This is a genomic window from Geobacter hydrogenophilus (assembly GCF_018501225.1).
Taxonomy (GTDB): domain Bacteria; phylum Desulfobacterota; class Desulfuromonadia; order Geobacterales; family Geobacteraceae; genus Geobacter; species Geobacter hydrogenophilus.
In genome coordinates this window covers 401674-458373 of sequence record NZ_JAHCZI010000002.1, presented here as the reverse complement: position 1 = coordinate 458373, position 56700 = coordinate 401674, and the positions used below count along the sequence as shown (strand labels likewise).

Here is a 56700-nt window from a genome sequence, read left to right as displayed (position 1 = left end):
GCATGCGTCGGAATGCGCGGATCAAGGGTTCAGAACGTTGTGTCTGAGCTTCGTGGCGAGAAGATCGACATCATCCCGTGGTCTGAAGACCCGGCGCGGTTTGCCTGTAATGCGCTCCAGCCCGCTGCGGTTTCCAAGGTCTACATCGACGAAGAAAACAAAGCGCTCGAAATCATTGTCGCCGATGATCAGCTTTCCCTTGCCATTGGCAAGAAGGGGCAGAATGTTCGGCTTGCCGCAAAGCTCACCGGCTGGAGAATCGACATCAAGAGCGAAACCCGTGCTGCCGAGGCAGAGCTCCTTGAGTTTTCTTCCTACGACGGTGCTACTGAGGAAGCGCCTCAGGAACCTGTTGAGGAGTCCGAGTCTCAACCTCTGGAGCAGGGCGAAGAGTAGGAGCCAATGGCGAGGAGTGAGCCTTGGCGAACATGTCTGGGATGTCGGGCTGAGAGGGGGAAGGACGAGCTTCTTCGCTATGTCCTTGACCCCGAGGGGACGGTTGTCCCTGATCTCCTGGCAAAGTTGCCGGGGAGGGGTGCTTACACCTGCTTTTGCCGCGAGTGTGTCGAGAAGGCCGCTACCCGGAAGCAATTTGCCCGCGCCTTTAAGGGCGAGGTACGGGGTGCGACCAGTAGGGACCTCGTAACCCTTGTCGTTTCGAGGCTGGAGGAGCGAATTGCTTCATATCTGGCCCTTGCAAACAAGGCAGGAAAGATCGTCTCTGGCAGCGACATGGTGATGGAGGCGATGCGCAAGAAGAACAAGATCGGTCTTGCAATCATAGCCGGCGATGTTTCTGCCGAGATTGGCGATAAAATCACCGGTGTGGCTGCCCGTGAGGGGATTCCCTGTTTTCGAATCCTGGACAAGGACAGGATCGGAGGGCTTCTGGGCAAGGGATTGCGAAGCGTTGTGGCGATTGAAGCGGGAGGGTTTGTCTCCCCGTTGGTGAAAGAGTTACAGAGATACGGAAATTTCCTTGATGGGGGTGCGGTTGATGAGCAAGACCCACGTGTATGAACTTGCTAAAAAGATGGGCATTGAGAATAAAGAGCTGATGGCCCGGCTGAAGAGCCTCGGTATCGAGGTGAAGAGCCACCTGTCGGTTCTCGAAGATGAGGACGTGCAGAAGGTCACAGCTCCGCCTACACCGCCCAAGGGAGTCCAGCAGCAGGAAGAAGTCCGGGTGACCACCACGGTCATCAGACGCCGCCCTAAAACTGTCGCCCAACCACCCGAGGAAGTTGCGCCATCGGCTGCCGAAGCTGTTGAGCCATCTCCCCTCCCTGAGATGACGGCTCCGCAGCCAGAGGTCCAGGAACAACCAAAAGCACAGGTGGTTCCCGAAGTGCAGCCTGAAGTTGCAGCCAAAGCTGTAACACCTAAGACCGAAGAACCCAAACCTGCGATGCCTAAGGTGGAAATGCCGAAAACAGAAGCGTCTAAGGCCGCCGCTGAACCGGCGGAACCGAAGCAGGTTTCGGCTGAGGAAGAGAAGCCGACCATGAATCGCGCCAGAATTCTTGGACGCGTTGAACTTCCGGGCCTCACTTCCGCTTCGAGACCTGTTTCTAAACCTGCCGAGAGGCGTGAAGTGGTCATCCCCCCCAAGAGGAAGCCGGAGGAGCGTGCTGTCACACCCCAACCTGTCGCTCCCGTGGCGGATGACCGCAAGAAAAAGTCCAAGGTGTTCGCTGAAGCCGAGGCACCGGCCGGCGGCGCTCCTGGTGCAAAGAAGGGCGCTCCTGGCGGGAAGAAGAAGGAAGCATTCAAGAAAGCCGAACTCCTCGAAAAGCGCGAGAGAATTTTTGAACCCGGCCCGAAAACCGGCAAGGGGAAACGGCGTGAGCGGGAAGCGGTTTCTTTCGGCAAAAAGACGGAGATCACGGTTCCCAAGGCCATCAAGCGGATTATTAAAATTTCCGAATCCATCACTGTCGGCGAACTCGCCAAGAGGATGGGTGTCAAGGCCACTGACCTCATCCGTGTCCTCATGAAGATGGGGATGATGGCCACCATCAATCACCCCCTCGACGTGGATACCGCTACCCTGATTGCCGCCGAGTTCAGCTATGAAATCGAGAACGTGGCCATTGATACGGACGAGATGCTCGAATCGGCGCCCGATACCCCGGAGAGCCTCAAGAAGCGTCCGCCGGTTGTTACCATCATGGGTCACGTCGACCATGGGAAGACTTCACTGCTCGATGCAATCCGTGAAGCTAATGTCATTGCCGGTGAGGCCGGAGGGATCACCCAGCATATCGGCGCCTATGACGTTGAACTCAACGGCCGCAAGATTACCTTCCTCGATACCCCTGGTCACGAGGCGTTCACTGCCATGCGCGCCCGCGGTGCCAAGGTAACCGACATCGTCATTCTCGTGGTTGCGGCAGACGACGGCGTCATGCCCCAGACCCGGGAAGCCATTAACCACTCCAAGGCTGCCGGTGTACCGATCATCATCGCCATCAACAAGATAGACAAACCCGAAGCGAAGCCCGAGCGTGTCAAGCAGGAACTCATGGAGTTCGGTCTCGTCTCGGAAGAGTGGGGCGGTGAAACCATTTTCGTGGAAGTCTCCGCCAAGAAGCGGATCAATCTTCCCGAATTGTTGGAAATGGTCCTGCTGCAGGCCGATGTTATGGATCTGAAGGCGAATCCCGACAAGGATGCCCGCGGCACCATCGTCGAGGCCAAACTGGACCGGGGGCGTGGGCCGGTTGCCACGGTGCTGGTACAGGAAGGTACCCTCAAGATTGGCGACTACTTTGTTGCCGGCGTCCACTCCGGCCGGGTTCGCGCCATGCAGAACGACCGGGGCGACAAGGTTCTTGCGGCCGGTCCCTCCATGCCGGTTGAAGTAATCGGCTTTACGGGTGTTCCCGATGCCGGTGATGTCTTTATCAGCCTCTCCGACGAGAAGAAAGCCAAGGAGATTGCCTCCCATCGTCAGCAGAAGTTGCGCGAGACCGAGCTTGCCAAGCACAGCAAGATGTCGCTTGAACAGCTCTACGATAAGATCCAGAAGGGTGAGGTCAAAGACCTTAATGCCATCGTCAAGGCCGACGTTCAGGGCTCCGTCGAAGCGGTTTCGGAATCGCTGCGCAAGCTCTCCACCGATGCGGTGCGTCTCAATGTCATCCACTCGTCGGTCGGCGCCATCACCGAAACCGATGTAAACCTCGCCTCCGCCTCCAATGCCATCATTCTCGGCTTCAATGTCCGTCCGGAGCCGAAAGCATCGGCCATGGCCGAAAAAGAAGGGGTCGATGTCCGTCTTTACAACATCATCTACGATGCGGTTGAAGATATCAAAAAGGCCATGGAAGGTCTGCTGGAGCCGACTCTCCGTGAGAAGTATCTTGGCCGGGCCGAAATCAGGGAAGTATTCTCGGTTCCCAAAGTCGGGAATGTTGGCGGTTGCTATATCCAGGACGGAAAAGTGTTGCGTAACGCATCGGTTCGGCTGCTGCGCGACAATGTGGTCGTCTACGAAGGGAAAATGTCGTCACTTCGTCGCTTCAAGGATGATGTGAAAGAAGTGGCTACAGGGTACGAATGCGGTATCGGCCTGGAAAATTACAACGATATCAAGGTCGGAGATATTATAGAAGCCTTTGAAATCGAGAAAATTGCGACAAAGCTGTAAGGGATTCCATGTACAAGCGATCCGATAAAGTTGCAGAAGCTATTCACGAATTGGTGTCCGGGCTCCTTGTCAAGGGGCTCAAAGATCCACGCATCGGGTTCGTGACCATAACGGGCGTCAAGGTTTCTGACGATATCCGCCATGCGACTATCTACTATACGGTTATGGGGAGCGACGAAGCGAAGAAGTCAACCTTGCACGGGCTGAACAGTTCATTAGGCTTCATCCGCAGGGAAGTCAGCAAGGAGCTCCGGCTTCGGTTCGCACCGGAACTCATCTTCAAGTATGATGAGTCGCTTGAGTACGGAAACCGCATTGACCAGCTTCTCAAGGAAATCGGCGGCGAGGAAGGTGACAATGATTGAGGGTATCATCGAGGAGATCCGCGCTAACGGAAGCTTCCTGGTCACTACCCATGAGAACCCCGACGGCGATGCCGTCGGATCGTCGCTGGCCCTTGCCGGATATCTCCGGCGCTTGGGCAAGGATGTGACAATCCATTTCTGTGATCCTGTCCCCGATCTCTACGCTTTTTTACCGCTGGCGGAAGAGGTGACACAGACCCTTCCTGATCGTGAATACGATGTCTGTTTTGTCCTCGATGTGGGCGAATTCCGCCGGGCCGGCAAACAGATTGCTGAGTGCAAGCGGATCAAGAAATTCATAAACATCGACCATCATTTAACATCTGATAATTTTGGTTCCATAAACTATATCGACCCCAAAGCGGCGGCAACGGGTATTCTCGTCCATCGCATCATCAGTGGGGCAGGGGACGTCGTAGGCTATGAAACGGCTCTCTGTCTCTATACTGCCATCATTACCGATACCGGTTCCTTTCGCTATTCCAACGCGAATCCCGAGGCTTTTGCCATTGCGGGAGAGTTGGTTTCCACGGGGATCAACACGTGGAGCATTGCCGAGAAACTCTATGAGAGTCAACCCCGCGAACGACTTGAGCTTCTTGCCCTTGCCCTCTCTACCCTGACAATCTCTCCGCGCGGCGATTACGCCTCTATCACCGTTACTCTCGACATGTACAACAAGACGGGGGCTTCCGCTGAACTGACCGACGGCTTTGTCAATTATCCCCGCTCCATCCGCGGGGTGGAGGTTTCGGTCTTTTTCCGCGAGATCAATCCCGGCCTTTTCAAAGTCGGGTTTCGTTCCAAGGGGAAGATCGACGTGTCCCGTATCGCGGCAGCCTTTGGCGGCGGCGGGCATCACAATGCCGCAGGCGCTACGATGAATGGTTCCCTTGAAGAGATAAAGGCAAAGTTGTTCTCCCACCTGGAGAGTACTCTCTGATCTGATGGACGGTTTCATTGTTATCGACAAGCCGGCCGGCTTGACTTCCCACGACATCATTGCGCGCGTCAGACGGATTCTCGGCCAGAAGAAGGCGGGCCATACGGGAACCCTCGATCCCTTTGCCACCGGAGTTTTACCGGTTGCGGTGGGGGAGGGAACCAAGGCGATACCGTTTCTTGACGAGGCTGTGAAAGAGTACCGTGCAACCATGGTGCTCGGTGCTGCCACCGATACCCAGGACTGTACCGGCAGGGTCGAGAAAGAAGGGGACTGGACCCGATTGTCAGTTGAGGCGGTCAGGGAGGTTTTTGATGCGTACATCGGAAAGTGCAAACAGATCCCTCCCATGTACTCTGCGGTCAAGCAAGGGGGAGTTCCCCTCTACCGGCTAGCGCGAAAAGGGCATGAGGTAGCGCGAGAACCCCGGGATATCGAGATCCATTCCCTCATAATCGATCATATGGATCTGCCGCGAATTGAGTTTACGGTTTCCTGCTCCCGGGGCACCTACGTAAGAACTCTGGCACACGACATGGGGGAGCGCCTCGGTTGTGGCGCCCATCTTTCTGCGTTGCGCAGAACGCGGAGCGGCCCGTTTGACCTTTCCCGCGCCGTGACCCTTGACGAACTGGCAAGCCTCAAGGAAGAAGGCACTGTTGATTCGCTTCTGCTGGCTCCCAACGAGGTGCTTGGTCATTTTCCGCAGATCGAGCTCTCAGACGAGGAAGTTCGCAAGGTTTACTGCGGAGTCCCTCCCCGTTGCCATGGCAGATGCGAAGAATTTTCAGCGTCGCAAAATGAAGGTAAGAAGGTGCGTCTCGTTCAGAATGGCAAGCTTCTCGCTGTGGCTGAAATCGGTCAGGCTGAATCGGGTGACGGGAACAAAAGCCTAAGGCTTATAAGGGTTTTTAACTAGGTTTGGCTTTACAGGGGCGGTTCGTTGTGGTATTAGTGTCCCTTGAGTTTTTTTGAAGCACATCACAAACGATCAAAGATCGGAACACATGAAGATGAAAGGGGGTGTACGGGAGTGCTGGTAACGGACAAGAAGCAAGAGATCATTACATCGTTCAAGCGTCACGACAGCGATACGGGGTCTCCGGAGGTTCAGATCGCGATTCTCACCGAGCGGATCATCTATCTGACGGAGCACTTCAAGGTTCACAAAAAGGACCACCACAGCCGGCGCGGTCTTCTGAAGATCGTCGGCCAGAGAAGGAGACTCCTCGACTACCTCAAGAAGAAGGATGTCGAGAGGTATCGGGCAATCATCGAGAAACTCGGTATACGTCGATAAGAAGAGGCAGTATACTCCGTCGAGGGGTATATTGCCTTTCCTTTTTCTAGTATCTCCATAGGGGTTGAGGGGCGGATGACTCCTGTGGAGATGGACTTTTATCAGTAAGTACATGGGCTTAGCGGCCCATTTATTTTGTCAGGGTGTTGGGGGCGTGGATCGAGCAACCAAGGATGCTTGGTTTTTCTATCGACGGCCCCAACGCACCACGAATAGGCTAAGGAGGCCACAACTATGAATGAACAGAAGGTGAATGTAGATTTTGGCGGGAGAACGATAACCATAGCTACCGGCAAAATGGCCAAGCAGGCGAGCGGTGCGGTAATGGTAAGTTGCGGTGAGACCATGGTGCTCGTCACCGCCGTGGCGCTCAAATCCGCCAAGGAGGGACAGGACTTCTTCCCCCTGACGGTCAACTACCAGGAAAAGGCCTATGCCGGCGGCAAGATTCCCGGCGGCTTCTTCAAGCGGGAAGGGCGCCCGACGGAAAACGAGACCCTTACCTGCCGCTTCATCGATCGGCCGATTCGTCCTCTTTTCCCTGAAAACTTCCTCAACGATACCCAGATCATGGCAACGGTTGTTTCCGCAGATCAGGACAACGATCCCGGCATCCTTGCCATGATCGGCGCTTCTGCTGCCCTTGAAGTGTCCGATATTCCCTTTTTCGGTCCCATTGCCGGCGTAAAGGTCGGTCGGGTTGACGGAAAGTTCATCTGCAACCCCACTGCCGAGCAACTGGCAGCGAGCGATCTGGAAGTAGTCGTTGCTGCGAGCCGTGATGCAGTGATCATGGTGGAAGGCGGTGCCGCGGAGATTTCGGAAACCGACCTCCTGGAGGCGATCTTTTTCGGTCATGCCTCCGTGCAGCCGATCATCGACGCCCAGATCGAACTGCGCAAGCTGGCCGGTGTTCCCAAGCGGGAAATCGCTCCGCCTGTCGTAGATGAAGCTCTCAGTTCAAAGGTTAAAGAACTTGCGTATGCCCAGATGAAAGATGCCGTCAGGATCCGCTCAAAGCAGGAGCGCCACAATCGCATCGGAGCCATTGCCGATGAAACGCTGGCTGCCCTTGAGGCCGAATTCCCAGGACGCAGCGCCGAAATCAAAGGGTTCCTCGATGGTTTCGAGTATGAACTGGTGCGTGAGCATATCCTCAAGGATGGCGAACGGATTGATGGCCGCGACACCAAAACGATCAGGCCCATCACTTCCGAGGTCGGTATTCTCCCTCGCGTCCACGGTTCAGCTCTTTTCACCCGTGGAGAAACCCAGGCCCTTGTTGCCGCCACTCTCGGTACTTCCAGCGACGAGCAGCGGATCGACTCACTCTACGGGGAGAGCAGAAAGAAGTTCATGCTCCACTATAACTTCCCTCCGTTCTCTGTGGGGGAGACGAGCTTCCGTCTTGCGCCGGGCCGTCGGGAGATTGGCCACGGCTACCTGGCTGAGCGTGCCCTGGAGCGGGTTCTGCCCAAGCACGACGATTTCCCGTACACCATCCGCATCGTGTCGGACATTCTGGAAAGCAACGGTTCCTCCTCCATGGCTTCGGTCTGCGGTGGCGCCCTCTCCATGATGGATGCCGGCGTTCCCATTTCCGCTCCGGTGGCAGGCATTGCCATGGGGCTCATCAAGGAAGGGGACGACATCGCCATCCTTTCCGACATCCTTGGTGATGAAGACCACCTTGGCGACATGGACTTCAAGGTTGCCGGCACCTCGACGGGGGTGACCGCAATCCAGATGGACATCAAGATTACCGGCGTGACCCGTGAGATCATGGGCAAAGCCCTTGAGCAGGCAAAAGAAGGGCGGCTCCATATCCTCGGTAAAATGGCCGAGGCCCTGGGTGCTCCGCGTACCGACCTGTCCCCCTATGCCCCGCGTATCACGACTATCTGGGTCAAGACCGACAAGATCCGTGACGTTATCGGCGCCGGGGGCAAGAACGTCAGGGGGATCACCGAGGCTACCGGCGTTTCCATCGATATCGAGGATACCGGTAAAATCAATATTGCCAGCACCAACAAAGAGGCCTGCGACAAGGCGATCAAGATGATCCGTGACCTCACGGCGGAAGCCGAAGAGGGCAAACTTTACATGGGTACGGTCCGCAAAGTTATGGACTTTGGCGCTTTTGTCGAAATCTTCCCGGGTACCGACGGCCTCGTCCATATCTCTGAGCTCGATACCGAGCGGGTGAAGAATGTCACCGACATCCTCAAGGAAGGTGACAAGGTGCTCGTAAAATGCATTGGCATTGACAAGCAAGGAAAGATAAAGCTGTCCCGCAAAGAAGCTCTGGGTGCAGTGTTGCCCGAGTAGTGTCCGGCGGGAATCCTGCTGGTAAACTCACCGGTCCGCGGTATAGTTTTATTCATGGTCAGCAAAACAATCCTCGATAATGGCGTGCGGGTCATATCCGAGTATATGCCCCACGCCCACTCGGTATCCATCGGGATATGGGTCGCCAATGGCTCCCGTCATGAACGGCGGGAGCACAATGGCGTCGCCCATTTCATCGAGCATCTCCTCTTCAAGGGGACTGTGCGCCGTAGTGCGCTTGACATTGCCCGCGAGATTGATTCTGTAGGGGGAGTGCTCAATGCATTCACAAGCCGTGAGTACGTCTGCTACTACGCCAAGGTCCTCGATAAAAATCTTCCACAAGCAGTAGATCTCCTTACCGACATCTTCCTCAATTCGACTTTTGACCCGGAAGAAATTGAGACGGAACGCAAGGTGGTCCTCCAGGAAATCAGCATGCTGGAGGATTCTCCAGACGACTATGTTCACGACCTCTTTCATCGTAGCTTCTGGAGAGGGCACCCCCTCGGCATGTCGATTCTTGGAAGTGCCGAGAGCGTCAGCAATCTTTCCCGTGATGCCATCGTTGCACACCGGGATGCGATGTACCGTTCCGAGGACATCATTGTGGCGGTGGCGGGCAACGTGCGCCACGATGAGCTTCTGAAACTCATAAGCGGCTCTTTTGACAGTGTCCCAGAGGGGACCGGACGTAACTGCTGCCATCTCCCCGTTTACGACCAGAAGCTGGAGATGGTCGAAAAGGATTTGGAGCAACTTCATATCTGCCTTGGGACCAAGTCTCTGCCCCATAATCATCCCCGGCGGTTTGAAGCATATCTCATGAACACCATTCTCGGTGGCAGCATGAGCTCACGCCTTTTTCAGGAGATTCGAGAGCATCTCGGCCTTGCTTACACGGTCTATTCCTATGTTGTTTCACACACCGATGCGGGGTCGCTCGTGGTCTATGCCGGAACGAGCCCTGAAAAGCTCAGTGATGTTCTTGAGATAACCTGTTCCGAGCTAAGACGGCTGAAGTTTGAACCCGTTCCCGCCACTGAGCTTGAGGCGGCCCGGGAACAGCTCAAGGGAAACATTCTTCTGTCGCTTGAGAGTTCAGACAACCGGATGACCAAGCTTGCCAAGAATGAAATATATTTTGGCCGTTACCTTTCCCTTGCCGAGTTGACCGGAGGCTTTGACAGTGCTACAGCAGACGGCATTGCTGAACTGGCCAACGATTTCTTCTCGGGCGATTATGTCACCCTTGCTCTCACGGGGAAGATATCAGGACAGATTCCGGATCTCTCACATCTCGTACTATAGGTGACTGATGGAACGCTGCGTAGTCAAGGTTCGACGGGTGCGTGGGGGGGACCAGAATCTCCCCTGCTACATGACAGTCCACGCAGCAGGCATGGATCTCTGCGCCGATCTCGGGGACGACCTTGTCCTGAATCCGGGGGAGCGGAAGTTGGTACCGACGGGACTTGCCATTGCACTCCCCGACGGATTCGAGGCCCAGGTAAGGCCCCGGAGCGGTCTCGCTCTCAAGCATGGCATCGCCCTCGTGAATTCGCCCGGCACCATTGATCCGGATTACCGTGGCGAAATAGGGGTGATCCTGATCAATCACGGCAGCGAACCGTTTGTTGTGAGGCGGGGGGAGCGTATTGCCCAGATGGTTTTTGCCCCCTTTGCCCGTGCTGAACTGGTTGAGGTGGATGAACTCGACGAGACAGCGCGGGGCGAGGGGGGATTTGGCCATACCGGCCGATGAAAGGAACTGAGTCCAATGTTCGATCCGCGCGTCCGCCAACTTGCCGAAGTGCTCGTTACCTACTCGACCCGGGTAAAAAAGGGAGACGTGGTCCTCATCAGTGCCAGCGGCACCGATTGCCTTCCCCTGGTGAAGGAGCTTTATTCCCTCTGCCTGGCCCGGGGGGCAAAGTACGTTGAGTATTCTTTTCAGATCCCCGAGATAGACCGCCATTTCTACAACACTGCGACTAAGTCGCAGCTCTCCTTCTTTCCCCAGCACAAGCTGGATTTCATGAAGCAGGTCAATGTCTTTATTTCCATCTCCGGCTCCCCTAATTCCATGGTTATGGCACAGGCTAACCAGAAGAACATGATTGCCTGGTCCAAGGTGACCCGTCCCATCGTTGACTGGCGGGTGAAGAACACCCGCTGGGTAATTACCCGTTATCCTACGCATGGGGCTGCCCAGGAAGCGAAGATGAGTCTCGAAGAGTATGAAGAATATCTTTTCGCCGCCTGCTGCATCGATTGGGAGGCTGAATCGCGCAAGCAGGAGAAGTTGAAGCGCCTCATGGACAAGGCCGACACGGTACGGATCAAAGCGTCTGACACGGATCTCTCGTTCAGCATTAAGGGGCTTGACGGCATAAAGTGCGACGGCCGTTTCAATATTCCCGACGGAGAAGTTTTTACCGCACCTGTCCGGGATTCTGTTGAAGGGCACATCACCTACAACTGCCCGACTATCTACCAAGGTAAGGAATTCAACGGCGTCCGTCTCGAATTTGCGAAGGGGCGGATTGTGAAGGCCTCGGCGCCTGGCATGGACGATGAGCTTAACCATATCCTCGATACCGATGAGGGCGCACGTTTTATCGGTGAATTTGCCATTGGTGTCAATCCGAACATCCGGGTGCCAATGAGGAATATTCTTTTCGATGAAAAAATCTTTGGCTCCATACATTTTACTCCGGGGCAATGTTATGATGAGTGCGACAATGGCAACCGCTCGGCTGTCCACTGGGACATGGTGAAGCTCCTCAAGGGTGACGGGGAAATTTGGTTTGACAATCTCCTTATCCAGAAGGATGGCCTCTTTGTGCACAAAGACCTCGTCTCCCTCAATCCGGCGCGAGAGTAGCTCCCATGCTCCTTGATATTAATCCCCAGAATCCTCAACCGAGGCTCGTTGCACAGGTGGTCGAAATCCTCAAGGATGGAGGCATCATCGCCTATCCGACCGACACGACCTATGGTATCGGTTGCAGTATTTTCAGCAAAAAGGGGATCGAGCGAATCTACCTCCTTAAACAACGCGAGAAGAAGAAGCCATTTTCCTTTATCTGTTCCGACCTGTCCGAGGTGGCCCGCTACGCCAAGGTCAGCAATTATGCGTATAAGATGCTCAAGCGTCATCTTCCCGGCCCTTATACTTTTGTCCTTGATGCCACCAGCATTGTTCCCGACCTTCTTGTGACCAAACAGAAAACCGTTGGAATCAGGATCCCGGACAATCGGATCTGTCTCTCACTGGTAAAAGAACTCGGCCATCCGATTATTACAACAAGCGCCAACCTTTCCGGTGAAGAGCCCATCGGTGATCCTTACCTTGTCAATCTCAACATGGGCAAACAGCTCGATGTTGTCGTCGATGGAGGAATACTGTCCGCCGACGTCAGTTCCGTGGTAAGCCTCATCGGTGACTATCCGCAGGTGCTTCGTCAAGGTGTAGGCGATGTGAGTTGGTGTGAGGGATAATTTGGAGAGCCTACCGGGAATAGTTGAGCCAAATTGCTTGCAAATACAGCAATAATAGGGTATGAGAAATCGACAGCCGCCTGAAAGGGCGGTTTTCTTTATGGCTCATTTCGCTTGACAACGCGCAGCAGTTCTCTATACTGATGGGCTTCTAGTAATAGGTTGATTGCTAATGAAAATCAGAGTAGATGACATAACTGACCAGCCAAAGATTCTCTCCTTTCAGGAGCCTTGCGAAGCATTTCCGTCACTGGCGGAACTTCAGGCAACGGGCGAGAGCGAATTCCTCTCTCCACTCATGGTGGAGCTGGCGGTTTCAAAAGAATACGGGCACATTCGGGTCAAGGGGAGTGTAACGGTTAAGATCCGTTTTATCTGCTCCCGGTGTCTCGTGCCGTATGATGCGGAGATTTCCTCAGCTTTTACAATGTTCTACTCCGAAGGCAATCGGATTGATTCTGACGAGGATGAAATAGAGCTCGCTGAAGAGGACCTCGTTTCGGTATTTTATGAAGGCGACGAGATCGATTTCGCTCCGGAGATAGCTGAGCAGGTCATCATGGAGTTGCCGCTCAAGCCCCTCTGTGGCGAGGGGTGTAAAGGACTCTGCGTCACGTGTGGCGCTGACCTTAATGAAGGTGATTGTGGTTGCGAGCGTACTACGTTCAATCTCAAGTTTAGTGCACTCAAGAATTTTAAGGTAGAAAAGTAAAAGGAGAAATATCATGGCAGTACCTAAGAAGAAAACGTCGAAATCCCGCAAAAACATGAGAAGGGCACACGATTTCCTTACTCCGCCGGCCGCTTCGGTCTGCCCCCAGTGCAAAGCGCCGAAGCTCCCCCACCGCGCATGCTCCTCTTGCGGTACCTACAAGGGCAAAGAAGTCATCAAGAGCGAAGAGATTTAATAGCTCCTTGTCTGAACCTGACTCATCACTGTCCAGGGGTATCATGAGAGTAGCGGTTGATGCAATGGGGGGCGACAACGCTCCTTCGGTTGAGGTTGAGGGGGCTGTCGTTGCCGCTCGGGAATTTGGCATTCCCATCACCCTTGTCGGTGACACGGAGCGGTTACGTCAGGAATTGGGCAAGCACAACGTCCAGGGCCTAGATATACTACTTCACCATGCCAGCGAAGTGGTAGGCATGCATGATGCTGCCTCTGATGCCGTTCGCCGCAAGAAAGATTCGTCAGTCCGTGTTGCTTTTGAGCTTCTCAAGAACGGTGCTGCCGATGCTGTTGTGAGTGCCGGCAATTCCGGTGCTACAATGGCTGCCGGCATGTTTGTCCTTAAGCGGCTCAAGGGGATAGACCGGCCCGCTATAGCCCAAATATTTCCTACGTTGCGTGGCAAGACCCTTGTTCTGGATGTCGGCGGTAATGTTGACTGCAAGCCGATACACCTTGTTCAGTTCGCCATAATGGGGGAAGTGTACGCTCGTCATGTCATGGGTGTTGAGCAGCCCCGCGTCGGGCTCCTTTCAAATGGCGAAGAGGATAGCAAGGGGAATGAACTCACCCGTGAAACCAATTCCATTCTGAAAAACATTTCCTTCGATTACATTGGTTATGTGGAAGGCCGTGACATATTTAATGGAGTTGTTGACGTAGTTGTTTGCGACGGATTCGTTGGCAACGTCGTTCTGAAACTATCGGAAGGGCTTGCTGAAGCCGTGGGGAAGATGCTCAAAGACGAAATCAAGCAGAGTTTCCTTTCCAAGCTTGGCTATCTGTTTTCCCGCAAGGCATTTTCAAATTTCAAGAAAAAGGTAGACTACGCTGAATATGGTGGCGCACCTCTTCTGGGGATAAATGGGGTTGCCATGATTTGTCATGGTGGCTCAAACGTCAAGGCAATAAAAAACGCCATTGTGTTTGCCAATGACTACGTCAGAAAGGGAGTGAATCAGCGGCTCGCGGAGAAGCTGGAGACTGAGTTCACCATGTATATGCAGCAGGGCAACGTCCGGGAGTCGGTTGCCGGCTGAGGGGGCATGGTAATGGCCAGAGCGAGAATTATCGGCACAGGTTCGGCCGTGCCCGAGATGATACGCACTAATTTCGACCTGGAAAAAATGGTCGATACCACCGATGACTGGATTACCACCAGGACCGGCATCAGGGAGCGGCGCATCGCTGCCGAAGGCGAATATACTTCGACTTTCGCAACCCGGGCGGCTGAGCGGGCTCTCGAGATGGCTGGTGTCACTGCTGAAGATATTGATCTCCTCATTGTTGCGACTGTCACCCCTGATTTTCCCTTTCCATCTACCGCATGCATAGTTCAGAGCAATATAGGAGCGAAAAAGGCCGCGGCCTTCGATGTTTCCGCTGCCTGTTCGGGTTTTCTCTATGGACTCTCGTTGGCGGACAACGCCATTCGGTCTGGGGGGGCAAGTAAGGCTCTCGTTATCGGCGCCGAGGTTCTGAGCCGAGTCATTGACTGGACCGACAGAAATACCTGCCTTCTTTTCGGTGACGGTTCCGGGGCCGTAGTGGTTGAATCATGCGAAAGTGAACAGGGAGTTCTTTCAACTCATCTGCATAGCGACGGTTCCTATTGGGAACTCCTTTATCAGCCCGGTTGCGGCAATCGAAACCCCGCCGTTCAAAAGACCCTCGATGAGAGGAAGAACTTTCTCCGAATGCAGGGGAATGAGGTGTTCAAACTTGCAGTGCGGGCCATGGAAGACGCTGCCCTTCAAGCACTGGAAAAGAATGGTCTCACTCCCTCGGATATCAGTATTTTCATACCCCACCAGGCTAATCGTAGAATCATCGATGCCATCGGCAAGCGTCTTGGATTAAGCAATGATAAAGTCTACGTTAATCTTGATCGATATGGAAACACCTCTGCTGCTTCAATCCCGCTTGCGCTTGATGAGGCCAACCGTGGTGGGCGGATAAACGAGGGGGATATTGTCCTCTTTGATGCCTTCGGCGGTGGCCTCACGTGGGCCTCTGTTCTGCTGCGCTGGTAATCTCTCTCCCAAAAGGAACTGCTATGAGTAAACGAGCATTCATATTCCCCGGCCAGGGTTCGCAATATCCCGGCATGGGAAAGGATCTTGCGGATAACTTCGCAATAGCCCGGAAGACATTCGAGGAGGCTGATGACGCCCTTGGGGACAACTTGTCTCGCCTCTGTTTTGACGGTCCTGAAGACCAATTGAAGCTCACCGCCAACACGCAGCCCTCTATCCTCACCGTTAGTGTGGCTGCCCTGCGGGTTCTTCAAGAGGAGACCGGCTTGAGTGCACAGTATTTTGCCGGTCACTCTCTTGGAGAGTATTCCGCATTGGTGGCTGCCGGTGCCCTTCAGTTCGCAGACGCGGTTAGGACGGTTCGTGCTCGCGGGACCTTCATGCAGGAAGCCGTGCCTGTCGGCGTTGGAGCCATGGCAGCCATGTTGAGTATCGAACCCGACGTCCTTGCTGCTATCTGCGCTGAGGCTGCCCAAGGTGAAGAGGTTTCCCCTGCCAACTTCAATTCTCCCGGACAGATTGTCATCGCAGGTCACACGGGTGCCGTCAATCGGGCCATAGAGATTGCCAAGGCCAAGGGGTTCCGCAAAGCGATGCTCCTTCCGGTAAGTGCTCCCTTCCATTCGAGCCTCATGGTGCCTGCCGGTGAAAGGCTTGCCGGCGTCCTTGCCGCAATTACTGTTGGTGCTTTCAGTGCGCCCGTGGTGACGAACGTGGAAGCCAAGCCCAATGACGACAAGGCACGGGTGAAAGAGCTCCTTGTGCGTCAGGTGAGTGCTCCGGTTCTCTGGGATGCATCGGTACGCGAAATGGTGGCTCTTGGTGTTACGGAGTTCGTGGAGGTTGGTCCGGGCAAGGTTCTGTCGGGTCTGGTCAAGAGGGTTGACAAAGGAGTGACCACGAAGAATGTTGAAGACGCAGCAGGAATTAAGGCCATCGGGGAGTAGAGGAACCATGAGTCTTGAAGGTAAGGTTGCAATCGTAACGGGAGCCTCAAGGGGAATCGGCAGGGCCATTGCCCTCAAACTCGCCAGGGAGGGGGCCAGCTTGGTGGTGACTGCCACGACGCTGGAAAGCGCCCGGAAAACTGCGGTTGAGATTGAAGCGCTCGGGCAAAAAGCTCTGCCTTTGGCCGTAGATGTTGCCGACTCGTCTGCAGTGGAAGCCATGTTCGTATCGGCAGTCGGTGCCTTTGGGAAAGTCGACATTCTTGTGAACAACGCGGGTATCACGAAGGACGGCCTTCTCCTCAGGATGAAGGACGCCGATTGGGATGCGGTTATCGATGTGAACCTCAAGGGAGCCTTCAACTGCATCCGCGAGGCGGCAAAGCTCATGACCAAGGCTCGTAGCGGCCGTATTGTCAATATCAGTTCCGTTGTTGGCGAGATGGGTAATGCAGGCCAGATCAACTATTGCGCAAGCAAGGCAGGTATGATCGGGCTTACGAAATCGGCAGCCCGTGAGCTTGCCAAGCGGGGAATTACGGTCAATGCCGTAACACCCGGATTCATTGAGACGGATATGACGTCGGTTCTTTCCGACAAGGTGCGTGAGGGGCTTTTACAACAAATTCCTCTTGAGCGTCTCGGCACGTCGGACGATGTTGCAAATGCTGTTTTTTTCCTTGTCTCGTCAATGGGGGACTACATAACAGGGCATGTCCTTTCAGTAAATGGCGGCATGTACATGTGAAAAAATTATCTTTTGCAATCTGATTGATTCATGATATGTAGCTAGAAAAACTAACCGAAAACCTGAACAGGGTTAATACCAAACGGAGGTGAAAAAGAATGTCAGCGATAGACAAAAGGGTTAAAGAGATCGTTGCCGAGCAGCTTGGCGTCGATGAGGCACAGGTAACGAATGAGGCATCGTTCATGGACGATCTGGGTGCCGATTCTCTTGATACCGTGGAACTGGTTATGGCCCTCGAGGAGGAGTTCGACATCGAGATCTCCGACGAAGACGCTGAGAAGATCCAAAGCGTACAGGACGCCATCGACTACATCACCGAGCATACCTAAACACGAGGGGGAAGGGGAACCTTCCCCCTTTTCACACAGAGCGGCACTGCCGCTATCTCTGCACGATTCCAGAACATCGGGAGCACGCCATTATGAGAAGAGTTGTTGTGACGGGAGTCGGAGCCATTTCCCCCCTGGGGACCGGCAACGGCAAGAACTGGGATGCACTCGTCGCGGGACGGTCGGGAATCGATCTGATTACCCGTTTCGACGCCTCGGAGCTTCCCGTAAAGATTGCCGGCGAAGTTAAGGATTTCACTCCTGAGGATTTCATTGAAAAAAAAGAGGTCAAGAAAATGGACCTCTTTATTCAGTATGCCCTTGCGGCTGCCCAGTTTGCCATGGAGGATTCGGGGCTTCAGATTACCGATGAGAACGCTGAACGCGTCGGGGTGATTGTCGGAGCCGGTCTCGGCGGACTGCCGACCATTGAGAAATATCATGCGGCAATGCTGGAAGGGGGCTACAAGAAGATCTCTCCTTTCTTTATTCCGATGCTCATTATCAACCTGGCTCCGGGTCATATTTCCATCAAGTACGGGGCAAAGGGACCAAACCTTTCGTCAGTCTCAGCCTGCGCTACCGGAACCCACTCAATCGGTGATGCCTATCACATGATCAAGCGGGGAGATGCGGACGCCATGATTGCCGGCGGTACCGAGTCGACGGTGACACCTCTCGGAATAGGTGGTTTTGCCGTGATGAAGGCCCTCTCTACCCGTAATGACGACCCGAAAGGGGCATCCCGCCCCTTCGAGAAAAACCGTGACGGATTCGTCCTCGCCGAAGGCGCCGGAATCGTGATCCTTGAAGAGTATGAGGCTGCCAAGAAGCGCGGGGCGAAGATTTATGCCGAGGTAGTCGGTTATGGCCTCTCGGGCGATGCCTATCACCTGACAGCGCCTGCCCCGGAAGGAGAGGGGGCCGCTCGCTGCATCAAGATGGCCCTCAACAACGCCGGCATCAATGCGGATCAGGTTGACTACATCAATGCTCATGGTACTTCAACTCCTTTCAATGATTACTATGAGACGCTTGCCATCAAAAAGGTCTTTGGAGACCACGCAAAGAAACTCATGGTCTCTTCCACCAAATCGATGACTGGTCACCTTCTCGGGGCAGCAGGCGGTGTCGAGGCGGTATTCAGTCTCATGGCGATGGACAAGGGTGTTGTTCCTCCGACCATCAACTACCAGGAGCAGGATCCGGAGTGCGATCTCGATTATGTCCCCAACACTGCCAGGGATGCAAAGATCACCTACGCCATGAGCAACAACTTCGGTTTCGGCGGCACCAATGCCACGCTTCTCTTCAAGAAGATATAGCGAGGTGACGCGGTGATACTCGTCGGAAGCGATCATGGGGGCCTTGAACTAAAGAGTGCAATTAAGCTTCTCCTGACTGAACGGGGCATTACTGTTGAGGATTGTGGAACTGATAACGGCAATTCGGTTGATTATCCAGACTTCGGCATCAAGGTTGCCCGCAAGATTTCAGCAGGCGAAGCGGAAAAAGGTATTCTTTTCTGCGGAACCGGCATCGGGATGTCGATCGTTGCCAACAAGTTCCCCAATGTAAGGGCTGCCTTGGCAACGGACCCCTTCATGGCTCGTATGGCGAAGGAACACAATAACGCCAATATACTGGTTCTTGGAGGGAGGGTCCTCGACGAGGCGACGGCCCGTGAAATGGTTTGTGTCTGGCTCGATGCCACTTTTGAAGGGGGGCGTCATCAGGGAAGGCTCGATAAGATAGCCGCCCTTGAAAAGGAACTGATGAAGTAGTCCGGCCGAACCGGCCGACTTGTGGAAGATACGCACTACGGGACTGTCAATGGTCCCGTTTTCCTTTTTGTAATTGTGAAAGGAGTCAACTATGTCGATCCTCGAAACCTTTGACCCGGCAGTTGCCGAGGCCATCCGTCATGAAACCGAGCGCCAGGAGTACAATCTGGAGCTCATTGCGTCCGAAAACTTTGTCTCCGAAGCAGTGATGGAGGCCCAGGGGTCGGTTCTGACCAATAAATATGCTGAAGGGTACCCTGGCAAGCGTTACTATGGCGGTTGCCACCATGTGGATGTGGTGGAGAACCTTGCAATTGAGCGGGCGAAAGAACTGTTTGGTGCCGACCATGCGAACGTCCAGCCCCACTCTGGCTCCCAAGCCAATATGGCGGTTTATTTCTCGGTGCTGAAGCCGGGCGACACCATTCTCGGCATGAATCTCTCCCACGGTGGTCACCTTACCCACGGCAGCCCGGTGAACTTCTCGGGCCGGTTCTTCAACGTGGTTCCCTATGGGGTTTCCCAGGAGACCGAGACCATCGACTTCAGTGAAGTCGAGCGTCTCGCTCTGGAGCATAAGCCGAAGCTGATCGTCGTGGGGGCCAGCGCCTATCCACGTGTTCTGGATTTTGCCGCCTTCAGGACCATCGCCGACAAAGTGGGGGCGTTGGTCATGGTGGACATGGCCCATATTGCGGGGCTCGTTGCTGCCGGCCTTCACCCAAGCCCGGTTCCCTATGCCGAGTTTGTCACCACGACAACCCACAAAACCCTGCGTGGACCCCGCGGCGGGATGATCCTCTGCCGCGAGGAATTTGCCAAGACCCTCAATTCCAACATTTTCCCCGGTATTCAGGGCGGCCCTCTCATGCATGTCATCGCGGCCAAGGCAGTTGCCTTCAAAGAGGCTCTTGCACCTGAATTCAAGTTGTATCAGGAGCAGATTGTCAAGAATGCACGGACCCTTGCTGACGAACTCATGAAGCGCGGCTTCCGACTTGTCTCCGGAGGAACCGACAACCACCTGATGTTGGTTAACCTGACGGGCACCGAGTTGACCGGTAAGGTGGCCGAGGAGGCCCTCGACAAAGCGGGCATCACGGTCAACAAGAACACCGTCCCCTTTGAGACACGCTCTCCCTTTGTTACCTCCGGCTTCCGGATCGGTACTCCTGCTGCCACAAGTCATGGACTCAAAGAGGCAGAGATGGTGGAAGTTGCCGCTTTCATCGCCGAGGCCTTGGCAAATGTGGGGAACGAGGCAAAGCTCGTAGAGGTAAAGGGGAAAGTGAACGCCCTCATGGGCCGTTTTCCGCTCTATGCCAGTCGCCTGAAGTAACGTTCACCATACCATTACACAAAGAGGGGGAATGCCACGTGGCATTCCCCCTCTTTGTGTTTGGACTGTCGTGAATCTTACTGTTGTATGAAGACCGCCAGCTCAATTCTGTCTCCATCGGACAGGCAGATCGGGAAACAGAGGGCCTTGTGGCCTTCAGGCACCGGAATGCCATCGGGGGCTTCTATGATCTCGGGTGGGGCTATTTCCATGGACTTGCCGCTCTGAGCCGCCTTGGCGGCGATGTTCCCCAAAGCCACGTTCACGAATTCCATTACCGTGTCGTCGAGAATTTCCTTCGGTTCGTTGTCGACATTCGGTTCCTTGAGGATCGCTTTGGCAATTTTGTTCTGGGTGGCAGCAGTAACGCCCATGACATAACGACCCGAAATATCACCACTGAAATTCATGGCGGCGTAGACATCCATTGCAGGTACCCGGTCCGACATAAAACAGGGCTCGGGGCGGAAAACGAGGAGTGCTACGCGCGTAAGCATCTTGTAGGAGAGGTCGACCACTATTTCCCAAACCTGCGAGTCTGTGATGCCGGACGGTATGACCACGGTATCGGTTGTGTACTGGGCCTGGTCTGCCTTGAATTCGTCCAGGTATTTCGGCAATTCATCAGCCTGTAGGCCACCTACTTTAACGAGAGCCTCTCCGATGTAGAGGTGGGTATTTTTCTGTCGCGCCAGAACCTGCATCATCTGCTCACTGGTCAGAAGCCCCAGTTTTACCGCCATATCCCCGAAGCGAAGGTCTTCGATCCGTTGCGCGTTGTGGACTCTCTCGATGTCTGCCTCTGTGAGAATGCCCATGGCAAGGGAGGTGGCTCCGAAGCTGAGATTCACCGATTCCTGAAGCTCTATGGCCTGCAAGAGGATTTCCCTCGAGACCACCCCTTTTTCAACGAGAAACTGTCCGAAAAACTTGACTGCCATATCAATGTCCTCCCTGAGAACAAGAGTAGTGCTATACGATGGCCGTGGGCGGCGTGTGTCTAAATCTCGCGGAGGATTTTCAGGATATTTTCCGCTTCAAATGGCTTTGAGATAACCGTGCGGGCTCCGAGGCGCAGAGCTTCGGTGAATTTGTCGCCGACGCCTCCAAGTGAGGTAATCATGACCACTTTCACGTTTTTGTCGAGGGCCACGAGGGTGCGGAGGGCAGTCAGTCCGTCCATTCCTGGCATGTTCATATCCATGCAGATGATATCGGGGTGTTCGGTCTGGTGCATCCGGATGGCTTCCATGCCGTTTTTGCCGTGTCCAACAACTTGGAACTCGCCGCTGTCTGCGAGTATCTTCTCCAGTTGTCGGGCCACTGAGATACTGTCATCTACAATCAGCACCTTTTTCATGTACTCCTCCTTCCTATACGTCCGCGGCTACGCGTTTGTTTGCCCGTTCACTGTTTCATATCGGCAGGTTGCGGATTTTATTTAGAAAAAAATTGTCCAGTTTTATTCCTCATCTGTAACCGGCCGTAAAATAGATAGAATATGGTGCCGCTGTGTAGGCCTTACTATGATAGCCAAAACGGGGAAGTTCCCGGTGGTAAAGGGGACAGCATGGTCAGCAGTGCTTTCTTCGGTTCACGTAAATGTGGATACAATTTTTCTTCGCAAATGTAAATATGTAGTTATTTCAAGTTGTTAAGCCTGTTGGCCCGGTCGAATCCTGAGCTGATAAAGAATCTTGAACTTTGGCCGCTATAAAAACCCTTGCAAAATGGATAGTTGCCGCTATAGTAGCCACAGAATCCCATAAACAGGAGGGTTATATGACCAAAGCAGAACTCGTGGACGCCGTAGCAAAATCCGCAGAACTCACCAAGGCTGCCGCTGACAAGGCGGTGAACGGGGTGATCGAAGCAGTTACTGCAGCTCTCAAAAAAGGTGACAAGGTGACATTGGTTGGCTTCGGCAGCTTTGAGGTCGCTACCCGCAAGGCCCGTACCGGCCGCAACCCCCAGACCGGCAAAGAGATCAAGATTGCTGCCGCCAAGGTTCCCAAGTTCCGCCCCGGCAAGGCCCTCAAGGACGCCGTGGCCGGCGCCAAGAAAAAGAAGTAATCCACTTTTTTCAAGAGTAACAGGAAAGCCTCTCGTGTTCGACATGAGGGGCTTTTTTCGTTGTAGTCTCCCCAAAATGAGCTTTCCACGGTAGGTGTGGATAAGTCTCCTATTGTTGTGGATATGCCTCAGATTTCCCAAGTATCATTCGGCACTTTTTCGGCTTGCACAATGAATAGGCAGTGTTGTTAACGTATTGAAATTGCGTGTCAATAGTTATTTTTGCTTGTGCGGAGTGTCGAGTGCATTCATCTGTAGGATGGGCCGGGCGATAAGGTTGAGTGAGGTGGATAACTGTCGCTTGACAGGCATCTTTTGGAATGATAGGTTTTCAAATGATAACCAATATCCCGGTAGTTGGAGAACGTTATGCAGCCGATAACCTCCCGTCAGCGGGAAGTGCTCGATTACATTGCTGGTTTTGTTGACCGGAACGGCTACCCTCCGACCCTCAGAGAAATTGCTGGGCATCTGAAGGTGAGCGGCACGCTCGGTGTCATGAAGCATCTGGATGCCCTGGAGCAGAGGGGGTACCTCCGGCGGCAGAGCGGCAGTTCCCGGGGGATCATCCTTGCCGGGAGAACTGCCCAGACTGCATCGATTCCCGTTGCGGGAGTAGTCCGTGCCGGGCTGCCGCAACCGGCCATTGAGGATATCGAAGACCGCTTGGCGATTGACTGTTCTCTGGTCAAAGGGGGAACCTTTTTTCTCCGGGTGCGGGGGGATTCCATGATCAACGCCGCCGTTATGGACGGCGACCTGGCCCTTGTCCGGCCCCAAGCCACGGCCGAAAATCGGGACATCGTGGTGGCAATGGTCGATGGAGAGGCAACCCTCAAGCGCTTCTATCGATGTGAGGATCATATCCGTCTCCAGCCCGAAAACCCTGGTATGGAGCCGATTATTGTCCGCAACGGGGAGGGGGAGGTGGCCATCGTCGGCAAGGTGGTTGGAATCTACCGTCCTCTGGACTGACACCATGGAATCTGTACATGAACGAACCATCCTCCATGTGGACCAGAATGCGTTCTTCGCATCGGTGGAGCAGGAGGCGAACCCCGAACTGCGCGAAAAGCCCATCGCGGTCATCGGCAGGGGCCGCACGGTAGTGACCACTGCCTCCTACGAAGCCCGGGCCTTTGGCGTCAAGACGGGTATGACCACCTGGGAGGCGAGGCGCGCCTGTCCCTCAATCATCCTCGTGGTTGGCAACAATGCCGCATACACCCGGATTTCCGTTCAGATCAAAAAGATTTTCCTCGACTACACCCCCCTCGTCGAGACGTTTTCCATCGACGAGGCATTTCTTGATGTGACCGGCTCCCTTAGGCTTTTCGGTTCTCCGGAACGGATTGCCCACCTGATCAAGGCCCGGATCAGACATGGTTTTGGGCTCACCTGTTCCATCGGGATTGCGTCCAACAAGCTCCTCGCCAAACTTGCTTCGGAAATGCAGAAGCCCGATGGGCTCACGGTCATCAGGCCGGAAGAAACCGCCCGAGTCTTGGAAACTGTTCCCATTGAGGCTCTCTGTGGGATCGGGCGGAAGACACAGCGCCAGCTGGCTCTTCTGGGCATCCGAACCTGCGGTGACCTCGGGCGCTTTCCCGTGGAAATCCTCCGGCGCCGCTTTGGGGTTATCGGCGAACGGCTGGTGATGATGGGGCAGGGGAGGGACGATTCCCCGGTGGTTCCCGATGAGGAGGCCGAAGAGGTGAAGAGCGTCGGCCACAGCACGACCTTGGACCGAGACATCTCCGGCCGGCACGATATCCTCAGGTATCTCCTCCAGCTTTCCGAAATGGTGGGGCGGCGGGCACGTCGTTACGGCGTTGCGGGGAAGACTGTCCACCTGACAGTCCGATACGCGGACTTCACCACGTTCGGCCGGCAACAGACGCTGCCGCTGTCCACCAATGACAGCAGGGAAATTTACCGTGAGGCTGTGCGGATCCTTGATACCCTTGTCCTGGAGCAGCCGGTGCGGCTTCTGGGGGTGAGGATCACGAACCTTTGCCATCAGAGGGAGCAGTTGCCGCTTTTTCACCATGAGAGGTGCAGGATGTTGGCAACGGGGGCCATGGATGCCGTGAATGACCGCTATGGAGATTTCTCTGTTACCTTCGGAAGCCTCCTGGACAATGAGGAGAAAGGCTCCTTCGTCATTTCTCCGGCCTGGCGGCCTGAGGGGATCAGAAACGTGGATGTGAAGTGAGGCCCTGTCGGGACGTCCGTTTGGAAAGAAAGAGCGACATATGGTGTCGCACCACCATGGTAGATTGGCATGCACCGCGTAAGGAAAGGTGCCCTCTATGAATGCTCGATCGCAACGACCCCAGGCCCTGCCGGGCCAAACCATTGCCCTTGATACCAACTGCGGCAAACTTTATGTCACGGTGAACTGCGACCCTTCGAGCGGCCTGCCGGTGGAGATATTCTGCCGTTTCGGCAAGGCGGGCGGCTGTGGCAGTGCTGTCATGGATGGCATGACGCGGATGATATCGTGTGGGCTCAGTGCTGGCATGGCTACGGAAGAGGTGGTGTCGCACCTCCGGGGCATATCGTGCCATCGCGGGCCGGGAACCTGCATGGACGCAGTCGCCAGGGCGCTTGAGGCGGTCACGGAGCAAAAAGAAGACAGCTGCTAGCGTATCGTGTTTGGATGCCAGGTAAGTATGTATTGATAAATATGGCGTGGCGGCGCGAAAGGGAAGATCTATGAATGAAAAGCTTGCCCCGGGATTGTACCGGCACTACAAGGGGGATTTCTATAGGGTGATTGGCGTGGCTCGCCACAGTGAAACCGAGGAGGAACTGGTGGTTTACCAGTGCCTGTATGGCGACAGCTCTCTCTGGGTTCGTCCTCTGGCGATGTTTGTGGAAACCGTCACTGTTGATGGCAGTCGTGTGTCAAGATTCGAGCGGCACGACGAAACAGCTGTCTCGATAAAGATTGACGCGAACTGCTGCAAGGGGTGTGGTCGTTGCGTTTCGGCATGCAGGGACCGGCTCATCAGCCTGGAATCAGGCGAGTGGGGGAAGATTGCTGTCGTGGGAGAAGGCGGGCGGTGCGATCTCTGTGGCAGGTGCATTGCGGAGTGTCTGTTTGGGGCCATATTGCTATGGGTGCCGTCTTCGGGAAAACACTTGAATTCGTCTGGGGCGCGCTAGTTTTCCGCTGGGGAGAGGAGGGGAATGCCCATGGTATGAGCAGGATTCATAACGAGTTTGACTGATATGCCGGCTTATTTCATGTTTTCGTAGAATAGGAATACGAGAAGGACGACGAGTGCTGCCGCGATGATCATCAACACGAAGGCTATGGCGGTGTTGATAGTGTCCTGGAGTTTTTCCTTCGGCGTCCTGGTTTCCCTGATATATCGTCCCATCGGCGCCTCCGGTTCGCTACGCTCTGGTTGTTTTGTGACTCCGTCGTATCCCTTTTTTTTCACACTATCGGAATTGATCCTCAAGATCAAGTTTCCATATCATAAACGAGCCATCGTATGTCATCCATGTGGGTTGCATGAACCCCATGCCGACCTTATACTTGTTTTCGACCGTTTGCCGGCACGCGCTTTCAGAAGGCGCGCCGAGGCGGAATCTCATGTCTGGTCGGAATCCCAATGGAAATCCTTTCTGATATATTTGCAGCTTTTCCCCAACGCGGGAATGCGCCAGCTTTCGTCTATCGCACTGGGGTAAGGCGCTACGTTTTTACTTACCTTGAGCTGCACGACCTCTCGCTCCGGATGAACCGTTGGCTGGCTGACCAGGGAGTAGGGGAGGGGGACCGGGTGGTTCTCTGGGGACCCAACTCCCCCTGGTGGGCGGTGGCCTTCTGGGGAATCGTAACGCGAGGGGCAGTTGCCGTACCGGTCGATTTCATGTCGGGTGCCGAGCGGGCCGAGACCATTGCCGGCCTCACGGAGGCAAAGCTCGTCATCCAGAGCAGGGACAAGCTTGACCGGCTCACGGGGAGGCAGTCGGTATTACTGGAGGATCTCGGTTTTCTCCTGGAAGCGGTGGAGCCCCTAGCCACCATCCACCGGCCGGCCCCCGACGACATGGCCGAACTGATCTACACCTCCGGCACCACCGGCAACCCCAAGGGGGTGATTCTTACCCATCGGAACCTGATTGCCAATCTCCTTCAGGTGAACCGGCATATTTCCATCGTTACCACTGATTTCTCGTTCCTGTCACTTCTTCCCCTTTCTCACATGTTCGAGCAGATGGGAGGCTTCTTCACTCCCCTCTACCAGGGAGCCGCCATCGTCTACATACGTACCCTCAAACCATCGGCGATCATGGAGGCCTTGGGGGACGAGGATATTTACGCCATCATCGCCGTGCCGCGGCTGCTTCAGCTTCTCAAGGGCTCCATCGAGCGGGAACTGGAGGCCAAGGGCCTTGGCTCCATCTTCAGGTGGCTCCTGAAAGCGGGAGAGCGGATGTCCCACGGGGGCCGTTCGATTCTGTTTCGTCCCATCCAGCGGAAGTTCGGCCGCAACTTTGCCCTGTTCGTCTCGGGAGGCGCCCCCCTTGACCCGGAGGTGTTCCGCTTCTGGAACGGCCTCGGCTTCAGGGTCGTCGAGGGATATGGCCTCACCGAGTGTGCGCCGGTCCTGACCGCCAACACCGTGGAAAGCCAGGTGATGGGCTCGGTGGGCACCCCCCTTGACGGCGTGGAGTTGCGGCTCGAAGAGGGAGAAATTCTCGCCAGGGGCGATAACATCTTTCCCGGCTACTTCCGTAACGAGGAAGCCACGCGGGGGGCCTTCGTCAATGGCTGGTTCCGGACCGGGGATCTGGGGGAACTGGACCCGGACGGCTGGCTCCGCATCAAGGGGAGGAGCAAAGAGCTCATCGTCACCGGGGCCGGGGTCAATGTCTACCCCGATGAGATCGAGGCGATCCTCAACCGGACCCAAGGAGTGCGGGAAGGGTGTGTCATTGGTCTTGACCGGGGAAAGGGGGAAGAGGTTCACGGCGTCCTTATTCTGGACGGCTCAGGGCGGCCGACGGAAGAGATCATCAATGAGGTGAACGCCAAGTTTGACGAACTCCACCGGGTTACCTCCTTTTCCGTCTGGCCCGAAGCGGAGTTCCCCAAGACCACTACCCTGAAAATCCGCAAGTTTCAGGTGAAGGAGCGAATTGAACAGGGTGGGGGGACTGCGGGAGACGGCCGGGGGACCGACCGCCTTACGGCCCTTGTGGCGACCATTACCGGTTCTCCCCTGGAGCAGGTCACAGAGGGGGCCCTTCTCGTTAACGACCTGGGGCTCACCTCCATCGCACGCCTCGAACTCGTGAATGCTCTGGAGATGGAATTCAGGCTCGACCTGGAGGATTCGGTCATTGGCCCCCAGACCCGCGTGGCCGACCTCAGGGAGATCGTCAACCGTCGGGAGAAGGTGCATATCCGCGAACATTTTCGGATCTGGGCCATGGGGGGAGCTGCCCTTGCGGTGCGACGCCTGCTTGATACCGTGCTCCACGGCCCGCTCCTTCGGGCCTTCGTAACCCTCAAGCCGGACGGCATCGAGAACCTCATGGCGGCAAAAGGGCCGATCATGTTCGTCTCCAACCACCTGAGCTACCTGGACCAGCCGGCCATCATGTGTGCCCTTCCCGAAACCTGGCGCTACAACACCGCCACTGCCGCCTGGGAGGAGTTCTTCTTCCGCAACTTCAAAAACCTTCCCCAGCGGCTCTGGAAGCGATTCACGTACGAGTATGCAAGCGTGGCCTTCACGGTCTTTCCCCTTCCCCAGTCACGGGGCTTCCGGGGGGCGCTCCGCTTCATGGGGACTTTGGCGGACCAAGGCATGAACATCCTTCTCTTTCCCGAGGGAGAACGCTCTCGGGACGGCAGGCTTCTGCCGTTTCAGCAGGGACTCGGCGTCATGATCCGCGAACTGGGGGTGCCTGTGGTTCCGGTCAGGATCAGGGGACTTGAAAAGGTTCTCCCCCGCGGCGCATCGTGGCCTCAAAAAGGCGAGGTCTCGGTAACGTTCGGCAAACCGATTCACTTCCGGGGAGAATCGCCGACAGAGATCGTGGACCGGGCGCGCCGCGCCGTGGAGGACCTGTAGGTAATGGCATGGCACCTGAAAACCAGTGACGAGGCCATGGCAGAACTCGGCACTTCCCCAGAGGGGCTTTCGGTTGAGGTGGCTCGAGTACGTCTTGCTGAGATCGGCCCCAACGAGCTGGAGGAACAGGTCCGCCGGACTCCTTTCGCCATGGTCCTCTCCCAGTTCACCGATTTCATGATTCTCATCCTCCTTGGCGCTGCGGCGCTTGCGGCCATTATCGGCCACCTGAGTGACGCCCTGCCGATCATTGCCATTGTCATCCTTAATGCCCTTATCGGCTTTGTCCAGGAGTTTCGGGCCGAACGGGCCATGGCGGCCCTGCGGGAGATGGCGGGGAACAGCGCCACCGTGGTGCGGGAGGGGAGCCCGGTTGCCATCCCTGCCAGGGATATCGTGCCGGGTGATCTGGTGCTTCTGGAAGCGGGCAACGTCGTTCCGGCCGATTTGCGGCTGGTGGAGACGGCCCATCTGAAGGCTGTGGAGGCGGCCCTCACGGGGGAATCCCTGCCGGTAGAGAAGATGACGGAACCCCTTGCCGACCCTGAACTCTCTCTGGGGGATCGGCGCAACATGGCCTACAAAGGGACCATCATCTCCTACGGGCGGGGAGCGGGTGTTGCCGTGGCCACGGGAATGGGCTCGGAACTGGGCCGGATTGCCACCATGCTCCAGAACGAGGAGGAGACGAAAACTCCGCTGCAGAAGCGGCTAGCCGTTTTCGGCCAGCGCCTGGCGGTGGCGATTCTCATTGTCTGCGCCATCATCTTTACCCTCGGCTATTTGCGGGGAGAGCCACTACTCCTCATGCTTCTCACCGCCATTTCCCTGGCGGTGGCGGCTATTCCCGAGGCACTTCCCGCAGTGGTCACCATCACCCTTGCCTTGGGCGCCCGGAAATTGGTCCGGCAGAACGCCCTTATCCGGCGGCTTCCGGCGGTGGAGACCCTCGGCTCGGTCACCTACATCTGTTCCGACAAGACCGGTACCCTCACCCTCAACCGGATGACCGTGGAGAAGGTGGCGATGAACGGCGTCACTATGCCCCTTGCAGAGGCCTGTGACGCCATGGGTGGGGAAGATACTGGCCGTCACTTCGTGATGGCCCTGGCCCTTTGCAACGATGCACGACTCGACAACGAGGGGAACCTCCTTGGAGACCCCACCGAGACCGCCCTTTTGGCTGCTGCCCTCATCTGCGGTTATGACCGCAGCGAACTCGAAGAATATCATCCCCGCGTGGCGGAACTCCCTTTTGACTCAGAGCGCAAGCTCATGACCACCTTCCACCGACGGAGGGAAGGTTTTGTCTCCTACACCAAGGGCGCAGTGGAGGCGATTCTCGACAGATCCTCGGCAATGCTGGTCAATGGGGAGGAGAGCGTCCCTGATGTCGAAAATATTCTCAGACTGAGCGAGGAGATGGCGGTGGAAGGGCTCCGGGTCCTGGCCGTGGCGATGCGGAACTGGGAACAGGTTCCCGACCGTCTGAAGAGCGACCGTGTGGAGAGGGAGTTGATTTTTCTCGGACTGGTGGGGATGATGGACCCGCCGCGGGATGAGGCTGCGGAGGCGGTGACCGACTGCCGAGGTGCCGGGATCACGCCGGTCATGATTACCGGCGACCACCCTCTCACGGCCCGGATCATCGCCCGGCGCCTTTCGCTTGTTGATGACGAGAGCGAAGTGATCACCGGTCGCGAGTTGGCGGAACTCTCCCCGGAGGAGTTCGAACAACGGGTGGAGGATATCAGAGTCTATGCCCGGGTGGCGCCGGAGCAGAAACTGAAGATCGTCAAGGCCCTCCAGGACAGGGGGCACTTCGTCGCCATGACCGGCGACGGGGTGAATGACGCCCCGGCCCTGAAGCGGGCTGACATCGGTATTGCCATGGGGATCACCGGCACCGACGTGGCCAAGGAGGCTTCGGCCATGATCCTTCTGGACGACAACTTTGCCACCATCGTCAAGGCGGTCCGGGAAGGAAGGCGGATCTACGCCAACATCTTGAAATTCATCATCTATTCGATCACAAGCAATGCCGGCACCCTGGTGGCCATAACCCTTGCCCCCTTTTTCGGACTCCCGTTGCCGCTATTGCCGATCCAGATCCTCTGGCTGAACCTGCTCTGTGACAGTCTGCCGGGGTTGGCCCTTGCCGGTGAACCGGCCGAGCGGGACGTCATGAAGCGTCCGCCGGTGGATCCCGATGAAGGGATATTCTCTGCCGGCCGTGGATACTACGTGCTCGGTTTCGGTTTCCTCATCGGCGCCATTGCCCTGGCGTTCCAGGCCTTTGCCTTGCGCCGGGGGCTCCCCTGGCAGACCATGGTATTCACCTTTCTCGTCCTGAACCGGATGGCGGTGGCTCTGTCGGTCCGCTCAGACCGGCATTCTCTTTTCCGGATCGGCCTTTTCTCCAACCTCCCCCTCTGCGGGGCGATCATTGTCACCTTCCTTCTCCAACTGGTGGTTGTCTATATGCCTATCCTGAACCCGGTATTTAACACGACGCCCCTCTCCGGAGAGGCACTCGCACTTACCGTGGTTCTGGCTCTCGGCATGATCCTGGCTTCTGAGTTCCTTAAAGTAATCAAAAGGCTGAAACGGCGAAAAGATTAGATGTCAAGGACGACGGTTGCGCGCCAGATTCCGTTTCGTTGCTCGACGGCGAATCGGTGGAGGGTGACGGCCTTCACATCTACGACCATGGGGTGCCAGTCGGGGTCTATTTCTTCTCCCCGGACCACGGTACGGAGTTTCAGGGTGGCATCCTCGTCGGCTATTGTGAGGGTTTCCGGCCGGAGAAGGAGCCTGCGGGCGTCCTTATAGTAGATGAGTTCCTGCAGGAAAGAGAAGAGGAGGAGGTCGAGAGCTTCGTTTTCGAGGATGATTTCAAGCTCCCGACAGGGTCGGACAGTGGTGAGATCCTCCACCATGACGTTGGTCAGGGCATCGGCTGCTGCCTCGAACATCTCCTCCCGGGTGGTGCCGGTGGCCTCGAAGGCGATGTCCGCTGTGGCGATGTCGGGGAGGTAACGGTAGGGCATGGGACCATTCCAAACAGTGTTTCAGAGAAGGGCGTCGATCGCTTCGAAGTCGATCTCGTTCTCCGCGTTGGCCCTGATCCAGTTCAGTTTCTCCTGGTCCTCGGCGGTGATCTTCGCCACGTCCTCCATGAGGGTAGTGAAGACATTGGCCGTGGAATCATGGACCCTGATGTAGGGGATATTGCTGTCGTCCAAAATTTGCTGGCTTATTTCCGAAGCGGGTATGTGGCCGGCGATGACAAGCCCCACGATCTTTTCCCGGAAAGCTGGGATGTGATAGAGGGAGGAGAGGGTGACGATGAGCTCGTCGCGGGAGCTGGTTATGACGATGAGGGTCGACTCCTGCAGGGCGTCCACCACCCGCTGGGCAGAGGCGGCCCCCAAATGAATGTGGTGGATGATGCGGCTTTGCCCGTCGGGGTCGCCGTGGACCGGAAGATTGAGCAGCTTGCCGATGTGGGAGAGGGTAGGGTTTGCCAGGATGGGGGAGTAGTTGAAGCCGCCGCTGATCTTGAGGGTGCGTCCCGGGAAACCTTTGCCGAGGAAGCTGAGAATTGATTCCCGCTTGTCGGCCCGGAGCTTGTTGACGAGTATCATCCGGACATCGGCATCCTCTTTCTCGTAGAGCGCCAGATTCAGGTGCACCGCGTCGATGGAGCTTCCGATGCCGCTGTCGGTTACGATGATGACCGGAGCGTTGAGGGTATGGGCAACGCAGGCATTGCTGAGGCCGATGACCGATCCGACGCCGCCGTGCCCGGCCCCTTCGATGATGAGGAAATCATATTTCTTGTCGAGAATTTCGAAGGCTTCGAGAATCTTCGTCTTGAGGACATTGCAATCGAGCTTGCCGCTCAGGAAATCGCGGGTGAAGTTCTTGTGGAGCGAAACCGGGTTCATGAGGGGAAGATCCTCCTCCAGCCCGAAGGTTCTGGCCATGAGAATGGCGTCCATGTCGACGGTGAGGCCGTTGTACCCCTCGATCTTGGGGCCGATGGGTTTGATGAAGCCCACTCTGTTGTATTTCTGGCGTGCCAGGTGCATGAGTGACACGCTCATGGTGGTCTTACCGCAGTTCTGTCCCGTCGCGCCGATGAAGACTCTCTTCGCCATCCGTTTCCCCCGCGGTAATTGAATTCCATCAGATATTCAAGGCGTACCTAGTGCCCGAAAACGAGCGTTGTCGAAGTGAAGATGAGTATACACTATAGATTCGGGTGGCGAGAGAAAAAACTCTTTGTATTGCCGGGCAATCAGGGTGATGGAATTGCAACGGCCGAATCAATATTTTACTTAATGTCTTTGGCCTGTTTTGTGCAAAACGATCCATGATATTTCTACCGGAAGGTGCCCTGTGAAATCTCTACTCTTGCTACTTCCTGCGGTTCTAGCTGTGGTTGGCTGTTCGCCTGTTCGTGGGCAGTTGAGTGATTGGCAGGGTGCCAGGCTCGACGAGCTGATGGAGCAGGCCGGCCCCCCCTCGTCCGTTTCCGCCGACATGGCCGGGAACAAGTATTATCACTGGCTTGAGGACCGGGGCGGCGTGTACACCTATAATGGGCCGGTCAATCTCAAGTGCGAACGGATTTTCGGTGTCGATGAGCGGGAGGTCATCACCTCGTTTGCTTGGGATGGTAACTGTCTCGCCTTGCCTGACTCCCCCTGGCAGCGTATTTCGCAAAGCCGGCAAGGGACGGAATGATTCATGCGGATAAATGACAAAATTTCGTCACGGGATGTCGGGAAGAAGGCAGAAAAGGGGACGCTCGTGCGGGCGGGTGGCGGCGAAGCCAATTCCCCCTTTGTGCGGGCGCTGACGCTGCGCCGGACGGAGCTTGACACCTATGAACAGCAACTCCAGGACCTGAAGGAAGAGATTGACCGGGCCGGTACCGACCTTGAGCGGGAGCCGACCGTAGCCAATTTCCGGACCTTTCGCGACCTCATCGCTACCCTTGCCAAAACGGTGACATCCAACGCCTATCGCCTTGAGCGGGTAGGGGGAACGTCTCTCAATCCCCGTTGCTTCGAAATCATTACGGTAATCGACCGGGAGGCGGACAACCTCCTGCGCCTCATCATGACGGAAAACAAGGACCGCCTGAAGATCACCAACAAGATCATGGAACTCAAGGGGCTGATCATCGATTTCCTCACCTGATCGTTCGGCTGGCACCTACCCCTTGACATTGCCGATGGGGAGAAGCCGCACGACCCGCCGGCTCAGGTGGGCCCGCTCCGTCGCCTCGGCAACGTCGTCGATGTCCTTGTACGCCCGTCCCGACTCCTCGGCAAGCCCGCCCCACGAAGCGGTCCGCACGTAAATTCCCCGCTCCTCCATGTCCCGCTGCAGCTTCTGTCCCCTCACCATCTTCTTGGCCTGGTGCCTGCTCATGGTCCGACCACTGCCGTGGGCCGTGGTGAAGAAGGTTTCGCTCCCCCCTGGCTCTCCCGCCAGAAGGTAGGAACCCGTCTCCATGCTTCCGCCGATAATGACCGGCTGGCCAGTTTCCCGGTACCGCTCGGGTATCCCCTCCATGCCGGGACCGAATGCGCGGGTCGCCCCCTTGCGGTGAACGAGGAGCGCGCGCTTTCGTCCGTCTACCACGTGGGTTTCCAGCTTTGCGGTGTTGTGTGCCACATCGTAGACCATCTCCATTCCAAGATCGGCGGGGTCGCGGCCGAAGATGTCGGAAAAGACCTCGCGGATGCGGTGGAGGATCACCTGCCGGTTGGCAAAGGCCATGTTGACGGCGCACTTCATGGCGGCGAAGTAGTCCTGCCCCTCCTGGGAGCGGAACGGCGCGCAGGCCAGTTCACGGTCGTTGACGGTGATGCCGTATTTTCGCTCCATGACCGACAGAAAGAGCTGCAGGTAGTCGGTGGCCACCTGATGCCCGAAACCCCGGCTGCCGCAGTGGAACATGATCACCACCTGGTTCGGGATGGTGATGCCGAAGGCCCTGGCAAGTTCCTCGTTATAAATATTCTCCGGCCGGGCCACCTGGATCTCCAGATAATGGTTGCCAGACCCAAGGGTGCCGATCTGGTTATACCCCCGGTCGATGGCCTTGTGACTGATCTTTGAAGCGTCGGCGCCCTGAAAGCAGCCACCTTCCTCGGTCATCTCCAAGTCCTCGGGCCAGGCGAACCCTCTCTTCAGGCACCAGCGAGACCCCTGCTCGGCAACGGTACAGAATTCATCGTGGGAAAGGCTGACGAAACCGTGGCTCCCCACACCCGCCGGCACACGGTAGAAGAGGGCGTCCACCAGCTCCCTGAGGCGTGGCTTGACCTCGTCCTCGGTTAGATTGGTGAGGACGAGCCGCATGCCGCAGTTGATGTCGAAGCCGATACCGCCGGGCGAGATGACGCCGGTTTCCGGATCCATGGCGGCCAGTCCGCCGATGGGGAACCCATACCCCCAGTGGCCGTCGGGCATGCAGAAGGCGTACTTCTGGATTCCGGGGAGACAGGCCACGTTTGACACCTGGTCAAAGACCCCGGCGTCCATGGCGGTGATCAGTTTCTCCGTGGCAAATATCCTGGCCGGAACCAGCATGCCGGGTTTATAGGAAACGGGAAGCTCCCAGGTGGTGTCAGTTATCCTCTTGAGGGCCGATGGTACGGGCATGACCTGACCTCCTTTCGCGGACTTGGAAAACTATACCACGGGGAGCATCATTTGCTTGGGCAAGAGGGGTAGCGGGGTGTGTAGGTAAGTATGAAAGTATATGTCATGCGCCGAATTCCAGAAACCATTCTTCAAAGACCGCCACGCGGTGCTCCCCGTGTCTGCGAAGGCCTTTCCTGATTTCGTGGGGGTCCTTTGCCCGGCGGAGCGCATCGCCTTTTTTGGAGTAGAACAAGTCGGCATAACAGACGATCCTCTCCTCCCGTGAAAGGGGCACCATGTCCCGCAGGGGGAGGGGAAGCTCCTGGTTCCTGATGTCCTCGATGGTGAGGCCGACACCAATGTGGCGCTCGCAGACAAGGGCGTGGCGCGGCAATCCTTCGGCCTCAAGTATCTCGCGGCCAATGATGCCGTGGAGGATGTAGGGTGCGGTCCCGGGACAGCCGATGCCGGGGGAGTTTGTGCGGCAGACGCCGATATCGTGGAGCAGTGCCGCCTCCTCGATAAAGCGCAGGTCAAGGGAAGGGTCGCCGAGGGAGCGGGCGATCCGGACCGCCTTGTTCGCCACCATGCGGCTATGTTCGAGTACTATGGCACAGGCCGCCACGGCATCGCCGAAATGACGGGCCAGGATCTCTTCAATGTCCATCGTGTTTGCCTCCGCAAGATATTGCGGTTATTATTTAATTTCACGGCATTGCCTGTCAACCAGTTCCATCACCGTCATGGCTGGCGATAACCCAATGCATAGATTCCGGAGGTAAACTTTGTCTCCCGTGAAAGGATGGCAATGATCGAGATACGAGAAGCTGACCTGAAAATCGAGTACTACCGAGGTTCGGGTCCCGGGGGGCAGCACCGCAACGTGACTGAAACCTGCGTACGTATTCGGCACCTTCCCACCGGTATCGTGGTTCAGGCGTGCGAAAACCGTTCCCAGGCCCGCAACCGTGAGCTTGCCCTGGAGCGCCTGCGTCAGGCATTGGCGCGTCGTGCACGGCGGGCCAAGAAGCGGGTGGCAACCACGGTTCCCCGCAGCCAGAAAGAGAAGCGGATCGAAGAGAAGAAACGGCGCTCCCTGACCAAACGCCTGAGAACTCCTTTAGAGGATTAGCCGTATTTGGCTAATTCCTTGACCTTGCGGCGTTTGTCGGGTATTCTTGCCCACCACTTTACCCCACGGAGCCCCCATGACCCGACCCACCTGGGACGAATATTTCATGGAAATCACCCATCTGGTTGCCAAGCGTTCCACCTGTCTGCGCCGGCAAGTCGGCGCGGTTATCGTGAAGGACAAGAACATTCTGGCCACGGGCTACAACGGCGCCCCATCAGGCGTTGCTCACTGCCTCGAGGTGGGATGTCTTCGGGCCAAACTCGGCATTCCGTCGGGCGAGCGACACGAACTCTGCCGCGGGTTGCATGCCGAGCAGAACGCCATCATCCAGGCGGCCAAGCACGGCACCAACATCGATGGCGGCACCCTTTACTGCACCACCATGCCGTGCATCATCTGTTCGAAGATGCTCATCAACGCCGGCATCCGCCGCGTTGTCTACGAAGAGGGCTACTCGGACGAACTGGCTCGAGAGATGGTTGGCGAATCGGGGGTCGTGGTGGAAAAATTTGGTGACATAAGGGGGGAAACCCCGTGAAATGCCCCTTTTGCGCCCATCCGGACAGCAAGGTCGTTGACTCCCGCCCCGATAAGGGTGGGGCTGCCATCCGGCGTCGGCGCGAGTGTGAATCATGCGCTAAGCGCTTCACCACCCATGAGCGGATTGAGGAAACCCTTCCCCTGGTCCTGAAAAAAGATGGCCGCCGCGAGCCCTTTGATCGAATGAAGATCGTCGGCGGCATCCTGAAGGCGTGCGAGAAGCGCCAGGTTTCGCGTGAGACCGTCGATCGTCTCGTGGACCGGCTCGAAGGGCGGCTTCAAGAATGGAGCGAGAAGGAAGTTCCCAGCACTACTATCGGCGAGTGGGTCATGACCGAGCTCCATGACATCGACGAGGTGGCCTATGTCCGCTTTGCCTCCGTCTACCGCTCCTTCAAGGACGTGAACGAGTTCATGGCTGAACTGCAGGACCTCCTGAAGAAGTAATCCATGGATATGACTCCCGAAAGAATCATGAGGCGTGCCTTGACACTGGCGCGGCGGGGAACGGGTAAAACGTCTCCGAACCCGGCGGTGGGGTGTGTCATCGTGCGGGACGGGGTTGTGGTCGGCGAAGGGTGGCACCGCAAGGCCGGCACCCCCCACGCCGAGGTCCATGCCCTGCGGCAGGCCGGTGAACGTGCCCGGGGCGCCGATGTCTACGTGACCCTGGAGCCCTGTTCACACTTCGGCAAGACCCCGCCGTGCGCCGACGCCCTTGTTGACGCGGGAGTGGGGCGTGTGTTTGTCGGCATGGTGGACCCGAATCCGAAGGTTTCCGGGCGCGGCATCGGGCGGCTCCGGTCTGCCGGCATCGAGGTAGTTATTGGGATGCTGGAGGCGGAGTGTCGCCGGCTTAACGAACCGTTTGTCAAACACGTGACCACCGGGCTTCCCTATGTGATCCTCAAGGCGGCCATGACAATGGACGGCAAGACCGCCACCGCTAAGGGGGATTCTCGCTGGATAACCAACGAAACATCAAGGCAGTATGTCCATAGGCTTCGATCAACGGTCGATGCGATACTGGTCGGTGTCGGCACCGTCCTGGCCGATGATCCCCAGCTGACGGCTCGAATCACGCGGGGGCGGGATCCCCTCCGGGTCGTGGTCGACAGCTCCCTCAGGATCCCTGCTGGCGCCCGGATGCTTTGCCAGGAGTCTCCGGCGGGGACCGTCATTGCCACCGTCTCGGAAGACCGAAATCGGATCGCCCAGCTGGAATCCGCTGGTGCCGAAGTGCTCCGTTGCCGTGCGGAACTGGGACGCGTCGATCTGCGTGATCTCCTTGCCCGACTTGGTGCCCGGGGAGTGCAGTCAATCCTTCTCGAAGGGGGGAGCGAGTTGGCTGGCGAGGCGCTTCGAGCCGGGCTCATCGACAAATGCGTCCTCTTCTATGCCCCCAAATTTTTGGGGGGAGCCGATGGTTTGGGGCTTTTTGGCGGCCCGTCGGCCGAGAGGATGAATGGGTGCCGCCGGTTGAAGGATGTAAACGTCCGGCGCTTCGGCGGTGATGTGATGATCGAGGCTTATCCGGAGGAACCATGTTTACCGGGCTCATAGAAAACGTTGGATCGGTAAGAAGGCTTGAACGGGCAGGGGCTGCGGCTCGGCTCACCGTTGCCACGAAACTTCCGCTGGATTCCGTCACTCTCGGCGATTCGGTGGCGGTGAACGGCGCCTGCCTCACGTTAGTGGCAAAGGGAGGGGGCGAGCTCACCTTTGACGCCTCCCCGGAAACCCTGGAGCGGACCACCCTTGGCACCCTCGGCACCGGTGCTCCTGTGAACCTGGAAAGGGCACTGCGCCTGGGCGACCGTCTTGGTGGCCACATCGTTACCGGCCATGTGGACTTTGTCGCCGATGTCTCCGAGCGGCGCGAGGTTGCCGGCAACATTGTCTTCGGTTTCCGCATTCCCGGCCAATTCGCCCGTTATCTGGTGGCCAAGGGTTCGGTCACCATCGACGGAATCAGTCTTACGGTTAACACCGTCACTGATAGCGGTTTTTCGGTCAATATCATCCCCCATACCGCCGCAATGACCACCTTGAACGGCATGAAGCCGGGTGGACGGGTTAATATCGAAACAGACATACTGGGTAAATATGTCGAACGCCTTCTTGCCTTCGGCTCCACAGTGCGGGAGGACGGAGGGCTTACCCTTGAACTTCTTGCAAAGAGCGGTTTTCTATGAGATATAACATCGTTATTACTTCTCATGAACGGAGTCGACAATGCCGGTTGCGAAAATAGAAGAAGCGATAGAGGACATCAAGCAGGGGAAAATGATCATTCTCGTGGATGACGAGGACCGCGAGAACGAGGGCGACCTCACCATGGCTGCCGAAATGATCACCCCCGAAACGATTAATTTCATGGCAAAGCATGGCCGTGGCCTCATCTGTCTCACCATGACCTCGGATCGGTGCGATTACCTCAGGCTGCCGCTCATGGTGTCCGACAACACCTCGTCCTTCGGCACCGCCTTTACCGTCTCCATTGAGGCAAAACGGGGAGTGACCACCGGCATCTCCGCCGCTGACCGTGCCCATACGATCCTCACCGCCGTGGCCAATGACACGAAACCGGATGATCTTGCCCGCCCCGGCCACATATTCCCGCTGCGGGCCCGCAATGGAGGTGTTCTCGTCCGGGCGGGGCAGACCGAAGGGTCTGTGGATCTGGCTCGTCTTGCAGGCCTCAAGCCGGCTGGCGTCATCTGCGAGATCATGAACGACGACGGCACCATGGCCCGGATGCCGCAACTGAAGAAATTCGCCAGGGAGCACGGGGTCAAGATCTGCACCATTGCCGATCTGGTCGCCTACCGGCTCAAGCACGAGTCCCTGGTCCGCCGGGCTGCAGACGTGGAACTCCCCACCGAAGCTGGTGAGTTCCGGGCCATCGCCTTCGAAAACGATGTGGACAAGCTGGAGCACCTGGCACTCGTGAAGGGAGAGATCAGCGGTGACGAACCGGTGCTTGTCCGGGTCCACTCCGAGTGTATGACCGGCGACGTTTTCGGGAGTCTCCGGTGCGACTGCGGCGGCCAGCTTCACCGGGCCATGGAAATGATTGAGGCCGAGGGGAAAGGGGTTATCCTCTACATGCGCCAGGAGGGGCGGGGAATCGGCCTGTTCAACAAGCTCAAGGCCTATGCCCTTCAGGACCAGGGGAAGGATACTGTTGAGGCTAACCTGGAGCTCGGCTTCAAGCCCGACATGCGCGACTACGGCATCGGCGCCCAGATCCTCGTGAATCTGGGGATCAAGAACATTCGCCTCATGACCAACAACCCCCGGAAGCTGATCGGCCTCCAGGGATACGGAATCAATATTGTGGAACGGGTACCCATTGAGATTCCCGCCACGGGGAGCAATGTCGGTTATCTGAAGACAAAACGCGAGAAGCTGGGACACCTGCTGGAAAATATCTGAGATACGGCGAGGAGGAATACATCATGCCGCGATTTATTGAAGGAAAACTGGATGCCACGGGGCTCAAGTTCGGCATCATCGTGGGCCGCTTCAACAGCTTCATTGGCGAACGCCTTCTGGAGGGGGCCCTCGATGCCCTGGTCCGTAACGGAGCAGACGAGGCGACCATCGATGTGGCCCGGGTGCCCGGCGCTTTCGAGATTCCCCTGACCGCCAAGAAAATGGCCCAGACAGGGAGCTATGACGCCATCATTTGTCTGGGCGCCGTGATCAGGGGGTCGACCCCCCACTTTGACTACGTGGCGGCCGAGGTCTCCAAGGGGGTTGCTCACGTGTCGCTGGAAACAGGCGTTCCGGTTTCCTTCGGCGTGCTCACCACCGACACCATCGAGCAGGCCGTGGAGCGGGCAGGCACCAAGGCCGGCAATAAGGGCTTCGATGCCGCCATGACTGCCATCGAAACCGTTCGCGTCTTCCGGGAGTTCCGCTAGTGGGTGCCCGACGCCTCGGAAGGGAGATCGCCCTTCAGCTTCTCTATTCCCGCGATTATGCTGTGGGCGAGGCCTCCTCGCTCCTTGAGATGGTCTTTGACGAGGCAGAGCCGGGGACCGCTGCGGGGCGGGCTTTTTCCGACGAACTGGTTCGTGGTGTTCTTGAGCACCGCGAAACTATCGACGCAACGATAACCGAAAAGTCGAAAAACTGGGCCATCTCCCGCATGGCGAAGGTGGATCTCAACATTCTCCGGCTCGCGGTTTACGAGCTCCTCTATCGTGACGACATCCCCAAGAACGTCACCATCAACGAGGCCATCGAAGTGGCGAAGAAATTCGGCACCGAGGATTCGTCGGCCTTCATCAACGGCATTCTCGATGAGATCGCCTCGACCCTACCCGACAAGGGGTAGGGGATCCATCCACTGCACCGAGTCATTTCCATACCTGAGTGAGGACGTATGAACGAGATAAAGGTGGGCCTTCTCGGCCTGGGGACCATTGGTACGGGGGTCGCCAAGTTACTCATGACCAATGCCGATCTGATCGCCGCCAAGGTGGGCGCCCGGATTACCCTTAAAAAGATCGCCGACCTCGAAGTAACTACCGACCGGGGCATTGCCCTTCCGGCAGGGGTTCTCACCACCAACGCCGATGAGGTGCTTACCGATCCGGAGATCAGTGTTGTGATCGAATTGATCGGCGGTTACGAGCCTGCCAAGCGTTTCGTGCTCAAGGCCATCGAAAATGGCAAGCACGTCGTCACCGCCAACAAGGCGCTTCTGGCTCTCCACGGTGAAGAGATCTATCCTGCTGCAGCCCGCAAGGGGGTCGAGGTTCTCTTCGAGGCAGCGGTCGGGGGGGGCATTCCGGTCATTTCCGCCATTCGCGGGAATATGGCAGCCAATAATTTTTCCACTGTTTTCGGTATACTGAACGGAACCTGTAACTACATACTTACCCGCATGACCAAGGAGGGGGTGGACTTCGCCGACGTTCTCAAGAAGGCCCAGGAGCTCGGTTACGCCGAGGCTGACCCAACCTTCGACATCGAGGGGGTGGACACGGCCCACAAGCTGGCGCTTCTCGTTTCCCTCTGCTTCGGTACCCGGGTCAACTTCAGCGACATCCACACGGAAGGAATCAGTTCCCTCTCCTCTGTTGACATCAAGTTTGCCCGGGACTTCGGGTACAAAATCAAGCTCCTGGCTATCGGCAAGCGGGACGGCGACCGGGTGGAGGCCCGTGTCCACCCGACCATGATCCCGGTCAACAATCCGCTGGCCGACGTGGATGGAGCCTTCAATGCCATCCGTTTCACCGGCGATTTCATCGGCCCGGTTATGTTCTACGGCCGCGGCGCCGGCATGGACCCGACCGCCAGCGCCGTTGTTGGTGATATCATCGAGGTCTCCCGCAACATCGTGGCGGGCATCGGGCGTCGTTGCGCTCCGCTCGGCTACCGTGACGAGGCGGTCGCCACTCTGCCGCTCAAGCCCATGGGGGAAATCGAGAGCAAGTACTACATCCGCTTCAGCGCCGTGGACAGGCCCGGTGTTCTGGCGAGAATCTCGGGGATTCTCGGCAAGTACAACATCAGCATTGAGTCCATGGTTCAGAGCGGACGCATGGCCGGCGAGGAGGTTCCCATCGTCATCATGACCCATGAGGCCAGGGAAAGCGATGTGCGGACGGCCCTCGACGAGATCGATACCTTCGACATCATAACCCAGAAGAGCCAAGTCATCCGGATCGAGGACAATCTGGAATAGACGAAGAGCTACTGCAGTGAAACGTGAAAGGCGGCCCGGAATGGCCGCCTTTTTTTCATGCCTTGAGGCTTACCGATGCGGCTCCGGGCGAGGGGATGAGCTGGTTGAAGAAGTGGATCGATGCGAACCGCTCCGAAGGGAGGGGAGGAACCGTCGAGCTGTAACGGCTCACGTAGATGAGGTGGCTGATACCGAAGGCCTCAGCCGTGCCGAGGTTTGTTTCGCTGTCCTCGCCGAGCATGGTACGGGCGGGGTCGTAGGGGACGGTCTTCTGGAGCGTTCCCCAGAAGGCCACATCCTCCTTGGGGAGTCCGATGTGGTGGGCCGAAACGATGCCAGTGAAGTAGGGGCCGAGGCGGGTCTTGCGCATCTTGATATCGAGGGTCTTGCCGTGGGCGTTGGTCACCAGCCAGATTCTCTTGTTGTGCTGCCGGAGAAACAGGAGAAATTCCACCACGCCGGGATGGACGGCGATGAGGTGCTCCACTTCGAGCTTCAGGAGCGGGATGTCGAGGCCGAGGCGGTCGGACCAGTAGTCGAGATCGGTCCAGTTGAGGGTCTGCTCCTGGGAGCGGAACAGGGCGTAGAGGGACTTCTTGGCAACATCGAGGGGGATGCCGTTCTTGGCCGCGTAGCGTTTCGGCACGTGCTCAAGCCAGAAATGGTCGTCGAAATGGCGGTCCAGGAGAGTGCCGTCCATGTCGAGGAGCACCGTATCAATTTGATTCCAGTCAATGATCATGGGGATAGGTTCAAAAGGAAAAGGCCCTACAGGGCCTTTTCCTCGATGAACGACTTAATGGCTTCGCGGTCCGCATCGAGCACGTCGCATCGGCTTGGAAGGGATTCGATTCCTTCTAGGGAAGGTGGTCGGGGAGGTTCGAAACCCACGGCCCGGACCACCGCATCGGCAAACTTGGCCGGATGGGCTGTGGCGAGGCAGACGGCAGGAGTACCGTCCTGCACCAGTTCAAGGGCCGCCTTGACGCCGACAGCCGTGTGGGGGTCGAGGATGTAGCCGGTCTCCCGGTGAAAGGAGGCGATGGTTGCAATGGTCTCGTCCTCGTTCACCGAGCGTGAGAGGAACTCATCCCGCACTTTCTCCATCTCGGACTCGGTGAAGTCGATCCGCCCCTTGATGGGGAGGGCGGCGAACGCCTCCCGGACCCGGCCGGGGTTCTCGCCGAAGAGATAGTAGACATACCGCTCGAAGTTGGAGGCTAGCTGGATGTCCATGGACGGGGACACGGTTGCCACCACGTCTCCGAGGGAATAGTCCCCCCCGTTGATGAAGCGGGTGAGGATGTTGTTCTCGTTGGTGGCCAGGATGAGCCGCTTGATCGGTAGACCCATCCGCTTTGCCACGTAACCGGCGAAGATGTCGCCGAAGTTGCCGGTCGGGATCGAGAAGACCACTTCCCGGCCGAAGGTTTCGGCCACTCGGAAGTAGGCGTAAAAGTAGTAAACCACCTGGGCCAGCACCCGGGCCCAGTTGATGGAGTTGACGGCGCCCAGGGAATAGTTCTCCTTGAAGGGGAGATCGCTGAAGAGGCTCTTCACGATGTTCTGGCAGTCGTCGAAGGTCCCCCGCGCGGCAATATTGTGCACGTTCGGATCGAGCACCGTGGTCATCTGGAGGGCCTGCACCGGCGAGGTCTTGCCGTGGGGATGGAGAATGAAGATGTTGATCTTGTCCTTCCCCCGGACGCCGTAGATGGCTGCGCTGCCGGTGTCGCCCGAGGTGGCGCCGACAATGTTCATCTTTTCTCCGCGCTCCTTCAGCAGATACTCGAAGAGGTTGCCGAGAAGCTGCAGCGCCACGTCCTTAAAGGCAAGGGTTGGCCCGTGGAAGAGCTCCAGGATGTGGACGCCGTCCTTTTTCACCACCGGCGTAATCTCCGGATGGGAGAAGGTGGCGTAGGAGCGATCGATGAGATCCTTCAGGTCCTTCGGCGGGATGTCGTCGGCGAAGAGGGCGATCACGTTGAAGGCCAAATCCTGGTAGGAGAGTGTACGCCACGATTCGAGCGTTTTCCGGTCGAGGGCCGGGATGAGCTCCGGCAGCAGAAGCCCGCCATCGGTGGCGAGCCCCATCATGACTGCGTCCTTGAATCCGATGGGGGCGATGGTTCCCCGGGTGCTGATATAATTCATGCTTTATCAATCTCCATGATTAGTTGTGTAAAGTCGAAGCATCTTACCAGCAATCCCGTGAAAAGGGAAGGGGCGGACCGTTCCAGTCTAGTGTCTTTCCGCTGATCTCGGGAGTATGGTACTATTGTCTGCGTTAAAGCACTTTTCGCCCGAAAGGCACCCACTATGAATCTTGCGAAACGGGCCGAGATGCTCCATGTCATCGATACCCTGGCTACCCATTACCTGAAGGGAAAGGTGCGGGCGGTTCGGCTGTCGGTCATCGCCCTTCTTTCCGGCGGACACATCCTTCTTGAGGATATTCCCGGCCTCGGGAAGACGACCCTGGCACTGGCCCTGGCCAAGGCGCTGGGGCTCTCCTTTGGCCGGGTCCAGTGCACGAGCGACCTCCTTCCCACCGACATCACGGGGCTTTCCATCTTTAATCGCGATGAGAGCCGCTTCACCTTTGTCCCCGGTCCGATATTCAACAACGTGGTTCTCGTGGACGAGATCAACCGGGCCATGCCCAAGACCCAGAGCGCGCTTCTGGAGGCCATGGAAGAGCGGAAAGTGACTGTGGAAGGGACGACCCACCATCTGCCGGGACCGTTTCTTGTTATAGCCACCCAGAACCCCGTGGAGCAGGTGGGAACCTATCCGCTTCCCGAGTCCCAGCTCGACCGATTCATGGTCAGAAGCGGCATTGGCTATCCCCCCGACATTATCGAGAAGGCGATCATCAAGGGGGGGAGTATCCGGGATGGGATCCAGAGTCTTGAACCGCTCGTTTCGGCTAATGACATCGCCGAGGCCCAGCGTGCCGTGAAGGAGGGGGTCTATCTCTCTGACGCGGTCGTTGATTACCTCTATGCCATTGTTGCCGCAACGCGGAGCCATCCGGCCATCTCCTCGGGGATTTCCACCCGGGGGGCCATCGGCATGGCCGAAACCGCCAAGGCCCACGCCTATCTGGAGGGGCGAGACTACGTGATTCCCGAGGATGTGAAGGCCATTGCCGCACCAGTGGGTGCCCACCGCCTCATCCTCACCATGGAGAACGACAACCTGGACAAGGGGGAGCTATTAAACGCCGTCCTGAACACCATCCCGGTTCCGCTGGCCTGAAGCTCACGCGGGCCGGCGCCGCCTATATCGCCATCACGCTCCTGCTCGGTTTCGCCGCGGTCAATACGGGGAACAATCTCCTTTTCCTCGTGGTGTCGGCCCTGCTCGGCTTCATGACTGTCTCCGGCATTCTCGGCTGGCTCAATATCCGGTATCTTGGCGTTGCGGTCCGTCTTCCCGACGAGATCTACGACGGCCAGGAGACCTACGTGACGCTGATGGTGGAAAACCGCAAGCGGTTACTCCCCTCGTTTCTGTTGCGGATTGGAGTGGAAGAGGCCCGCGCCGATTTTCACCTGGTGGAGCGGGGTGCCACCGAATCCGGCACCCTGGCGATGACGTTCAAAGGGAGGGGACGGAAAGAACTCATTCAGGCTGTGGTCAGTTCACCGTTCCCGATAAATTTCTTTATCAGGAGCACGACACTTCCACTCGATGCCCGCTGCATCGTCTTTCCTCGGCCTCACCCCTGCGGGCCGCCGGAAGGTCCGGCAGATGCACGGAGCAGGGGAGCCGCCCGGAGCCGAGGACGGGGCTACGAGGGGGAAATGGAGACCATCGCCGACTACACGGGTGTCGAACCGCTGAAACTGGTCCATTGGCGCCTCTCGGCCCGCCACGAGAATCTCAAGGTGAAACAGCTGACCTCTCTGGCCGACGTTCCTCTCATGATCGATATTGCACAACTCCCGGGCCAGAGTCTGGACGATAGGCTTTCGTGCGGAGCCTGGGTCGTGAACCGCTCCATCAGGGCAAACCGTCCGGTGGGACTTGTCACCGGCGCTAAGGTTATCGGACCCGATACCTCCCGCTTGCACCGGCTCAAGCTCCTCACGGAGCTCGCTCTCCATGGTTCCCGTTAGTTCCCTTATATCTGTCCTTTCGTACGCGGTTGCTGTTCTCGGCTACCTGCCGGTGGCTCCCCACGTGGATCTCGCGGTGCGGCTCGCCTTTCCGATGGCTCTCGCAGTCGGGATTTATCTGGATAAAAAAGGTACGTATCCGTTTACTGGTATACCTTCTACTGCTGTTACCGTGACCTTTTTTATCGTCTACTTCATGCAGCTCAGCATGGCAACCCCCGCAGCACCGGTGGTCAATTTTCTCGTGGTGCTTCTCTCTGTCCGCCTCGTGAATGAGAAGAGCCCCCGCAACCTCCTCCAGATCTTTGCCCTTGCCCTTTTCGCCCTGGCCAGTTCGTCCCTCTTCAGCCTGAGCGCCATCTTCCTTGTCTACCTCTTCCTCCAGTTGGGCCTGATCGCCGTTTCCCTTGTCCTTCTTACCTTTCATTCTATGGATGCTCGCCTGCGACTTACGCGGCAGAGCTTGCGGCGGGTGGTTGGCGTGGCCCTTGCCATGCCCGTGGCCTCGTTGCCCCTGCTCCTGATCTTCTTCGCCATTCTCCCCCGAACCCAGTATCCTCTCCTTAACTTTCTCAATGTGCCGGGTGAGCGGGCAACCGGCTTCAGCGACCGGGTCGAACCGGGGAAGGCGTCGAGCATCGGCGACGTGAAGACCGTTGCCTTCCGGGCCGAATGTGAACAGCTTGGCCGAAATGATCTCTACTGGCGGGGAATTGTTTTCGACACCATCTCCGGCGCCACCTGGGTGCGGAGTGGAAAGCACCTCGTTGAAGTTTCCGCCACTCCCCGTGGAAAAGCAATCCGTCAGGTTGTTTACCCTGAACCGTCACGAAACAGCTATCTCCTGGCCTTGGACGTACCGCTCCGGATTGACGGCGTGAGGGCAAGCCAGGACGCCGATTTCACCTTCACCCGGCGACCGTCGGGGAGCGGTCGGATCCGCTACGAGGCGAGGTCGGTGCTCACCGGCGCAATTCCCGTGCCCCGGGGAATTGACCAATCTCACTACCTTCGCATCCCCGGACGGGTTTCCGCTCGGATCGCTGCCCTGGCTGGGGAGTTCACGGCCGGCAACCCGACCGATGAGGAGCGGTTGAACCGCGTCGAGACATGGTTCAGGCAACAGGCCTTTCGGTACGCCACCAGCGGCCTTGCCGTCACTGCCGACCCGGTGGATGCCTTTTTGTTCGTAAGCCGGACCGGCCACTGCGAATTCTTTGCGTCTTCCTTCGCTACCCTTCTTCGTCTTTCAGGGATTCCGTCGCGCCTTGTTGGTGGGTATTACGGCGGGGACTATAACGAGGTGGGCGGATACTACGCGGTCACCGAAGACCGGGCCCATGTCTGGGTTGAGGCGTTTGTTAAGGGAAAGGGGTGGGTGAGGGTCGATCCGAGTTCTTTCGCATCCAACTTTGATCGCACCACAGCATCCAGCCGCGGTCTTGCCGCGAAGGTAGCGGGTCTGGTGGATTCCTTCACCTGGTACTGGAATCAGGCGGTTATTACCTATGACCTCCAGAAACAGGTTGACTTCGTCCGTCGTGCAAACCGACAGTTCAAGGGGCTCTCCCTTGCCCTTGATCCCCATCTGCTTCCGCGGGTATTTGCCCTTGCCGCAGTCCTGGCGCTCTTCGCCTGGTGGTTTACGGCTCGAAGCGGAAGGACTCCGGAAGAGCGCATCCTGCGGAATTTCCTTGTCAGGGTCGAGAAGGTTTATGGAATCCCTCGCAATCATCGGTCGCGAGGACTTCATGAGCTCTCGCATATGGTGGATGACCCGGCAGTAGCCGTTTTTGTGGATATTTGGAGTGGAGCAATCTATCGGGACCGACGGCTATCCAGAGAAGAATGCCGGCAGCTTAAACAGATCATCAATACTATCGGCGACGGGAGGCGGACGGAGCTTGACAAGCAAGGCTGATACACTGATTTCAGGTAGTTTCGGGCGGTTCATATACCTTGACAAGGTGTCCTGTTTCCTTTAGTTTACAAACGATATTCGTTAGCAAATCACGGCTGGATCCGGATAGGCTTTGAGTTCCAAGAAAGACAAATTCCTCGACAACGCACAAAAATTCCTGGTGAAGGGTCAGCTGGACCGCGCTCTCCGGGAATATGAGCAAGCGGTCGCCATTGATCCGAAAGACGTACGGGTCCGCCAGAAGTACGCCGAGTTACTGGTGCGCGCAAACCGCAAAGATGACGCGCTCAAGGAATTCGAGGTCATTGGCAAATACTATTCGGACAACGGCTTCTATCTCAAGGCGATTGCCGTCTACAAGCAGATTCAGAAGCTTACCCCCTCCAACCTGGACATTTCCCTCACCCTCGGCTCCCTCAACGAAAAACAGGGTCTCATCGGCAATGCCCTTGCGGAATACAAATTCGTTTTCGATCACTACGAGCGGAGCAACCGCTTCATGGACGCTGTTGCTGTTCTTGAAAAGATGCTTGCAGCCGACCGGGATAATCTGAATATTCGGCTCAAACTTGCCGAGACGCGACACCGGGCAAACTTGATTGACGATGCCTATCATGACTACACGGAACTGGCCCGGGAACTCAGGTCGAAGGGAGACAATGCGGCTTACGCACGCGTCTGCGAACGGATAGCAAGCCTGTTTCCCGACCGTAAGGACTTTCTTCTCACTGTTGCGGAAAATCAGATCAGGGACGGAAAGGCAACCGCTGCTATTCCCCTGCTCAAACAGATCGTCGGCGACGACCGGTGGAACCCCAAAGCGCTCTACCTGCTGGCGGACGCAGCACGTGCGGTGGCTGATCCAGCCATGGTCAAGGGGGCCTATGGTCAGATAATCAAGCGATTTCCGGGTGAGATCACGGCCATCAAGGGCTTCCTTTTCAGCCTGAAAGCTGAAGGGAATGTTGATGAAGCAGTTCGGGTGCTTCGCCACGTTGAGCCGGAACTCATAAGGGCGGAACCGGAAACCCTTGAGCAGTTCTATCTCTCGTTCAGGGATCTTTCGCCCGATCATCCCGCCATCGTCGAGGGGCTCCAGAGAATTCGCGGGGCAGCGGGTATTGATGAGCCTGCCAGTGCGACCGAACCTGCGGTTGAACAGGTGCCGGAGGTGGTAGAACCGGAAGAAGCGGATTTTGCTCCTCAGCCCGAAGAGGCGGATTCTGTCATGGAAGAACCCCCTGCCGAAGACATTCCATGGGAAGAGGAGATCGACATCTCCTTTGACAGTGATGGTGCCTCTATCGAGGGGAATCGGACAACCGAAGGGGAGACTTCCGAGTCTCCGTCGTTTCTGCACAATGAGGGGGTGAGCCTCTCGGAAGCCGACGAGGGTTCTATCAGGTTTGATGACTCGCCGGAGGAAGAGACCCGCGAGGTAGAAGTAGAATTAGCCGATTTTTCGTCGATTACTCCCGACTGGCTCGACGAGGCACCTGACAGTGCCATGGATAAGCCCGGAGAAACTACTTTCTCCGAGGGGTTTTCCCTTGATTTCACCGATGGTGAACTGGAGGATGTCATTCCTCCTCCGCCCCTCGACTCGCCGATGCCAAAGCCGGACAAATATGGCCTCGACGGCCTCTTTTCCGCCTTCAAGAAGGGGGTCGGCGAACAACTCACCCAGGATGACACCGAATCGCACTACAGTCTCGGCATTGCCTACAAAGAGATGGGGCTTTTCGACGACGCAATAGTTGAATTCCAGTCTGCCTCCCGTGATCAGCGCCGCCTTGCAGACTGTATCACCCTTCAGGGGATCTGTTCTCGTGAGAAGGGGGATCCGGCCAAAGCCGAGGAGTATTTCCGCTCAGGGCTCGCCGTGGAGGGCCTTAACCGCGAGGAGAGACTCTGCCTGACCTATGAACTGGCACTTCTCTACGAAATGATCGGAGATAGGAACCGTGCCCTGGCAGGCTACCGCGAGGCTTTGGCGCTCAACCCCGGTTTTCGGGACGTCGCGCAGAAGATCGCCAACCTTCGATCGGACGGCGATACCCACGACACAGCCGATTTGGAACTGCTGGATCTCGACGAGGTAGAGGAAGGGGCGGGGTAATTCACGCTCCTTTTCTGTTGAGTGGGCTCTTGGGAGAAGACAGAAAGTTGAAGCTCCCGCTAATCAATTTTTTTCAAGAGCCTCAGTTGTTACGAAAAGAGGAGGCCTCGAGGGGCCATGAGGCGCAAGGGGGCCTGAAAGAACTCCCCGGGGTAGCTGTCCGGCAGCGGGGGGAGATTGGACGCTGCCTGAAGGGTATCCATGATCAGCCTGTCGTACTGATCATTGCCTGAGCTTCTAATCAGCCGCACATCCAGAAGTTCCCCGTTCTTTCTCACGGTAATTGTAACGAGGGCCTCCTGCCGTCCCGGTTCCATGCCAGTACCGTTCGCCGCATCCCACCACTGTTCGTTAACCCGCTCCACAAGCTCAAAATAGTACTCCCGCACATCGCCGCGCAGAGTTTCTCCGTCGGCAAGGCTCCTGAAAAATCCTCGGGCAAGGCCGACAGAAAGGGAAGAAGCACTGGTTTGAGGGGGCACCGGAGGAGAGAGTTCCTCCACGGGCGTCGGCGAAGGCGCGGGAAAGGCTTTTTCTTCAGGCGTGGGGAGTACCATCTGTTTCTGGGCCGGCGAGACAGGGCGTTGAACGGCGGGTGCTCTCACGGGGGGCTTTGTCAGTTGTGTGGCGGCATCCGTAAGATCCACCATGACGATCGACTCTGGCGTGAGACCGGCAAGACGGCCGGGGAAGAGTGATGCGAGTACGGCAAAAGAGAGGTGTAGCGCCAGCGAGAGGACTAACGTCCCGGCGAACAGGTTCCTGGCGGGCCTGTGCAAGTGCGGGTGATGCTCCATCGGTAAGCTCCCGTGCAAGGGGAATCGCAGTCGATATGAAGAGGTGAAATTTTATCAAAGTATCCGGACTGAAGGCAAGAGAAAGGGGGCTCATGGCCCCCTTTGTTGTTCTGTCTTTCTTATGTGGAGCTATTATGAGTTCTGGGCATCCACCACGGCAAGTGCAGCCATGTTCACGATGTCACTAACATCGTCACCCCGCTGGAGGACGTGAACCGGTTTCTGCATTCCCATGAGAATCGGCCCGATTGCGTCGGCGCCGCCAAGGTGGTGGAGGAGCTTGTAACAGATGTTGCCCGAGTTGAGGTCCGGGAAGATGAGGACGTTGGCGGCCTCCTTGATGGCTGCAAAGGAGAAGCTCTTCTGGATCATTTCCGTGACGACTGCCGTGTCCGACTGCATTTCACCGTCGACGATGAGATCCGGGGCCTTCTGCTTGACGATCTCTACGGCACGCTTGACCTTCTGGGCCTGGGGATGGTTGACAGAGCCGAAGTTGGAGAAGGAGAGCATGGCGATTGTCGGCTCGATGTCAAGCATGCGGACTTTCTCCGCTGCAAGAATGGCTGTTTCCGCCAGTTCTTCAGGAGTCGGCTCGATGCAGACCGTGGTATCGGCCATGAAATAGATCCCCTTCTTGAAGACCATCATGTAGAGGCCGTGCACGCTGGACAGGCCGGGCTTTCTGCCGATGACCTCAAGGGCTGGACGGATAGTCTCGGGGTAATGGGTGTCTATGCCGGAGAGGAGGCTGTCCGCATCCCCCATGTGCACCATCATGCAGCCGAAATGGGTGCGGGATTTGCGGGCCATGATCCGGCGGGCTTCGGAAAGGGTCAATCCCTTGCGCTGCCGCAGGCGGAAGAGTTCCTGGGCATATTCTTCGGACCGCTCGAAGGTGGCCGGGTCAATGATCTGGACACTGCCGTTGAAATCGAGTCCCAGCTCAGCCATCTTTTCCCTGATCTTGTCCTGGTTGCCGATGAGGATCGGTCTGGCAATCTCTTCTTCAATGAGGATCTGGGTCGCCCTGAGGATCTTTTCATTGTCCCCCTCGGGGAAGACGAGCTTCTTGGGATCGGCCTTGGCCTTGTTGATGATCATCCGCAGGGTTTCCTTCGCTTTCCCCTGCAATGACTCAAGGTGCTCCACGTACTTCTCCATATCCTCGATGGGCTGGCGGGCCACTCCAGACTCCATGGCGGCTTTGGCAACCGCCGGTGCCACCCGCAGGAGGGCGCGGGGGTCGAAGGGTTTCGGGATGATGTAGTCGCGACCAAAGGAAAACTTCACGTTGCCGTAAGCGCGGCAGACCGAGTCGGGGCATTCCTCGCGGGCAAGCTCGGCAAGGGCGAAAACAGCCGCCTTCTTCATCTCCTCGTTGATGGTGGTTGCCCGGACATCGAGGGCTCCCCGGAAGATGAAGGGGAAGCCGAGGACGTTGTTCACCTGGTTCGGGTAGTCGGAGCGGCCGGTGGCGATGAGGACGTCGCCACGCACGGCATGGGCCTCTTCGGGCGTGATTTCCGGGTCGGGGTTGGCCATGGCGAAGATAATGGGATTCTTGGAAAGCTTGCGCACAATCTCCGGCGTGAATGCCCCCTTGGAGGAGAGACCATAGAGGACGTCGGCCCCTGCCGTTGCCTCTTCCAGAGTGCGCAGGGGAGTGTCCACGGCGAAGCGTTCTTTGTACTTGTTCATCCCCTCGGTGCGTCCCTTGTAGATGACACCCTTGGTATCGCACATTATGAGGTTTTCCTTCTTCACCCCCAACGAGATGGCGAGGTTGGCGCAGGCGATGGCCGAGGCCCCGGCTCCGTTCACCACGATGCGTATATCCTCGATCTTCTTGCCGATGATCTCCAGGGCATTGGTGAGGGCGGCGGCGGAGATGATGGCAGTGCCGTGCTGGTCGTCGTGGAAGACCGGGATGTTCATGGTCTTCTTGAGTTCTTCCTCGATGTAGAAGCACTCGGGGGCCTTGATATCCTCCAGGTTGATGCCGCCGAACGTGGGCTCGAGGAGCTGGCAGGCCTTGATCACCTCATCGGGGTTCTCGGTGTTCAGTTCGATGTCGAAGACGTCGATGTCGGCAAAGCGCTTGAAGAGAACCCCTTTCCCCTCCATGACCGGCTTGCCGGCAAGGGCGCCGATGTTCCCGAGGCCCAGAACCGCAGTGCCGTTGGAGACTACGGCGACCAGGTTTCCTTTTGCGGTGTACTTATAAGCATCTTCGGGGTTTTTCTCGATTTCCAGGCACGGTTCGGCAACGCCCGGGGAGTAGGCAAGAGAGAGGTCCCGCTGGGTGAGGCAAGGCTTCGAGGCGACGACTTCTATCTTTCCTTTGCGTCCGCTCGAATGGTATTCCAGGGCATCCTGTTTTTTGCTCATGAGTTTCCTTGCTCCTTTCTTTGTGGATAATTTTAGTAATAGTAAAAATTGCCTTGCTTTAATTCAATCCCGTTACATGGTTTTATTTTGCTGATTTCTCATAAATTGAGACACCTTAGACCTTGTTTTAGCCCTTTGTCAAGGTCAAATTACAGTATCACTAAAAAAACATTTTATTTGGTTTGCGGGGTGAAATGTCTCGTGAATGCTTGTATTTGAAGCAAAGTTCGTTGATAATTCCCGTGATGCGGGCAGATAAATAACCGGGGAGAAGGGGGGAGAGATGGAAAGAATCTGGGCGCCGTGGCGCATGGATTATATTCTCGATGAAAAGCCGCATGGCTGCATTTTTTGCCTGGATGCGCGGACGGACGAGGATCGACAGAATCTTGTTCTCTACAGAACACCGTTATCGTTGGTAATGCTCAATCGCTACCCCTATACAAATGGTCACCTGATGGTGGCGCCACGACACCACACGGCGGAACTGGACTCCCTGACTGATGTGGAGATGCTTGACCTTTTCCGAACCGTCCGGCTCTGCAGAAGCGTTCTTGAGGAGGAAGCCTCACCCCAGGGGTTCAATATCGGGCTCAATCTCGGCCGGGCAGCCGGCGCAGGGATAGAAGACCACCTCCATATCCATATCGTTCCGCGCTGGAATGGCGACACGAATTTCATGACGGTTGTCGCCGACGTACGCGTTGTCCCTGAAGGGTTGCTGACTACCTACGACCGGCTTTATCCCCGTTTCGCGGCCCGCACGCACTAGGGCACGAGGAGTTCTGCTCCCATGAATGGCAACAAGCGCGCCTATATCGGCATAGACATAGGAGGTACCAATCTCCGTCTGGCTCTCGTTGACGAACGGGGCGCCATTATCCATAAAACCAAGAGCAGGACCGATATCTACGATGGTCGACCCTCTTTCCTCTCGCGTCTTGGTAAGGGGATCGAGTCCCTGCTGCTCGCGGCCAGAGACAACAATATTGAACCGGCCGCGCTGGGGGCAGGGGTGCCGGGACTCATTTCCAATGACGGCCATGTGTATGTTTCGGTGAACCTCAGGCCCTTGGACGGTGTAAATCTGCGGGATGAGCTTCAGGCCATGAGCGGGCTCCCCGCAGTAGTGGCGAACGATGTAAACGCGTTTGCCTTCGGAGAGAGCGTTTACGGGGCGGGCAGGGACTATCGGTCATTTCTTATGGTTACCCTCGGCACCGGCGTGGGGGGAGGTCTGATTCTCGGCGGCAAGGTCTGGACCGGAATCGACGGGGTGGCAGGCGAGTTTGGCCACATGACCGTGGAATCCGAGGGGAGGCCCTGTCCCTGCGGCAACCGCGGTTGTCTCGAGCAGTACGCATCCGCAAGCGCCCTGGTTTCCGCAGCAAGAGAGATGATCTGCCAACAGAAGGATGTATTCGGGGCGCAATGCGACATTGACGCCATTTCAACCAAAATACTTGCCGCTGCGGCACTGGACGGTAACCAGGCGGCGTTGGGCCTCTTCGCCGATGCCGGACGGTATCTGGGGATCGCTGCCGCGTCGGTTGCCAATCTCCTTAATCTCGAAGCGATAATTCTCGGGGGAGGAGTCTCCTCGAGTTTCAACCTCCTGTGCGAGAGCATGAGACGGGAAGTTCTCGCCAGGGCCTTTCCCATTCCGGGTAAGCGCCTCGTTATCCGCCAGGCTTCCTTGGGAGACGACGGTGGGATTCTCGGCAGTGCCGCACTGGCAAGGAGTTTTCTTCAGGAGGGGAAACCATGAAACGGAAGATCGGCATCCTTACGGGAGGGGGAGACTGTCCCGGCCTCAACGCGGTGATACGGGGCGTGGTGAAGAGCGCCATCATCGGGAGGGGATGGGAGGTGGTCGGTATCGAGGACGGATTCGACGGCCTTCTCTACGACCGATGCCCAAGACCACTGGGGCTTGAAGACGTGAGGGGAATCCTTCCGAGGGGAGGAACGATCCTTGGCACCTCCAATAGGGGCAATCCCTTTTCCTACCCCATTGAGGTTAACGGTAAAACTGTGCTGACCGACGTGTCCGACCGGGTAGTGGTGCGGGTAAAGGACCTCGGGATCGACGCCATAGTGGCAGTGGGGGGAGATGGTTCCCTCAAGATCGCCCTGGAGTTGATGAAAAGAGGGGTGCCGGTGGTTGGTGTCCCGAAGACAATTGACAACGATCTGATGGAAACCGATGTCACCTTTGGTTACAACACGGCCCTGGAAACAGCCACCGATGCCCTCGACAAGCTCCATTCGACGGCCGAGAGCCACCACCGTATCATGATCATGGAAGTGATGGGGCGCTATGCCGGTTGGATCGCACTGGAGTCAGGCATTAGCGGCGGCGCGGACGTGATCCTGATCCCCGAGATACCCTTTGAACTGAAAACCGTCTGCAATGCCATTGAAGGCCGGCGCCGGCGAGGCAGCAAATTCAGCATCGTAGTGGCGGCTGAGGGAGCCTTTCCCCGGGGCGGTACACGGGTCGTCCAAAAAAAGGCCGATGAAACCATGGCAATCGAGCGGCTCGGCGGCATCGGCAGCTTTGTGGCCCGCGAACTTACCTCCTGTCTCGATATGGACATCCGGGTGACAGTTCTCGGCCATCTCCAACGGGGGGGGTCACCCTCCACCTTTGATCGCTGTCTCGGGAGCCGTTTCGGCATCGGCGCCGTTGAGCTTATCGAAAGGGAGCGGTACGGAGAGATGATCTGTCTCAAGGGAAGAGCCATCCGTTCCGTTCCCATTGAAAAAGCGGTCCGCAAACTCAAGCTTGTCGATCCTCGCGGACAGATGGTAACCGCCGCCAAAGAGCTGGGAATCAATGTCGGAAGGGAGTGAGAATTGACTTTAATCCCTCCGCGCTATAGAGTGTGACGATATTTCT

Annotated in this window: 57 protein-coding genes and 1 pseudogene (1 of these 58 only partly in view); 47 read left to right on the top strand and 11 right to left on the bottom strand. The window is 57.0% G+C overall.

What is annotated here, in order from left to right:
• The 22 genes from nusA to glyA all read left to right on the top strand — a co-directional run.
• Positions 1-396 carry the end of a transcription termination factor NusA gene (nusA, locus tag KI811_RS05750; RefSeq protein WP_214185513.1) on the top strand. It extends 750 nt beyond the left edge of the window, so 396 of the gene's 1146 nt are visible here — the last part of the coding sequence; its start codon lies off the left edge, out of view; it ends in the stop codon at positions 394-396.
• A gap of 6 nt (positions 397-402) precedes the next feature.
• On the top strand, positions 403-1020 hold the full coding sequence (locus KI811_RS05745; RefSeq protein ID WP_214185512.1) for a DUF448 domain-containing protein: 618 nt from the start codon (positions 403-405) through the stop codon (positions 1018-1020).
• Positions 998-3652, top strand: a complete 2655-nt coding sequence (infB, locus tag KI811_RS05740) for a translation initiation factor IF-2 (protein WP_214185511.1) — start codon at positions 998-1000, stop codon at positions 3650-3652. The genes KI811_RS05745 and infB overlap by 23 nt, the downstream gene beginning before the upstream one ends.
• A gap of 8 nt (positions 3653-3660) precedes the next feature.
• Positions 3661-4017, top strand: coding sequence for a ribosome-binding factor A (locus tag KI811_RS05735; protein ID WP_214185510.1), 357 nt, complete (start codon positions 3661-3663; stop codon positions 4015-4017).
• A complete protein-coding gene (locus KI811_RS05730; RefSeq protein WP_214185509.1) occupies positions 4010-4960 on the top strand; it encodes a DHH family phosphoesterase in 951 nt (316 codons plus the stop codon). The genes KI811_RS05735 and KI811_RS05730 overlap by 8 nt, the downstream gene beginning before the upstream one ends.
• A gap of 4 nt (positions 4961-4964) precedes the next feature.
• Positions 4965-5879: a tRNA pseudouridine(55) synthase TruB gene (gene truB, locus KI811_RS05725; protein WP_214185508.1), complete on the top strand. Its 915-nt coding sequence runs from the start codon at positions 4965-4967 to the stop codon at positions 5877-5879.
• Positions 5880-5993: 114 nt separating this feature from the next.
• Entirely contained in the window at positions 5994-6260 is a 267-nt protein-coding gene (rpsO, locus tag KI811_RS05720) for a 30S ribosomal protein S15 (RefSeq protein WP_004511475.1), read from the top strand.
• Between the two features lie 234 nt (positions 6261-6494).
• Positions 6495-8588, top strand: coding sequence for a polyribonucleotide nucleotidyltransferase (pnp, locus tag KI811_RS05715; protein WP_214185507.1), 2094 nt, complete (start codon positions 6495-6497; stop codon positions 8586-8588).
• Between the two features lie 54 nt (positions 8589-8642).
• Entirely contained in the window at positions 8643-9899 is a 1257-nt protein-coding gene (locus KI811_RS05710) for a M16 family metallopeptidase (protein WP_214185506.1), read from the top strand.
• 7 nt (positions 9900-9906) lie between these two features.
• Positions 9907-10353 (top strand): dUTP diphosphatase, encoded by a 447-nt coding sequence (dut, locus tag KI811_RS05705; RefSeq protein ID WP_214185505.1) that lies wholly within the window; start codon positions 9907-9909, stop codon positions 10351-10353.
• A gap of 15 nt (positions 10354-10368) precedes the next feature.
• Entirely contained in the window at positions 10369-11475 is a 1107-nt protein-coding gene (locus KI811_RS05700; protein WP_214185504.1) for an aminopeptidase, read from the top strand.
• 5 nt (positions 11476-11480) lie between these two features.
• Positions 11481-12092 (top strand): L-threonylcarbamoyladenylate synthase, encoded by a 612-nt coding sequence (locus KI811_RS05695; protein ID WP_214185503.1) that lies wholly within the window; start codon positions 11481-11483, stop codon positions 12090-12092.
• 172 nt (positions 12093-12264) lie between these two features.
• The gene (locus KI811_RS05690) at positions 12265-12804 is read left to right on the top strand and encodes a YceD family protein (protein ID WP_214185502.1); all 540 of its coding nucleotides are present in this window, start codon (positions 12265-12267) and stop codon (positions 12802-12804) included.
• 13 nt (positions 12805-12817) lie between these two features.
• A complete protein-coding gene (gene rpmF / locus KI811_RS05685; RefSeq protein ID WP_004511468.1) occupies positions 12818-13000 on the top strand; it encodes a 50S ribosomal protein L32 in 183 nt (60 codons plus the stop codon).
• Positions 13001-13043: 43 nt separating this feature from the next.
• Positions 13044-14081: a phosphate acyltransferase PlsX gene (gene plsX / locus KI811_RS05680; RefSeq protein WP_214185501.1), complete on the top strand. Its 1038-nt coding sequence runs from the start codon at positions 13044-13046 to the stop codon at positions 14079-14081.
• Positions 14082-14093: 12 nt separating this feature from the next.
• Positions 14094-15074, top strand: coding sequence for a beta-ketoacyl-ACP synthase III (locus tag KI811_RS05675; RefSeq protein WP_214185500.1), 981 nt, complete (start codon positions 14094-14096; stop codon positions 15072-15074).
• A 23-nt stretch (positions 15075-15097) separates the two neighbouring features.
• Complete coding sequence (fabD, locus tag KI811_RS05670; RefSeq protein WP_214185499.1) at positions 15098-16024, top strand: ACP S-malonyltransferase; 927 nt, start codon at positions 15098-15100, stop codon at positions 16022-16024.
• Between the two features lie 7 nt (positions 16025-16031).
• Positions 16032-16772 carry a 3-oxoacyl-[acyl-carrier-protein] reductase gene (fabG, locus tag KI811_RS05665; protein ID WP_214185561.1) on the top strand — a complete coding sequence of 247 codons (741 nt, stop codon included), beginning with the start codon at positions 16032-16034 and terminating at the stop codon, positions 16770-16772.
• A gap of 98 nt (positions 16773-16870) precedes the next feature.
• Entirely contained in the window at positions 16871-17104 is a 234-nt protein-coding gene (gene acpP / locus KI811_RS05660; protein ID WP_004511463.1) for an acyl carrier protein, read from the top strand.
• A gap of 92 nt (positions 17105-17196) precedes the next feature.
• On the top strand, positions 17197-18429 hold the full coding sequence (gene fabF, locus KI811_RS05655) for a beta-ketoacyl-ACP synthase II (protein WP_214185498.1): 1233 nt from the start codon (positions 17197-17199) through the stop codon (positions 18427-18429).
• A gap of 12 nt (positions 18430-18441) precedes the next feature.
• Positions 18442-18888: a ribose 5-phosphate isomerase B gene (gene rpiB, locus KI811_RS05650; RefSeq protein ID WP_214185497.1), complete on the top strand. Its 447-nt coding sequence runs from the start codon at positions 18442-18444 to the stop codon at positions 18886-18888.
• A 91-nt stretch (positions 18889-18979) separates the two neighbouring features.
• Positions 18980-20227 carry a serine hydroxymethyltransferase gene (gene glyA / locus KI811_RS05645; protein ID WP_214185496.1) on the top strand — a complete coding sequence of 416 codons (1248 nt, stop codon included), beginning with the start codon at positions 18980-18982 and terminating at the stop codon, positions 20225-20227.
• A gap of 77 nt (positions 20228-20304) precedes the next feature.
• On the opposite strand, the gene KI811_RS05640 is transcribed toward glyA, so the two are convergent.
• Both KI811_RS05640 and KI811_RS05635 read right to left on the bottom strand, forming a co-directional pair.
• The gene (locus KI811_RS05640; protein WP_214185495.1) at positions 20305-21168 is read right to left on the bottom strand and encodes a chemotaxis protein CheX; all 864 of its coding nucleotides are present in this window, start codon (positions 21166-21168) and stop codon (positions 20305-20307) included.
• A 59-nt stretch (positions 21169-21227) separates the two neighbouring features.
• The gene (locus KI811_RS05635) at positions 21228-21587 is read right to left on the bottom strand and encodes a response regulator (RefSeq protein ID WP_214185494.1); all 360 of its coding nucleotides are present in this window, start codon (positions 21585-21587) and stop codon (positions 21228-21230) included.
• A 422-nt stretch (positions 21588-22009) separates the two neighbouring features.
• Between KI811_RS05635 and KI811_RS05630 the strand changes: the two genes are divergently transcribed.
• The 5 genes from KI811_RS05630 (at position 22010) to KI811_RS18950 (ending at position 25471) form a co-directional block, all read left to right on the top strand.
• On the top strand, positions 22010-22300 hold the full coding sequence (locus tag KI811_RS05630; RefSeq protein WP_004511457.1) for an HU family DNA-binding protein: 291 nt from the start codon (positions 22010-22012) through the stop codon (positions 22298-22300).
• A gap of 369 nt (positions 22301-22669) precedes the next feature.
• Positions 22670-23275: a transcriptional repressor LexA gene (gene lexA / locus KI811_RS05625; RefSeq protein ID WP_214185493.1), complete on the top strand. Its 606-nt coding sequence runs from the start codon at positions 22670-22672 to the stop codon at positions 23273-23275.
• Between the two features lie 4 nt (positions 23276-23279).
• Complete coding sequence (gene dinB / locus KI811_RS05620) at positions 23280-24515, top strand: DNA polymerase IV (protein WP_214185492.1); 1236 nt, start codon at positions 23280-23282, stop codon at positions 24513-24515.
• A gap of 97 nt (positions 24516-24612) precedes the next feature.
• Entirely contained in the window at positions 24613-24948 is a 336-nt protein-coding gene (locus KI811_RS05615; RefSeq protein WP_214185491.1) for a TSCPD domain-containing protein, read from the top strand.
• Positions 24949-25018: 70 nt separating this feature from the next.
• On the top strand, positions 25019-25471 hold the full coding sequence (locus tag KI811_RS18950) for a DUF1653 domain-containing protein (protein WP_214185490.1): 453 nt from the start codon (positions 25019-25021) through the stop codon (positions 25469-25471).
• Positions 25472-25545: 74 nt separating this feature from the next.
• Here KI811_RS18950 and KI811_RS05605 read toward each other — a convergent pair whose 3' ends face one another.
• Complete coding sequence (locus KI811_RS05605) at positions 25546-25689, bottom strand: hypothetical protein (protein ID WP_214185489.1); 144 nt, start codon at positions 25687-25689, stop codon at positions 25546-25548.
• 237 nt (positions 25690-25926) lie between these two features.
• Here KI811_RS05605 and KI811_RS05600 point away from each other — a divergent pair, with 237 nt between their 5' ends.
• Positions 25927-28401, top strand: a complete 2475-nt coding sequence (locus KI811_RS05600) for an AMP-binding protein (RefSeq protein WP_214185488.1) — start codon at positions 25927-25929, stop codon at positions 28399-28401.
• A 3-nt stretch (positions 28402-28404) separates the two neighbouring features.
• Positions 28405-31023, top strand: a complete 2619-nt coding sequence (locus KI811_RS05595) for a cation-translocating P-type ATPase (RefSeq protein WP_214185487.1) — start codon at positions 28405-28407, stop codon at positions 31021-31023.
• Here the strand turns inward: KI811_RS05595 and KI811_RS05590 are convergent.
• Together KI811_RS05590 and KI811_RS05585 are read right to left on the bottom strand one after the other, a co-directional pair.
• Positions 31020-31451 carry an archease gene (locus KI811_RS05590; RefSeq protein ID WP_214185486.1) on the bottom strand — a complete coding sequence of 144 codons (432 nt, stop codon included), beginning with the start codon at positions 31449-31451 and terminating at the stop codon, positions 31020-31022. The genes KI811_RS05595 and KI811_RS05590 overlap by 4 nt on opposite strands.
• Before the next feature lie 21 nt (positions 31452-31472).
• Positions 31473-32564 carry a phosphotransacetylase family protein gene (locus KI811_RS05585; RefSeq protein ID WP_214185485.1) on the bottom strand — a complete coding sequence of 364 codons (1092 nt, stop codon included), beginning with the start codon at positions 32562-32564 and terminating at the stop codon, positions 31473-31475.
• Between the two features lie 310 nt (positions 32565-32874).
• Here KI811_RS05585 and KI811_RS05580 point away from each other — a divergent pair, with 310 nt between their 5' ends.
• Positions 32875-33153, top strand: coding sequence for a hypothetical protein (locus KI811_RS05580; RefSeq protein ID WP_246551387.1), 279 nt, complete (start codon positions 32875-32877; stop codon positions 33151-33153).
• A 3-nt stretch (positions 33154-33156) separates the two neighbouring features.
• Positions 33157-33612, top strand: coding sequence for a YaaR family protein (locus KI811_RS05575; RefSeq protein WP_214185483.1), 456 nt, complete (start codon positions 33157-33159; stop codon positions 33610-33612).
• Between the two features lie 15 nt (positions 33613-33627).
• On the opposite strand, the gene KI811_RS05570 is transcribed toward KI811_RS05575, so the two are convergent.
• Positions 33628-35085, bottom strand: coding sequence for an RtcB family protein (locus KI811_RS05570; protein ID WP_214185482.1), 1458 nt, complete (start codon positions 35083-35085; stop codon positions 33628-33630).
• 103 nt (positions 35086-35188) lie between these two features.
• A complete protein-coding gene (locus KI811_RS05565; protein WP_214185481.1) occupies positions 35189-35734 on the bottom strand; it encodes an HD domain-containing protein in 546 nt (181 codons plus the stop codon).
• 144 nt (positions 35735-35878) lie between these two features.
• Between KI811_RS05565 and KI811_RS05560 the strand changes: the two are divergent.
• From KI811_RS05560 to KI811_RS05520, 9 genes and pseudogenes are all read left to right on the top strand, one after another.
• Positions 35879-36199, top strand: a pseudogene (locus KI811_RS05560) (peptide chain release factor-like protein); the annotation flags it as partial.
• Positions 36200-36275: 76 nt separating this feature from the next.
• Positions 36276-36740, top strand: coding sequence for a deoxycytidylate deaminase (locus KI811_RS05555; RefSeq protein ID WP_214185479.1), 465 nt, complete (start codon positions 36276-36278; stop codon positions 36738-36740).
• Positions 36737-37189 (top strand): transcriptional regulator NrdR, encoded by a 453-nt coding sequence (gene nrdR, locus KI811_RS05550; RefSeq protein WP_004511441.1) that lies wholly within the window; start codon positions 36737-36739, stop codon positions 37187-37189. Before KI811_RS05555 ends, nrdR begins: the two co-directional genes overlap by 4 nt.
• Before the next feature lie 3 nt (positions 37190-37192).
• Positions 37193-38305, top strand: a complete 1113-nt coding sequence (gene ribD, locus KI811_RS05545; RefSeq protein WP_214185478.1) for a bifunctional diaminohydroxyphosphoribosylaminopyrimidine deaminase/5-amino-6-(5-phosphoribosylamino)uracil reductase RibD — start codon at positions 37193-37195, stop codon at positions 38303-38305.
• On the top strand, positions 38287-38937 hold the full coding sequence (locus tag KI811_RS05540; protein WP_214185477.1) for a riboflavin synthase: 651 nt from the start codon (positions 38287-38289) through the stop codon (positions 38935-38937). The genes ribD and KI811_RS05540 overlap by 19 nt, the downstream gene beginning before the upstream one ends.
• A 40-nt stretch (positions 38938-38977) precedes the next feature.
• A complete protein-coding gene (locus tag KI811_RS05535; protein ID WP_214185476.1) occupies positions 38978-40180 on the top strand; it encodes a bifunctional 3,4-dihydroxy-2-butanone-4-phosphate synthase/GTP cyclohydrolase II in 1203 nt (400 codons plus the stop codon).
• Between the two features lie 23 nt (positions 40181-40203).
• Complete coding sequence (gene ribH, locus KI811_RS05530; RefSeq protein ID WP_004511437.1) at positions 40204-40671, top strand: 6,7-dimethyl-8-ribityllumazine synthase; 468 nt, start codon at positions 40204-40206, stop codon at positions 40669-40671.
• A complete protein-coding gene (gene nusB / locus KI811_RS05525) occupies positions 40671-41087 on the top strand; it encodes a transcription antitermination factor NusB (protein WP_214185475.1) in 417 nt (138 codons plus the stop codon). The genes ribH and nusB overlap by 1 nt, the downstream gene beginning before the upstream one ends.
• 48 nt (positions 41088-41135) lie before the next feature.
• Positions 41136-42446, top strand: coding sequence for a homoserine dehydrogenase (locus tag KI811_RS05520; protein WP_214185474.1), 1311 nt, complete (start codon positions 41136-41138; stop codon positions 42444-42446).
• A gap of 55 nt (positions 42447-42501) precedes the next feature.
• Here KI811_RS05520 and KI811_RS05515 read toward each other — a convergent pair whose 3' ends face one another.
• Entirely contained in the window at positions 42502-43188 is a 687-nt protein-coding gene (locus KI811_RS05515) for an HAD family hydrolase (RefSeq protein WP_214185473.1), read from the bottom strand.
• 26 nt (positions 43189-43214) lie between these two features.
• A complete protein-coding gene (thrC, locus tag KI811_RS05510; protein WP_214185472.1) occupies positions 43215-44600 on the bottom strand; it encodes a threonine synthase in 1386 nt (461 codons plus the stop codon).
• Positions 44601-44765: 165 nt separating this feature from the next.
• Here thrC and KI811_RS05505 point away from each other — a divergent pair, with 165 nt between their 5' ends.
• From KI811_RS05505 to KI811_RS05490, 4 genes are all read left to right on the top strand, one after another.
• Positions 44766-45707, top strand: a complete 942-nt coding sequence (locus KI811_RS05505; RefSeq protein ID WP_214185471.1) for an AAA family ATPase — start codon at positions 44766-44768, stop codon at positions 45705-45707.
• Positions 45708-45796: 89 nt separating this feature from the next.
• Positions 45797-46570: a DUF58 domain-containing protein gene (locus tag KI811_RS05500; protein ID WP_343213590.1), complete on the top strand. Its 774-nt coding sequence runs from the start codon at positions 45797-45799 to the stop codon at positions 46568-46570.
• Positions 46557-48491, top strand: coding sequence for a transglutaminase TgpA family protein (locus KI811_RS05495; RefSeq protein WP_214185470.1), 1935 nt, complete (start codon positions 46557-46559; stop codon positions 48489-48491). Before KI811_RS05500 ends, KI811_RS05495 begins: the two co-directional genes overlap by 14 nt.
• A 112-nt stretch (positions 48492-48603) precedes the next feature.
• The gene (locus tag KI811_RS05490; RefSeq protein WP_214185469.1) at positions 48604-50610 is read left to right on the top strand and encodes a tetratricopeptide repeat protein; all 2007 of its coding nucleotides are present in this window, start codon (positions 48604-48606) and stop codon (positions 50608-50610) included.
• Positions 50611-50699: 89 nt separating this feature from the next.
• On the opposite strand, the gene KI811_RS05485 is transcribed toward KI811_RS05490, so the two are convergent.
• Together KI811_RS05485 and KI811_RS05480 are read right to left on the bottom strand one after the other, a co-directional pair.
• On the bottom strand, positions 50700-51407 hold the full coding sequence (locus tag KI811_RS05485; protein ID WP_214185468.1) for a TonB family protein: 708 nt from the start codon (positions 51405-51407) through the stop codon (positions 50700-50702).
• A gap of 132 nt (positions 51408-51539) precedes the next feature.
• Positions 51540-53798 carry an NADP-dependent malic enzyme gene (locus KI811_RS05480; protein WP_214185467.1) on the bottom strand — a complete coding sequence of 753 codons (2259 nt, stop codon included), beginning with the start codon at positions 53796-53798 and terminating at the stop codon, positions 51540-51542.
• Between the two features lie 283 nt (positions 53799-54081).
• Between KI811_RS05480 and KI811_RS05475 the strand changes: the two genes are divergently transcribed.
• From KI811_RS05475 to KI811_RS05465, 3 genes are read left to right on the top strand one after another with little or no spacing between them, the layout of a single operon-like run.
• Positions 54082-54570 carry an HIT family protein gene (locus tag KI811_RS05475; protein ID WP_214185466.1) on the top strand — a complete coding sequence of 163 codons (489 nt, stop codon included), beginning with the start codon at positions 54082-54084 and terminating at the stop codon, positions 54568-54570.
• Between the two features lie 21 nt (positions 54571-54591).
• A complete protein-coding gene (locus tag KI811_RS05470) occupies positions 54592-55566 on the top strand; it encodes an ROK family protein (protein ID WP_214185465.1) in 975 nt (324 codons plus the stop codon).
• Entirely contained in the window at positions 55563-56654 is a 1092-nt protein-coding gene (locus KI811_RS05465) for a 6-phosphofructokinase (protein ID WP_214185464.1), read from the top strand. The genes KI811_RS05470 and KI811_RS05465 overlap by 4 nt, the downstream gene beginning before the upstream one ends.
• The last annotated feature ends 46 nt before the right edge of the window (positions 56655-56700 follow it).

What these genes read in the sequence shown, in the direction of transcription:
- thrC (WP_214185472.1), bottom strand. Translation starts at nt 44,600, where the DNA reads ATGAATTATATCAGCACCCGGGGAACCATCGCCCCCATCGGATTCAAG.
- KI811_RS05480 (WP_214185467.1), bottom strand. Translation starts at nt 53,798, where the DNA reads ATGAGCAAAAAACAGGATGCCCTGGAATACCATTCGAGCGGACGCAAA.
- KI811_RS05615 (WP_214185491.1), top strand. Translation starts at nt 24,613, where the DNA reads ATGAATGCTCGATCGCAACGACCCCAGGCCCTGCCGGGCCAAACCATT.
- KI811_RS05535 (WP_214185476.1), top strand. Translation starts at nt 38,978, where the DNA reads ATGCCGGTTGCGAAAATAGAAGAAGCGATAGAGGACATCAAGCAGGGG.
- KI811_RS05555 (WP_214185479.1), top strand. Translation starts at nt 36,276, where the DNA reads ATGACCCGACCCACCTGGGACGAATATTTCATGGAAATCACCCATCTG.
- KI811_RS05745 (WP_214185512.1), top strand. Translation starts at nt 403, where the DNA reads ATGGCGAGGAGTGAGCCTTGGCGAACATGTCTGGGATGTCGGGCTGAG.
- KI811_RS05640 (WP_214185495.1), bottom strand. Translation starts at nt 21,168, where the DNA reads ATGGCAGTCAAGTTTTTCGGACAGTTTCTCGTTGAAAAAGGGGTGGTC.
- plsX (WP_214185501.1), top strand. Translation starts at nt 13,044, where the DNA reads ATGAGAGTAGCGGTTGATGCAATGGGGGGCGACAACGCTCCTTCGGTT.
- fabD (WP_214185499.1), top strand. Translation starts at nt 15,098, where the DNA reads ATGAGTAAACGAGCATTCATATTCCCCGGCCAGGGTTCGCAATATCCC.
- KI811_RS05590 (WP_214185486.1), bottom strand. Translation starts at nt 31,451, where the DNA reads ATGCCCTACCGTTACCTCCCCGACATCGCCACAGCGGACATCGCCTTC.
- KI811_RS05470 (WP_214185465.1), top strand. Translation starts at nt 54,592, where the DNA reads ATGAATGGCAACAAGCGCGCCTATATCGGCATAGACATAGGAGGTACC.
- pnp (WP_214185507.1), top strand. Translation starts at nt 6,495, where the DNA reads ATGAATGAACAGAAGGTGAATGTAGATTTTGGCGGGAGAACGATAACC.
- rpmF (WP_004511468.1), top strand. Translation starts at nt 12,818, where the DNA reads ATGGCAGTACCTAAGAAGAAAACGTCGAAATCCCGCAAAAACATGAGA.
- lexA (WP_214185493.1), top strand. Translation starts at nt 22,670, where the DNA reads ATGCAGCCGATAACCTCCCGTCAGCGGGAAGTGCTCGATTACATTGCT.
- acpP (WP_004511463.1), top strand. Translation starts at nt 16,871, where the DNA reads ATGTCAGCGATAGACAAAAGGGTTAAAGAGATCGTTGCCGAGCAGCTT.
- KI811_RS05635 (WP_214185494.1), bottom strand. Translation starts at nt 21,587, where the DNA reads ATGAAAAAGGTGCTGATTGTAGATGACAGTATCTCAGTGGCCCGACAA.
- KI811_RS18950 (WP_214185490.1), top strand. Translation starts at nt 25,019, where the DNA reads ATGAATGAAAAGCTTGCCCCGGGATTGTACCGGCACTACAAGGGGGAT.
- KI811_RS05575 (WP_214185483.1), top strand. Translation starts at nt 33,157, where the DNA reads ATGCGGATAAATGACAAAATTTCGTCACGGGATGTCGGGAAGAAGGCA.
- KI811_RS05600 (WP_214185488.1), top strand. Translation starts at nt 25,927, where the DNA reads ATGGAAATCCTTTCTGATATATTTGCAGCTTTTCCCCAACGCGGGAAT.
- truB (WP_214185508.1), top strand. Translation starts at nt 4,965, where the DNA reads ATGGACGGTTTCATTGTTATCGACAAGCCGGCCGGCTTGACTTCCCAC.
- KI811_RS05690 (WP_214185502.1), top strand. Translation starts at nt 12,265, where the DNA reads ATGAAAATCAGAGTAGATGACATAACTGACCAGCCAAAGATTCTCTCC.
- KI811_RS05700 (WP_214185504.1), top strand. Translation starts at nt 10,369, where the DNA reads ATGTTCGATCCGCGCGTCCGCCAACTTGCCGAAGTGCTCGTTACCTAC.
- KI811_RS05710 (WP_214185506.1), top strand. Translation starts at nt 8,643, where the DNA reads ATGGTCAGCAAAACAATCCTCGATAATGGCGTGCGGGTCATATCCGAG.
- infB (WP_214185511.1), top strand. Translation starts at nt 998, where the DNA reads ATGAGCAAGACCCACGTGTATGAACTTGCTAAAAAGATGGGCATTGAG.
- dinB (WP_214185492.1), top strand. Translation starts at nt 23,280, where the DNA reads ATGGAATCTGTACATGAACGAACCATCCTCCATGTGGACCAGAATGCG.
- KI811_RS05515 (WP_214185473.1), bottom strand. Translation starts at nt 43,188, where the DNA reads ATGATCATTGACTGGAATCAAATTGATACGGTGCTCCTCGACATGGAC.
- fabF (WP_214185498.1), top strand. Translation starts at nt 17,197, where the DNA reads ATGAGAAGAGTTGTTGTGACGGGAGTCGGAGCCATTTCCCCCCTGGGG.
- KI811_RS05495 (WP_214185470.1), top strand. Translation starts at nt 46,557, where the DNA reads ATGGTTCCCGTTAGTTCCCTTATATCTGTCCTTTCGTACGCGGTTGCT.
- KI811_RS05595 (WP_214185487.1), top strand. Translation starts at nt 28,405, where the DNA reads ATGGCATGGCACCTGAAAACCAGTGACGAGGCCATGGCAGAACTCGGC.
- KI811_RS05695 (WP_214185503.1), top strand. Translation starts at nt 11,481, where the DNA reads ATGCTCCTTGATATTAATCCCCAGAATCCTCAACCGAGGCTCGTTGCA.
- KI811_RS05520 (WP_214185474.1), top strand. Translation starts at nt 41,136, where the DNA reads ATGAACGAGATAAAGGTGGGCCTTCTCGGCCTGGGGACCATTGGTACG.
- KI811_RS05485 (WP_214185468.1), bottom strand. Translation starts at nt 51,407, where the DNA reads ATGGAGCATCACCCGCACTTGCACAGGCCCGCCAGGAACCTGTTCGCC.
- fabG (WP_214185561.1), top strand. Translation starts at nt 16,032, where the DNA reads ATGAGTCTTGAAGGTAAGGTTGCAATCGTAACGGGAGCCTCAAGGGGA.
- KI811_RS05540 (WP_214185477.1), top strand. Translation starts at nt 38,287, where the DNA reads ATGTTTACCGGGCTCATAGAAAACGTTGGATCGGTAAGAAGGCTTGAA.
- KI811_RS05565 (WP_214185481.1), bottom strand. Translation starts at nt 35,734, where the DNA reads ATGGACATTGAAGAGATCCTGGCCCGTCATTTCGGCGATGCCGTGGCG.
- KI811_RS05630 (WP_004511457.1), top strand. Translation starts at nt 22,010, where the DNA reads ATGACCAAAGCAGAACTCGTGGACGCCGTAGCAAAATCCGCAGAACTC.
- KI811_RS05505 (WP_214185471.1), top strand. Translation starts at nt 44,766, where the DNA reads ATGAATCTTGCGAAACGGGCCGAGATGCTCCATGTCATCGATACCCTG.
- glyA (WP_214185496.1), top strand. Translation starts at nt 18,980, where the DNA reads ATGTCGATCCTCGAAACCTTTGACCCGGCAGTTGCCGAGGCCATCCGT.
- KI811_RS05475 (WP_214185466.1), top strand. Translation starts at nt 54,082, where the DNA reads ATGGAAAGAATCTGGGCGCCGTGGCGCATGGATTATATTCTCGATGAA.
- dut (WP_214185505.1), top strand. Translation starts at nt 9,907, where the DNA reads ATGGAACGCTGCGTAGTCAAGGTTCGACGGGTGCGTGGGGGGGACCAG.
- KI811_RS05585 (WP_214185485.1), bottom strand. Translation starts at nt 32,564, where the DNA reads ATGGCGAAGAGAGTCTTCATCGGCGCGACGGGACAGAACTGCGGTAAG.
- KI811_RS05605 (WP_214185489.1), bottom strand. Translation starts at nt 25,689, where the DNA reads ATGGGACGATATATCAGGGAAACCAGGACGCCGAAGGAAAAACTCCAG.
- KI811_RS05570 (WP_214185482.1), bottom strand. Translation starts at nt 35,085, where the DNA reads ATGCCCGTACCATCGGCCCTCAAGAGGATAACTGACACCACCTGGGAG.
- KI811_RS05735 (WP_214185510.1), top strand. Translation starts at nt 3,661, where the DNA reads ATGTACAAGCGATCCGATAAAGTTGCAGAAGCTATTCACGAATTGGTG.
- KI811_RS05465 (WP_214185464.1), top strand. Translation starts at nt 55,563, where the DNA reads ATGAAACGGAAGATCGGCATCCTTACGGGAGGGGGAGACTGTCCCGGC.
- KI811_RS05730 (WP_214185509.1), top strand. Translation starts at nt 4,010, where the DNA reads ATGATTGAGGGTATCATCGAGGAGATCCGCGCTAACGGAAGCTTCCTG.
- KI811_RS05675 (WP_214185500.1), top strand. Translation starts at nt 14,094, where the DNA reads ATGGCCAGAGCGAGAATTATCGGCACAGGTTCGGCCGTGCCCGAGATG.
- ribD (WP_214185478.1), top strand. Translation starts at nt 37,193, where the DNA reads ATGGATATGACTCCCGAAAGAATCATGAGGCGTGCCTTGACACTGGCG.
- ribH (WP_004511437.1), top strand. Translation starts at nt 40,204, where the DNA reads ATGCCGCGATTTATTGAAGGAAAACTGGATGCCACGGGGCTCAAGTTC.